General features: G+C 28.0%; 59 protein-coding genes, 1 riboswitch and 1 other annotated feature (2 of these 61 cut by a window edge). Of the genes, 29 read left to right on the forward strand and 30 right to left on the reverse strand.

What is annotated here, in order from left to right; genetic code table 11:
- The 3 genes in view from thiD to thiM are tightly spaced (at most 1 nt apart) and all read left to right on the forward strand, a layout consistent with a single transcriptional unit that may run on beyond the window.
- Positions 1–235: the 3' end of a bifunctional hydroxymethylpyrimidine kinase/phosphomethylpyrimidine kinase gene (gene thiD / locus GSH19_RS00630; protein ID WP_237025980.1), read on the forward strand. The gene continues 575 nt to the left of window position 1, outside the view; 235 of the gene's 810 nt are visible here — the last part of the coding sequence; its start codon lies off the left edge, out of view; the stop codon is at positions 233–235.
- Position 236: 1 nt separating this feature from the next.
- On the forward strand, positions 237–884 hold the full coding sequence (thiE, locus tag GSH19_RS00635) for a thiamine phosphate synthase (RefSeq protein WP_237025981.1): 648 nt from the start codon (positions 237–239) through the stop codon (positions 882–884).
- Positions 877–1,656: a hydroxyethylthiazole kinase gene (gene thiM / locus GSH19_RS00640; RefSeq protein ID WP_237025983.1), complete on the forward strand. Its 780-nt coding sequence runs from the start codon at positions 877–879 to the stop codon at positions 1,654–1,656. The genes thiE and thiM overlap by 8 nt, the downstream gene beginning before the upstream one ends.
- A 17-nt stretch (positions 1,657–1,673) precedes the next feature.
- On the opposite strand, the gene GSH19_RS00645 is transcribed toward thiM, so the two are convergent.
- The 13 genes from GSH19_RS00645 to GSH19_RS00700 all read right to left on the reverse strand — a co-directional run bounded on the left by GSH19_RS00645 (position 1,674) and on the right by GSH19_RS00700 (position 15,875).
- The gene (locus tag GSH19_RS00645; RefSeq protein WP_237025985.1) at positions 1,674–3,590 is read right to left on the reverse strand and encodes a M13 family metallopeptidase; all 1,917 of its coding nucleotides are present in this window, start codon (positions 3,588–3,590) and stop codon (positions 1,674–1,676) included.
- Positions 3,591–3,675: 85 nt separating this feature from the next.
- Positions 3,676–4,587: a glycine betaine ABC transporter substrate-binding protein gene (locus tag GSH19_RS00650; protein ID WP_255700211.1), complete on the reverse strand. Its 912-nt coding sequence runs from the start codon at positions 4,585–4,587 to the stop codon at positions 3,676–3,678.
- 16 nt (positions 4,588–4,603) lie between these two features.
- Positions 4,604–5,515, reverse strand: coding sequence for a glycine betaine ABC transporter substrate-binding protein (locus tag GSH19_RS07185; RefSeq protein WP_255700212.1), 912 nt, complete (start codon positions 5,513–5,515; stop codon positions 4,604–4,606).
- A 16-nt stretch (positions 5,516–5,531) separates the two neighbouring features.
- Complete coding sequence (locus GSH19_RS07190) at positions 5,532–6,443, reverse strand: glycine betaine ABC transporter substrate-binding protein (RefSeq protein WP_255700214.1); 912 nt, start codon at positions 6,441–6,443, stop codon at positions 5,532–5,534.
- 75 nt (positions 6,444–6,518) lie between these two features.
- Entirely contained in the window at positions 6,519–7,430 is a 912-nt protein-coding gene (locus tag GSH19_RS00660; RefSeq protein WP_237025986.1) for a glycine betaine ABC transporter substrate-binding protein, read from the reverse strand.
- Between the two features lie 20 nt (positions 7,431–7,450).
- Complete coding sequence (locus tag GSH19_RS00665) at positions 7,451–8,314, reverse strand: proline/glycine betaine ABC transporter permease (protein WP_237025988.1); 864 nt, start codon at positions 8,312–8,314, stop codon at positions 7,451–7,453.
- Positions 8,307–9,515 carry a glycine betaine/L-proline ABC transporter ATP-binding protein gene (locus tag GSH19_RS00670; protein ID WP_237025989.1) on the reverse strand — a complete coding sequence of 403 codons (1,209 nt, stop codon included), beginning with the start codon at positions 9,513–9,515 and terminating at the stop codon, positions 8,307–8,309. Before GSH19_RS00670 ends, GSH19_RS00665 begins: the two co-directional genes overlap by 8 nt.
- Positions 9,516–9,717: 202 nt before the next feature.
- Entirely contained in the window at positions 9,718–10,422 is a 705-nt protein-coding gene (locus GSH19_RS00675) for a VIT family protein (protein ID WP_237025990.1), read from the reverse strand.
- 11 nt (positions 10,423–10,433) lie between these two features.
- Positions 10,434–11,114, reverse strand: coding sequence for a VIT family protein (locus tag GSH19_RS00680; RefSeq protein WP_237025991.1), 681 nt, complete (start codon positions 11,112–11,114; stop codon positions 10,434–10,436).
- 96 nt (positions 11,115–11,210) lie between these two features.
- Positions 11,211–12,458: an N-acetylmuramoyl-L-alanine amidase family protein gene (locus tag GSH19_RS00685; RefSeq protein WP_237025992.1), complete on the reverse strand. Its 1,248-nt coding sequence runs from the start codon at positions 12,456–12,458 to the stop codon at positions 11,211–11,213.
- A gap of 179 nt (positions 12,459–12,637) precedes the next feature.
- The gene (locus GSH19_RS00690) at positions 12,638–13,084 is read right to left on the reverse strand and encodes a Fur family transcriptional regulator (protein WP_237025993.1); all 447 of its coding nucleotides are present in this window, start codon (positions 13,082–13,084) and stop codon (positions 12,638–12,640) included.
- Between the two features lie 49 nt (positions 13,085–13,133).
- Positions 13,134–15,473, reverse strand: coding sequence for a helicase C-terminal domain-containing protein (locus GSH19_RS00695; protein WP_237025994.1), 2,340 nt, complete (start codon positions 15,471–15,473; stop codon positions 13,134–13,136).
- A 57-nt stretch (positions 15,474–15,530) separates the two neighbouring features.
- Positions 15,531–15,875 carry a hypothetical protein gene (locus tag GSH19_RS00700; RefSeq protein WP_237025995.1) on the reverse strand — a complete coding sequence of 115 codons (345 nt, stop codon included), beginning with the start codon at positions 15,873–15,875 and terminating at the stop codon, positions 15,531–15,533.
- A gap of 160 nt (positions 15,876–16,035) precedes the next feature.
- Between GSH19_RS00700 and GSH19_RS00705 the strand changes: the two genes are divergently transcribed.
- The 3 genes from GSH19_RS00705 to GSH19_RS00715 are packed head-to-tail and all read left to right on the forward strand — an operon-like array spanning position 16,036 to position 18,512.
- Positions 16,036–17,013, forward strand: coding sequence for an asparaginase (locus GSH19_RS00705; RefSeq protein WP_237025996.1), 978 nt, complete (start codon positions 16,036–16,038; stop codon positions 17,011–17,013).
- Between the two features lie 16 nt (positions 17,014–17,029).
- Complete coding sequence (locus GSH19_RS00710) at positions 17,030–18,187, forward strand: hypothetical protein (protein ID WP_237025997.1); 1,158 nt, start codon at positions 17,030–17,032, stop codon at positions 18,185–18,187.
- A gap of 10 nt (positions 18,188–18,197) precedes the next feature.
- Positions 18,198–18,512 (forward strand): hypothetical protein, encoded by a 315-nt coding sequence (locus tag GSH19_RS00715; protein WP_237025998.1) that lies wholly within the window; start codon positions 18,198–18,200, stop codon positions 18,510–18,512.
- A 44-nt stretch (positions 18,513–18,556) separates the two neighbouring features.
- Here the strand turns inward: GSH19_RS00715 and GSH19_RS00720 are convergent, their stop codons facing one another.
- From GSH19_RS00720 to GSH19_RS00735, 4 genes are all read right to left on the reverse strand, one after another.
- Positions 18,557–19,201, reverse strand: coding sequence for an energy-coupling factor transporter transmembrane protein EcfT (locus GSH19_RS00720; RefSeq protein WP_237025999.1), 645 nt, complete (start codon positions 19,199–19,201; stop codon positions 18,557–18,559).
- The gene (locus GSH19_RS00725) at positions 19,201–20,544 is read right to left on the reverse strand and encodes an ATP-binding cassette domain-containing protein (protein ID WP_237026000.1); all 1,344 of its coding nucleotides are present in this window, start codon (positions 20,542–20,544) and stop codon (positions 19,201–19,203) included. Before GSH19_RS00725 ends, GSH19_RS00720 begins: the two co-directional genes overlap by 1 nt.
- A gap of 92 nt (positions 20,545–20,636) precedes the next feature.
- Positions 20,637–20,727: riboswitch (TPP riboswitch) on the reverse strand.
- Between the two features lie 53 nt (positions 20,728–20,780).
- Positions 20,781–20,969 carry a hypothetical protein gene (locus GSH19_RS00730; protein WP_237026001.1) on the reverse strand — a complete coding sequence of 63 codons (189 nt, stop codon included), beginning with the start codon at positions 20,967–20,969 and terminating at the stop codon, positions 20,781–20,783.
- A 214-nt stretch (positions 20,970–21,183) separates the two neighbouring features.
- Positions 21,184–22,986, reverse strand: a complete 1,803-nt coding sequence (locus GSH19_RS00735) for an FAD/NAD(P)-binding domain-containing protein (RefSeq protein WP_237026002.1) — start codon at positions 22,984–22,986, stop codon at positions 21,184–21,186.
- Between the two features lie 167 nt (positions 22,987–23,153).
- Between GSH19_RS00735 and GSH19_RS00740 the strand changes: the two genes are divergently transcribed.
- The 4 genes from GSH19_RS00740 to GSH19_RS00755 all read left to right on the forward strand — a co-directional run bounded on the left by GSH19_RS00740 (position 23,154) and on the right by GSH19_RS00755 (position 27,243).
- Positions 23,154–24,650, forward strand: a complete 1,497-nt coding sequence (locus GSH19_RS00740) for a YfcC family protein (RefSeq protein WP_237026128.1) — start codon at positions 23,154–23,156, stop codon at positions 24,648–24,650.
- A 12-nt stretch (positions 24,651–24,662) separates the two neighbouring features.
- Complete coding sequence (locus GSH19_RS00745; RefSeq protein ID WP_237026003.1) at positions 24,663–24,977, forward strand: hypothetical protein; 315 nt, start codon at positions 24,663–24,665, stop codon at positions 24,975–24,977.
- A gap of 51 nt (positions 24,978–25,028) precedes the next feature.
- Positions 25,029–25,238: a binding site (T-box leader), on the forward strand.
- A 52-nt stretch (positions 25,239–25,290) separates the two neighbouring features.
- A complete protein-coding gene (asnS, locus tag GSH19_RS00750; protein WP_237026004.1) occupies positions 25,291–26,679 on the forward strand; it encodes an asparagine--tRNA ligase in 1,389 nt (462 codons plus the stop codon).
- Positions 26,680–26,847: 168 nt separating this feature from the next.
- Complete coding sequence (locus GSH19_RS00755; RefSeq protein ID WP_237026005.1) at positions 26,848–27,243, forward strand: hypothetical protein; 396 nt, start codon at positions 26,848–26,850, stop codon at positions 27,241–27,243.
- A 37-nt stretch (positions 27,244–27,280) separates the two neighbouring features.
- On the opposite strand, the gene GSH19_RS00760 is transcribed toward GSH19_RS00755, so the two are convergent.
- The 5 genes from GSH19_RS00760 to GSH19_RS00780 form a co-directional block, all read right to left on the reverse strand.
- A complete protein-coding gene (locus tag GSH19_RS00760) occupies positions 27,281–27,793 on the reverse strand; it encodes a GNAT family N-acetyltransferase (protein ID WP_237026006.1) in 513 nt (170 codons plus the stop codon).
- 14 nt (positions 27,794–27,807) lie between these two features.
- On the reverse strand, positions 27,808–28,317 hold the full coding sequence (locus GSH19_RS00765; RefSeq protein WP_237026007.1) for a YbhB/YbcL family Raf kinase inhibitor-like protein: 510 nt from the start codon (positions 28,315–28,317) through the stop codon (positions 27,808–27,810).
- 47 nt (positions 28,318–28,364) lie between these two features.
- On the reverse strand, positions 28,365–28,796 hold the full coding sequence (locus GSH19_RS00770; protein ID WP_237026008.1) for a hypothetical protein: 432 nt from the start codon (positions 28,794–28,796) through the stop codon (positions 28,365–28,367).
- 109 nt (positions 28,797–28,905) lie between these two features.
- Positions 28,906–30,531, reverse strand: a complete 1,626-nt coding sequence (locus tag GSH19_RS00775; protein WP_237026009.1) for an APC family permease — start codon at positions 30,529–30,531, stop codon at positions 28,906–28,908.
- Between the two features lie 236 nt (positions 30,532–30,767).
- Complete coding sequence (locus tag GSH19_RS00780; protein WP_237026010.1) at positions 30,768–31,124, reverse strand: VOC family protein; 357 nt, start codon at positions 31,122–31,124, stop codon at positions 30,768–30,770.
- Between the two features lie 105 nt (positions 31,125–31,229).
- On the opposite strand from GSH19_RS00780, the gene GSH19_RS00785 reads away from it, so the two are divergent.
- Both GSH19_RS00785 and add read left to right on the forward strand, forming a co-directional pair.
- Positions 31,230–32,786, forward strand: coding sequence for an ABC-F family ATP-binding cassette domain-containing protein (locus GSH19_RS00785; protein ID WP_237026011.1), 1,557 nt, complete (start codon positions 31,230–31,232; stop codon positions 32,784–32,786).
- A gap of 74 nt (positions 32,787–32,860) precedes the next feature.
- A complete protein-coding gene (add, locus tag GSH19_RS00790) occupies positions 32,861–33,871 on the forward strand; it encodes an adenosine deaminase (RefSeq protein WP_237026012.1) in 1,011 nt (336 codons plus the stop codon).
- A gap of 30 nt (positions 33,872–33,901) precedes the next feature.
- Here the strand turns inward: add and GSH19_RS00795 are convergent, their stop codons facing one another.
- A complete protein-coding gene (locus GSH19_RS00795; protein ID WP_237026013.1) occupies positions 33,902–34,729 on the reverse strand; it encodes a LysR family transcriptional regulator in 828 nt (275 codons plus the stop codon).
- Between the two features lie 120 nt (positions 34,730–34,849).
- Between GSH19_RS00795 and GSH19_RS00800 the strand changes: the two genes are divergently transcribed.
- Positions 34,850–35,857 (forward strand): YeiH family protein, encoded by a 1,008-nt coding sequence (locus tag GSH19_RS00800; RefSeq protein ID WP_237026014.1) that lies wholly within the window; start codon positions 34,850–34,852, stop codon positions 35,855–35,857.
- Positions 35,858–35,882: 25 nt separating this feature from the next.
- Here GSH19_RS00800 and GSH19_RS00805 read toward each other — a convergent pair whose 3' ends face one another.
- A complete protein-coding gene (locus GSH19_RS00805; protein WP_237026015.1) occupies positions 35,883–36,794 on the reverse strand; it encodes a proline iminopeptidase-family hydrolase in 912 nt (303 codons plus the stop codon).
- 159 nt (positions 36,795–36,953) lie between these two features.
- On the opposite strand from GSH19_RS00805, the gene GSH19_RS00810 reads away from it, so the two are divergent.
- From GSH19_RS00810 to GSH19_RS00825, 4 genes are read left to right on the forward strand one after another with little or no spacing between them, the layout of a single operon-like run.
- The gene (locus GSH19_RS00810) at positions 36,954–37,367 is read left to right on the forward strand and encodes a bis(5'-nucleosyl)-tetraphosphatase (protein ID WP_237026016.1); all 414 of its coding nucleotides are present in this window, start codon (positions 36,954–36,956) and stop codon (positions 37,365–37,367) included.
- Positions 37,368–37,369: 2 nt separating this feature from the next.
- On the forward strand, positions 37,370–37,924 hold the full coding sequence (locus GSH19_RS00815; RefSeq protein ID WP_237026017.1) for a guanylate kinase: 555 nt from the start codon (positions 37,370–37,372) through the stop codon (positions 37,922–37,924).
- Positions 37,925–37,939: 15 nt separating this feature from the next.
- On the forward strand, positions 37,940–38,473 hold the full coding sequence (locus GSH19_RS00820; RefSeq protein ID WP_237026018.1) for a hypothetical protein: 534 nt from the start codon (positions 37,940–37,942) through the stop codon (positions 38,471–38,473).
- A complete protein-coding gene (locus tag GSH19_RS00825) occupies positions 38,473–39,273 on the forward strand; it encodes a DUF6681 family protein (RefSeq protein WP_237026019.1) in 801 nt (266 codons plus the stop codon). The genes GSH19_RS00820 and GSH19_RS00825 overlap by 1 nt, the downstream gene beginning before the upstream one ends.
- A gap of 2 nt (positions 39,274–39,275) precedes the next feature.
- On the opposite strand, the gene GSH19_RS00830 is transcribed toward GSH19_RS00825, so the two are convergent.
- The 3 genes from GSH19_RS00830 to GSH19_RS00840 form a co-directional block, all read right to left on the reverse strand.
- Positions 39,276–40,619 carry an APC family permease gene (locus GSH19_RS00830; RefSeq protein WP_237026129.1) on the reverse strand — a complete coding sequence of 448 codons (1,344 nt, stop codon included), beginning with the start codon at positions 40,617–40,619 and terminating at the stop codon, positions 39,276–39,278.
- Positions 40,620–40,885: 266 nt separating this feature from the next.
- Positions 40,886–42,157, reverse strand: a complete 1,272-nt coding sequence (gene hflX / locus GSH19_RS00835; protein ID WP_237026020.1) for a GTPase HflX — start codon at positions 42,155–42,157, stop codon at positions 40,886–40,888.
- A 17-nt stretch (positions 42,158–42,174) separates the two neighbouring features.
- Positions 42,175–42,825 (reverse strand): histidine phosphatase family protein, encoded by a 651-nt coding sequence (locus tag GSH19_RS00840; protein WP_237026021.1) that lies wholly within the window; start codon positions 42,823–42,825, stop codon positions 42,175–42,177.
- A 128-nt stretch (positions 42,826–42,953) separates the two neighbouring features.
- Between GSH19_RS00840 and GSH19_RS00845 the strand changes: the two genes are divergently transcribed.
- Complete coding sequence (locus GSH19_RS00845) at positions 42,954–44,003, forward strand: C40 family peptidase (protein WP_237026022.1); 1,050 nt, start codon at positions 42,954–42,956, stop codon at positions 44,001–44,003.
- A gap of 25 nt (positions 44,004–44,028) precedes the next feature.
- On the opposite strand, the gene GSH19_RS00850 is transcribed toward GSH19_RS00845, so the two are convergent.
- Positions 44,029–45,885 (reverse strand): cation:proton antiporter family protein, encoded by a 1,857-nt coding sequence (locus GSH19_RS00850; protein WP_237026023.1) that lies wholly within the window; start codon positions 45,883–45,885, stop codon positions 44,029–44,031.
- An 82-nt stretch (positions 45,886–45,967) separates the two neighbouring features.
- On the opposite strand from GSH19_RS00850, the gene helD reads away from it, so the two are divergent.
- The 11 genes from helD (at position 45,968) to GSH19_RS00905 (ending at position 56,915) form a co-directional block, all read left to right on the forward strand.
- On the forward strand, positions 45,968–48,262 hold the full coding sequence (gene helD / locus GSH19_RS00855) for an RNA polymerase recycling motor HelD (protein WP_237026024.1): 2,295 nt from the start codon (positions 45,968–45,970) through the stop codon (positions 48,260–48,262).
- A gap of 22 nt (positions 48,263–48,284) precedes the next feature.
- The gene (gene coaA / locus GSH19_RS00860; RefSeq protein WP_237026025.1) at positions 48,285–49,208 is read left to right on the forward strand and encodes a type I pantothenate kinase; all 924 of its coding nucleotides are present in this window, start codon (positions 48,285–48,287) and stop codon (positions 49,206–49,208) included.
- A 78-nt stretch (positions 49,209–49,286) separates the two neighbouring features.
- Positions 49,287–49,724: a CopY/TcrY family copper transport repressor gene (locus tag GSH19_RS00865; protein WP_237026026.1), complete on the forward strand. Its 438-nt coding sequence runs from the start codon at positions 49,287–49,289 to the stop codon at positions 49,722–49,724.
- Positions 49,725–49,752: 28 nt separating this feature from the next.
- On the forward strand, positions 49,753–51,798 hold the full coding sequence (locus GSH19_RS00870; protein WP_237026027.1) for a heavy metal translocating P-type ATPase: 2,046 nt from the start codon (positions 49,753–49,755) through the stop codon (positions 51,796–51,798).
- A gap of 104 nt (positions 51,799–51,902) precedes the next feature.
- The gene (locus GSH19_RS00875; RefSeq protein WP_237026028.1) at positions 51,903–53,048 is read left to right on the forward strand and encodes an MFS transporter; all 1,146 of its coding nucleotides are present in this window, start codon (positions 51,903–51,905) and stop codon (positions 53,046–53,048) included.
- A 14-nt stretch (positions 53,049–53,062) separates the two neighbouring features.
- Complete coding sequence (locus tag GSH19_RS00880; RefSeq protein WP_237026029.1) at positions 53,063–53,938, forward strand: RluA family pseudouridine synthase; 876 nt, start codon at positions 53,063–53,065, stop codon at positions 53,936–53,938.
- Positions 53,939–53,947: 9 nt separating this feature from the next.
- The gene (locus tag GSH19_RS00885) at positions 53,948–54,661 is read left to right on the forward strand and encodes a DUF1003 domain-containing protein (protein ID WP_370636113.1); all 714 of its coding nucleotides are present in this window, start codon (positions 53,948–53,950) and stop codon (positions 54,659–54,661) included.
- Between the two features lie 60 nt (positions 54,662–54,721).
- A complete protein-coding gene (locus GSH19_RS00890) occupies positions 54,722–55,126 on the forward strand; it encodes a hypothetical protein (protein WP_237026030.1) in 405 nt (134 codons plus the stop codon).
- Position 55,127: 1 nt separating this feature from the next.
- Entirely contained in the window at positions 55,128–55,568 is a 441-nt protein-coding gene (locus tag GSH19_RS00895) for a nucleoside 2-deoxyribosyltransferase (protein WP_237026031.1), read from the forward strand.
- Positions 55,569–55,663: 95 nt separating this feature from the next.
- On the forward strand, positions 55,664–56,440 hold the full coding sequence (locus GSH19_RS00900; protein ID WP_237026032.1) for a threonine/serine exporter family protein: 777 nt from the start codon (positions 55,664–55,666) through the stop codon (positions 56,438–56,440).
- 13 nt (positions 56,441–56,453) lie between these two features.
- Complete coding sequence (locus GSH19_RS00905) at positions 56,454–56,915, forward strand: threonine/serine exporter family protein (protein WP_237026033.1); 462 nt, start codon at positions 56,454–56,456, stop codon at positions 56,913–56,915.
- A gap of 13 nt (positions 56,916–56,928) precedes the next feature.
- Here the strand turns inward: GSH19_RS00905 and GSH19_RS00910 are convergent, their stop codons facing one another.
- On the reverse strand, positions 56,929–57,309 hold the full coding sequence (locus GSH19_RS00910) for a DUF1634 domain-containing protein (protein WP_237026034.1): 381 nt from the start codon (positions 57,307–57,309) through the stop codon (positions 56,929–56,931).
- A protein-coding gene (locus tag GSH19_RS00915; protein WP_237026035.1) for a sulfite exporter TauE/SafE family protein crosses the window boundary here: on the reverse strand, positions 57,306–57,671 show its end. It continues 483 nt past the right edge of the window; only the last 366 of its 849 coding nucleotides appear in the window; its start codon lies beyond the right edge, outside the window; its stop codon occupies positions 57,306–57,308. The genes GSH19_RS00910 and GSH19_RS00915 overlap by 4 nt, the downstream gene beginning before the upstream one ends.

The raw sequence follows: 57,671 nt of genomic DNA on the forward strand, positions 1-57,671 counted from the left end.
CGTTCTTTTTTCTGATGATACTGACTTATGGTTAAATGCACCTAGAATAGATACCAAAAGAACTCATGGTACGGGTGATACCTTATCTTCAGCAATTATTTCTAATTTAGCTAAAGGTTTTTCTTTAAAAGAAGCAATCAAGAATGCACATGAATATTTAAAAAAGATTATAAAAAATCCATTATTAATCGGGCATGGACATGGTCCATTAAATCATGGGAATTGGGAGAATTAAGATGCAATTTAAAGAGGATTTTTTGAGATATTATTTAATCGGTGGGACACAAAATATTAATTTTAATGAACAAAATTTTTTAACTAAATTAGAATTAGCTTTGAAAAATGGAATTACTGCATTTCAGTTTAGAGAAAAAGAAGATAGTCAATTATCATATCAACAAAAAGTAGAATTAGGATTAAAAATTAAAAACTTAACCAATGAATATAATGTTCCTTTATTTGTTGATGATGATGTTGATTTAGCGATAAATATTAATGCTGATGGAGTTCATTTTGGTCAATCTGATGATAGTCTAAGTAAAAGGAATTTAGCACATAAACATCAATTAATGATTGGATTATCAATTAATAATCTAGACGAATTAGCTAATAGTGATTTAACTGGCATTGATTATTTAGGTTGTGGACCAATTTATAATACGCAATCTAAAAAAGATCCCAAAAAATCAATTGGAATTAATGGATTAAACGAAATTATTGATAATACTAATTTACCAATTGTTTCAATTGGTGGAATCAATTTAGATTCTATTAGTGATTTACATCAAGCTGGAATTAATAATTATTCATTCATTTCATTAATTTTTTCAAGTTCTAATATTCAACAAACAATGGAAAATCTTAGGAGAATAACTAATGCTTAATTTTTTTAAAGAAAAATCACCAATTATCCTCAATCTGGCAAATACAGTTACACAGCAACGTGTTGCAGATAGTGTAAGTTATATCGGAGCTTCACCAATTATGTTATCAAGTGATGATGAAGCAGAAAATTTAATGAATATTTCTGATGCTGTTGTTTTTAATTTAGGGACTTTGAATTCTATGACTACTGATATTTGTTTAATTAGTGGAAAAGTTGCTAATCAACAAAATAAACCTGTAGTAATTGATCCGGTAGCTGTTTCAGCATCTAAATTACGTCAAGATTCATTTCATAAATTAAGTGAACAAGTTAGCTTTGATGTTATTCGAGGGAATATTGCTGAAATTGCATTTATTTCTAATCAAGAATGGGATGCTAAAGGAATCGATGCAGGTCAAGGAACAGGTAATCGTCAACAAATTGTTGAACTAGCTGCTAAAAAATTCAATGCAATTGTTGTTGCTAGTGGAGAAAAAGATATTATTTCTGATGGGATTTCAACATATGAAGCAGCTAATGGGAGTTCAATGATGGCAACTAATGTTGGAATGGGTGATGCTTTAGATGCTGTTATTGGATCATTTATTGCAATTAATTATTCAATTGAATCAGTTTTACAAGCAATAACTTATTTTAATGTTTCAGGTGAATTAGCAGCAGAAAAATATCCAAATCAACCACAAAGTTTTTCAGTTGGAATGTTTGATAATGTATTTAATTTAGAAGAAAATAAAATGAAAAGTATGCAAAAAATAAAAAGACTTCTTTAAAAGAAGTCTTTTTATTTTTACCAGATAGCGATTCTTTTTTCTGGAGCTAAATACATTTTATCTGATTCAGTAACGTCAAATGTTTGATAGAAAGAATCTAGATTTTTAACTTGAACTTGTGCTCTTAAATAAGAAGGAGCATGAACATCAATATTTAAAAGTAAATTTTTATATTCATCAGTTGACTTCATTCTCCAAATACGAGCCCAATTTGTAAAGAAATCATATAAATTATCATCATCTTTTTGAGCTGCTTCTTGAGCACAACTTAATCCACCAGCATCAGCGATATTTTCTGAAACAGTTAATTTACCATTAACAGTTCCATTAGCAAATTTGATGCCATTAAATTGTTCAATCATTTGGTCAGCTAATTGTTTAAACTGTTCATGGTCAGAATCTGTCCACCAATTATTTAAGCTACCAGTTTCATCAAATAGTGAACCATTATTATCAAATGCATGAGAAATTTCGTGTGCAATAACTGCACCAATTCCACCAAAGTTTGCTCCAGCAGATTGCTTAATATCATAGAATGGTTTTTGTAAGATAGCAGCTGGAAAAACAATTATATTTTTGAATGGGTGATAATAAGCATTTACCGTATTAGCACTCATTTCCCAATCATCTTTTTCAACTGTTTTATCCCATTTATCAAAATTATTTTGAATTTCTAATTGATTAAATTTGATAATATTACTTAATAATGATCCATTTTCTTCATAAGTATCAACTTTATATTTAAGTTGCATTGGACTAATTTCATCGGGATAACCAACTTGAATTCCTAAAGAATTTAATTTTTTTACAGCCATTATTTTAGTGTCATCACTTAACCAAGTATTATTTGTAAGACGATGCTCATAAACTTGAATCATTTTTTCAACCATTTGTTTAACGTCAGCTTTAGCTTTCTCACCAAAGTACTTATGACCATAATAATCACCAATTACGTGATCAAATGTTCCAGATGCAAGATAATAAGCAGCCTTTTCTTTACTAATTGCATCTTTTGTACCTGATAATGCACGACTATATTGACCACTAATAACTCTCATTTCATCAGTTAAAGTTGAACTAAATCCTTTAACAACTTTAATTAGCATCCAATCACGCATTAACTCAAAATTATCATCACTAAGAATTTGATCTAAATTATCAAAATAAATTGGTTCTGGTAATATTAATTGTTTTGGAGTACCTTTAACTAAATTTTTAATTAATTTAGAAAAATCAAATCGTTTATTTTTATTTACAAAATCGTCAAATGAGATAGGGTTATACATTTTACTATAATCAGCACCTTCTTCAGCTGATTTTACAAAAGGTGCAATTTTAGCATCAAATTTTTTTGCATTTTCAACGGCTTTTGAAGCATCATCCTTTGAAAAACCAACTTTTTGAAGAAGTGTATTCATCATTTCGGTAAAAATTGGCATTAATGCTTTAGCAGCTTCATTATCTTTAGCATAATAAGTTTTATCTGGTAAGAATAGTGATGGACCAGATGCAAATAGAGCATATTTTTGAGCGTTTTTCATGTCTGGATCAACATCAATTGAAAATGGAGTAGGGAGTCCACTTAAAATCCATTCTGATAGTTGATTATTTAAATCATCATAATTTTTTAAATTTGTAACTTTATTGATAATTGGTTGAATTGGTTTACTTGATAATTCATTTCTCTTATCAAAATTCATTGCCATATCATAAAACTTTTCATATTGTTTTAAAGGTTCTGATAAGGATTGTTTTTCATTTTTGAAACTATTTGAGTCTTTGATTAAAGTTTCTTCAATTCCATCGACTAAATCCATAAAACCACCAGTAGATGAATGATCATCTGGAATCACAGCATTTTTTTGCCATTCTCCGTTAACTGCTTCATATAAGTCATCTTTAATTAAATTATCATTTACTTTGTCGTTATTCATATAATTTACTCCTTAAATTAATATTGATACCAGTGTATATAAAAGAAATATTAAAGTAAATAAAAAAACCTAAATTAATAGGTTTTTATTTGTTTAAATCTTCAATTGAATTAATATTTTTCATATATTTAGGAACTATTAAGCCTGCTTTTGCACCATGTAAACTCTCGCCAGCAATATCAATTTTATTTTTATATTGATCATAGAGTGGCTTAGAAGTTTGTGGAAGCCAAGCGGAAAGTGATGCATCAATTGAACCAGTTGCAACTGAAATCCACATTGGTTGAATTTCCATTGGATAAATAGAAGCATTGTAACCTTTATATTTAAGTAATTCCATAACTAAATTAGTTGAAGCAATTTCAGAATCCCAAGCCACATAACTTAGTTTAACTGATTGACCATGACCATTTGGGACGTTTTTTAACCATTTTTTGACTAAATCAGGATGTTTTTTTATAAATTTTTGAGCTGCAACATTAGGCTTCATACCATTAGTTACATCCATCATAACAGTTGACATATCAGAAGGGGTCCACTTAAATTGCTGTAGTAATTTAAATGCACCTGGTTTTTCACTTCTCATTTTTTTATTGGTAATGGTAGTTATAGTTTCACCTTTGCTGTACACATGTTTTGGATCTTTTAGAAATTTAAGTTTATATTTTTTAAAAATCCAATGAGGTTGCCAACATAGAACTACAATTGGTTGTTTATACTTAATTGATTTATCTAGTGAACTAATCATAGAAGCAGTTGAAGATGGCATAAGTTGCCAATGATTTTTTTGAAGATTAGGATACCTTGTTAATGCTTCTTGAGTTTTACTCATTAACCCAGCTCCAGCTTCAATTCCAACTATAGTATAGTTTAATTGTTCACCGATTGGTTTTTGAGCATTATATTTTGGAGGGGTAGTATTTATTTTAGATAATCCAAATAAGATTAAAACTAAAATTATAAATATTGAAATTAAAACAATAAATTTTTTACGCATTAATAGCTCCTTGATCTTATTTGTTTAAATCTTCAATTGAATTAATATTTTTCATGTATTTAGGTACTACTAATCCTACTTTTGCGCCATTTAAACTTTCGCCAGCAATTGTAATTTTATTTTTATATTGATTGAATAAAGTCCTTGATGTATTCGGTAACCATGCTGCAAGTGAAGCATCAGCAGAGCCAGTTGCTACTGAAATCCACATCGGTTGAACTTCCATTGCATAAATAGAAGCATCATACCCTTTAGATTTAAGAAGTTCCATAACTACATTAGTTGAAGCAATTTCAGAATCCCAAGCTACATAGGTTAGTTTAACCGATTGACCATGTCCATTAGGAATATTTTTTAGCCATTTCTTAACTAGATTAGGATTCTTTTTAATAAATCTTTTAGCTGCTATATTAGGCTTAATACCATTGTTAACATCCATCATTACATCAGACATATTACTTGGAGACCATTTAAATTGTTGTAATAATTTAAATGCACCAGGCTTTTCATTTTTCATTTTTTTATTGGTAATTGTTGTTATATTTTCACTTTTTCCATATACTTTTTTAGGATCTTTTAGAAATTTAAGTTTATACTTTTTAAAAATCCAATGAGGTTGCCAACCTAAAACTACAATTGGTTGTTTATATTTGATTGATTTATCTAATGTACTAATCATAGAAGCAGTTGAAGACGGCATGAGTTGCCAGTGATTTTTTTGGAGATTAGGGTACTCTTTTAATGCTTGTTGAGTGGTATTCATTAATCCTGCACCTGCTTCAATTCCAATTAAAGTATAGTTTAATTGTTCACCAATTGGCTTATTTGGATTGTATTTTGCAGGCTTAGTATTTAATTTGGAACAACCAAATAGTATTAGGCCAAGAATAAAAATAATTGAAACTGAAGTAATAAATTTTTTGCGCATTAATAGCTCCTTAATGTTATTTGTTTAAATCTTCAATTGAATTAATATTTTTCATGTATTTAGGTACTGCTAGACCAATTTTTGCACCTTCAAGATTATAACCAACTAAATCTACTTTGTTTTTGTATTGATTATAGTAAATGCCGGCAGTATGTGGTAACCATGCTGATACAGTAGCATCTGATGATCCAGTTGCTACTGAAATCCACATTGGTTGCATATCCATAGCTTGAATGGTGACGTCATATCCTTTATTTCTAAGTAATTGAGCAATTACATTAGTTGAAGCAATTTCAGAGTCCCATGCCATGTAAGTCATTTTGAATTTCTTTCCATGACCATTCGGAACATCCTTTAACCATTTTTTTACTTCATTTGGATGACTTTTAATAAATTCTTTGGCGGCTTTTTGTGGATCAATTCCAGCATTAGTTTTTAACATAACATCAGACATCATTGAGGCATTCCAATGAAATTGTTTTAAAAGTCTATAAGCACCAGGATTATCTTTTTTAAGTCCTTTTCTGGCAACTGTAGAGATTTTTTCACTAGTACCATAAATTCCTTTTGGATCTTTTAAGAACTTAAGCGGAAATTTTTTAAACATCCAATGGGGTTGCCATCCAGTTATGACAATCGGTTGTTTATATTTAATAGCTTTATCTAATGTACTGGTCATTGCTGCTGTTGATGATGATTGAAGTTGCCAATTATTATTAGCAAGATTAGGATAATCTTTTAAAGCTTTTTGAGTTGTTGCCATTTCACCAGCACCAGCTTCAATACCATTAATTGTATAATTTATCTGTGGACCTAAGTCTTTTTTTGAGTCATATTTAGCAGGAGTAGATTCACACTTAGACATTGAAAATACAATTAAAACTAATAAAGCGATACCGATTAAAAATTTGATTATTTTTCTAAACATAAATTCTCCTTGTAAACAGTCTTTGTTATATAAAAAGCCTAAAATCAACATATTGATTTTAGGCTTTTTATTAAATTATTTTTTCAAATCTTCAATAGAATTGATATTTTTCATATATTTAGGAACTGCAAGTCCTGTTCTAGCACCTTTTAAACTAGTTTGGACAATTTCAACTTTGTCTTTATATTGTTTGTAGTAAAGACCTGCAGTAGTAGGTAACCATGCAGCTGTTGAAGCATCTGCAGCACCAGTGGCAATTGATGCCCACATAGGTTGCATTTCTAAAGCTTGAATAGTTGGCTTGTAACCTTTCATCTTAAGAAGTTCAGAAACAACATTTGTTGATGCAATTTCTGAATCCCAAGCTACATAAGTAAGCTTAATCGCTTTACCATTACCATTTGGAACTCCATCAAGCCATTTTTTAGTTTGATCAGGATTTTTCTTAATGAAGTCTTTTGCTGCTTTTTCAGGTTTTTCACCATTATTAACAGCAAGCATAACGTCAGACATCATTGAAGCATTCCATTTAAAGTTTTTAAGTAACTTGTAAGCACCAGGATTATCTTTATTTAAACCTTTTCTAGCGATTGTATCAAGTTCTTCACTTTTACCGTAAGCATTTTTAGGATCTTTTAAAAATTTAATTGGGAATTTTTTAAACATCCAGTGAGGTTGCCAACCAGTAACAACGATAGGTTGTTTATACTTAATTGCTTTATCTAAAGTACTGGTCATAGCAGCTGATGAACTGGTTTGAAGTTGCCAATTATTATTAGCAAGATTAGGATATTCCTTTAATGCTTTTTGAGTGGATGCCATAATACCAGCACCAGCATCAATACCTGTAATTGTATAATTAACTTGTGATCCTAAATCTGATTTAGAATCGTATTGAGCAGGTTTGCTACCACATGCAGATAAAGTAAGAGTTAACAGAAACATCGCTATTGAGCCAGTTATTAACTTAATAGTTTTACGAGACATATCTATTCTCCTTATCTATCTTATTTTTCTTTTTCACCCATGAATCCTTGAGTAACTTTATCCATGATGATTGCTAGGATTACGATTGCAATACCTGCAGCAAATCCAGCACCGGCATCATTTCTACCAACGGCAAAGTATACTTGAGTACCAAGACCCATAGCACCAATCATAGATGCAATAACTACCATTGATAGGGCAAGCATCATACCTTGGTTAACACCAGACATTAAAGTTGGTTTAGCTAATGGTAATTGTAACTTGATAAGTTTTTGCCATGAAGTAGTACCAAATGCATCAGATGCTTCGGTTAAATCACTAGGAACTTGTCTAATACCTAAATTTGTCATTCTTACTACTGGAGGTAATGAGAAGATAACTGATGCAATAACACCAGGAACCATACCAATACCAAATAATGCAACAGCAGGAATCAAGTAAACAAAGGCAGGCATTGTTTGCATGAATGAAAGAATAGGTTGAACAATTGAGTCAACTGTATTACTTTTTGCCATCCAAATACCTAATGGAATACCAATAACAACAATAATAATTGATGTTGTTAATACAAGAGTAAGTGTTTGAGTCATATCTCTCCAGAAACCTTGATTATAAATATATAGTAAACCAAGAAGTTCAAAAAGTAATAATCCCCAAGAAATTGATTTACGGGTAATCCAAAATGTAATTGCTAAAATAATTGCAATAAATACAAATGGGTTTAAGAAATCAAAGACCCATTGAATTCCGTTGATAATACCACCAATGAAAGTAGTAATACTATTGAAGAATCCAGCAAAATTAGTTAGCCAATTAACAAAAGTGTTAATCCAGTCTGAAACTGGGATTGCTGGGATACTTAATAATGAGAATAAACTATTCATTATGATCTACCTCTCTTCCAGAAATTGCTTCAAGTACAGAACTACGGATAATAATACCTAATAATTTCTTATCATCATCTAAAACAACATATGGCATAGGTGATTTTGAAATACCTTCAATTAATTCATTAATAGGTGTATCAGCAGTTGTAGTTGGAACATTTGTCTTAAGAATTGATCTTAAATCATTTTTATCTTGTTTGATTAATTCGTTAACATCATCAGCATCTGCTAAACCAACAAAACGATCTTGTGAGTCAGTAACGAAGATACTTGAAATACCATCAGTTTTCATACGATGTAATGTAATTTTTGGACCATCTTTTTCAATGTTGACCGTTGTTGGTCTGAACATAACATGTGATGCATTAAGAATTTTAGTTCTATCAACATTTTCGATGAATTTTCTAACGTATTCGTTTTTAGGATGACGTAATAAATCTTCAGGTGTATCAATTTGAACAATATCACCATTTCTCATCATCATAATACGGTCACCAATTCTAAGTGCTTCGTTTAGATCATGAGAAATAAAGATGATTGTCTTATTAAGTTTTCTTTGAAGTTCAATTAATTCATTTTGCATTTCTCTTCTGTTTAAAGGATCAAGAGCAGAGAAAGCTTCATCCATAAGTAAGATTTCAGGGTCATTGGTAATAGCACGAGCTAATCCAACACGTTGTTGCATACCACCTGATAATTCTTTAGGATACATGTTGTCATTTCCTACAAGTCCAACCATTTCAAGAGAATCATGAGCTTTTTGTTCACGTTCTTCTTTATCAATACCTTGAACTTCTAGGCCATATGCAGCATTTTCTAAGATGGTACGATTAGGGAATAGAGCGAAGCCTTGGAAAACCATACTCATTTTCTTTCTACGCATTTCTCTTAGTCCATTTTTATCTAAATCCATAATGTTTTGACCATCAAGTTCAATTTGACCAGAAGTAGGTTCAATTAAACGGTTAAACATACGAATTAAAGTAGACTTTCCTGAACCGGATAGTCCCATAATGACAAAAATTTCATTATCATTGATTGAAAAATTAGCATTATTAACACCAATTGTGCTTCCAGTTTCAGCAAGAATTTCTTCTTTTGTTTTACCTTCAGCTAGTAGTTCTTGTGCTTTTTTGATGTGACGACCGAATATTTTATAAAGATTTTTAACTTCGATCTTTTTATTATTTTCAGACACAGAACTTCCTCCCTTCAAAATTTAACTTTTCTTTAATTACCACTAACTATTATTACAAGTACTTTAATTTAATGTCAAATTATAAGTATAAAAAAAAGCCTACCAGACAAGGTTTTTGTTTAAAAACCTATTCATTAGTAGACATGCAAACGCAAACATTAAAATGTTAAATTTTCCTTAAATTCTTAATATTTTTAGTAATTTAGAAAATTTTTCCAATTGAGTAATGAATTATCATAGTAATAATTCCGACAATTATGTTTCGATAAATAGCAATTTTAACTAATCCATCACCTAATTTTGCACTTAGAAATCCAGTTAATGCAACAGCAATAATAACAGCCAAAATGGTTCCAGGCCATTTTAATCCGATGGGGAGAAGAGTCATTGCTAGAAGAGGAAGAATGCCACCTAAACTAGCAGAAATTAAAGATGATAGTGCAGCTGACCATGGATTTAAGTATTTATTAATCTTTATATCATACTTTATATCAATTATGGTTTCTAAAGGCTTCTTATTTAATAAATCAACTGCAATTTCTCTTGCTGTTTCTTGATTAACCCCACGGTTTGTATAAAATTCCTGAGTAGTTTGTAATTCTTGATCAAAATCATTTTTTAAAATTTTCTTTTCGTTTTGTACTGCTGCTTTTTCAGTATCTCTTTGTGAACTGACTGAAGCATATTCTCCAGATGACATTGAAAATGCACATGCTAATAAATCAGATAATCCAGCGATAAAAATAGTGAACTGATTAGGTGTAGCTACTGCAACAGAAAATAAAACTCCGACTACAGTTAAAATGCCATCATTTGACCCAAGAACACCAGCTCTTAAGTTATTTAATTTATCATCAAGATTTCCTTCTTTTTTTGACGTTTTTTTATTTTTTTTAGTTAAATTCATTTTTTAAACTCCTAACTGATTATTGTTCCGATAAGATATGTAATAATCATTGTGATAATTCCAGCAACAACATTTCGAAATAGTGATTTTATCTTATTTGCATTTCCTAATTTTGCTGCAACATACCCGGTAATCGATAGTGCTATAACTACAGAAATAAATGTAGAAATAACTCGATATTGTTCAGGAAATAATAATATTGAAGCAAGTGGAAGTAGTGAACCAGTGGGAAATGAAATCATTGACGCAATTGCTGCAGCGTATGGACTCGTAATTTTATTAATATCAAAAGAAAAACGCTCTCTTACAGTAGTTGCTAAGGCATCTTTTCCCATCATCTCTGTGGTTGCTTTTTCTGCTAGTTCTTTTTTCATACCTGTTTTTAAATAATTTTGTTTAACAAAATCAAATTCTTGTTGATAATTATTTTTTAAAAGTTTCTTTTCTTTTTGAATTGCCATTCTTTGAGAATCTTTTTGGGTATTTACAGAAACATATTCTCCCATTGCCATTGAAACAGTACCTGCTAACATTCCTGCAAATCCGGAAATGAAAATAGCAAAGTTATCAGATGTTGCACCAGCAACACCTAGTACAATTCCAGCTACTGATAAAATTCCATCATTTGCTCCCATAACACTAGCACGAAGAACATTTATTTTTTGTGCTAAGCTTTTTTTCTTTTTGCTCATGAAAATCACTCCTATTTATAATGATTCTAATCTAGTAACTATTATAGCAAATTTGTTTTTTAAGTAAATAAAAAAGGAAACGAAATTCGTTTCCTTTTAGTATAATGCATTTGAATTAATCCAATAGTCGTAACCGTTGAAAGTTATTTTATTGTAAGAAATTTGTTTATTATTTGATGATGTAACAACTGCTTTTTGAGTTGTTGTTACTTTAGATCCATCAAACATATTAGATTTTCCAATTTGTTTTGAAAGAGTAGGGTTATTAAAAACTTTATTTTGTAAATTATAGTTTGACTTAACATTTAAATCAGAGCGATTATCATCGTAATAATCAATTTGATTAAATTTTAAAGCATTTTCACTGACCCAAAACTTTGAGCTATTTGTGTTTCTTTTGAGTCTTACTTGATACCAAATTGAATTACCGTTAACGGTTGCTCGATTAGAGATATATAATTTAGAAGATTTTTTAACTTTTTTAGAAAGCTTTTGAGTTGAATATTTTTCACCAGAAGCTTTTAAATGTGAATAAGCATTATATTTTTTGTAATTACTACTTAGTGAAGCACTATCATAACCATCACCAGTATCGTATACAATATCATCTTGTTTAATATCTTGTTGAGTTTCTATTTGTCCACCATTATTGTTAGTTTGAGATTTATTCATACCATTATAATATTTGACAACCATTTTATAAAAGTCACTCATTGTATATGCTTTATTAAAATATTTACGACCATTAGAAGCATAATAACTTACAGGATCAGTATGATCAGTTCCACCTAAATATTTTGAAACAGCTTTATGAGACCAAACGGTACCTTTTCCATCATAACTAGCATTATTAGGCTTCAATTTATATTTGTTTAAAATATAAGCAGTGTAGTATGAAGCATTTGCAATTTGTTTAGCAAATGCCTTTTTACTATGAACTCGAGGTTGTTCAAATTGAACAAATCTTTGGTTAGCTTGATATCCAGCTCCCCAAGATAAGTAATTGGTGTTAGAAATGTTAATTATTTTATTTCCATCAATAAATGAATGAACAAATGCATTACGGTAATTATTTTTCATATAAGCAATTTCATTGTAAATTGTTGAAGAATTATTAGCAGTTTCATGCACTACTACACCTTCAGGTTTGCCAGCACCATGACGATATTTATATTTTGGAAATTTGTTCCAAATGGCATTAGTAATTTTAACTGGTTTTATATTTTGAGAAGCAATGTAATTGTTTAGTGAACTGGCATTTTGAGTTTTAGTTCCAAGTAAAAGAAATGCACTTATTGTCATCAAAGAAATTAAAATACTTTTTTTCAAGTTTAATTTAATCATTGTGATTCCGCCTTTGTTTATTTTTTCATTAAACAAAATATATGATGTTTTCACTTGGTTTGCAAATAAAAGCATTAAATAAAAATCCTTGATTAAGCTGTTATATCAGTGTTTATTGTGATTAATGTCAAATAGATTAAATGTTTATAACATAAAGTCACAATTGTAAAAAAAGAGACCTATTGAGGTCTCTTTTTTTGACAATTTTCACAAATTCCATTGATTTCAATGTGCGATGTTTTAGGTGAAAAGTTATATTTTCTTACTGCATTTTTAATTTCTTCATCAAACTCTTGATACTGAGGAAAATCAACATCGATTATTTTGCCACAGTTATCACAAATGGCATGAATATGTGGAGTTTCAAAAAAATCATATCGATATCCACCCTCAGGATTGGGAATCTCGATAATGATATCTAAGTCTTTTAGAAGATTCAAATTATTATAAATTGTTGCCATACTTAGATTTGAAAATTTTTTATTTAGTGCATGATAAATATTTTCAACAGTTGGATGTTGATCACTGTTAATCATATAGTCTAAGATTATTTGTCTTTGTGGGGTAATTCTAATATTATTTTTTTTAAATTTTTTGATTGCTCTTTCATATTTTTCATTATTCATCATTAATTACTCCTTTACCAGATAAAATTATTAAGATTAATTATAACGATTAATTCCAGAATTTAGTAATTATTTTAGATAAATTATTTTTGTTTCTAGTAATTAAAATATTTTTCCAATGATAGGGGAATAATTGTTTGTATCTATTTTGGATGAAACGTTCATCCATTAATAGAATAATTCCTTTATCATCGTCTGTACGAATTAATCGTCCAGCAGCTTGAAATACATTATTAATACCTGGAAGTTGATAAGCGTATGAAAATCCAGGCTTTTTTTGTTGATCAAAATAATCTCTAATTAAATTATTTTCTGGGTTCATAGCTGGTAAACCAACTCCAACAATTCCCACACCAATTAATCTAGATTTTTGTAAGTCAATTCCTTCTGAAAAAATACCTCCTAGTAATGCAAAGCCTACTAATGATTCAGAAGGATATTCTTTAAAGTTATTTATAAAGTTACTTCTATCAATTTCATTCATTTCAGAAGTTTGTTTAATGATTCTAATGTTAGGATATTTTTTATTAAAAGCTTCATAAATTTTATTTAGATAATTAATTGAAGGAATGAAAATTAAATAATTTCCTTTTTTTTGAATCATGTATTTAATTGATAAAATTATATTATTAATACTTTGGTCTCTATTATTAAATTTTGTATTAATTGAAGAATCAATAATAATTTGATTATTATTTGGATTAAATGGAGAGTTGATTTGAAATTGTAGACTATCAGGATTATTACCTAACATTTCTTGGTAGTACTTAATAGGTGACAAAGTAGCTGAAAATAAAATACTACCTCTTCCCAATTCAAGCGTACCATTAATAAATGGGCTTGGATTGATACAAAATAAATTAATAATTAAATGATTATCTTTTTTGATAATTCTAGTTCGATAATTTTCTCCGTATAAATCATTTATTTTTTGGTAATGCAAGCAATTAAAGAAAAATTGTAAAATATCATCATCCAATTCTTCTTTTGACTTTGCTTTTTTTCGAATCAATTTTCGTATTAATGTAATTATTTTATTAATAGTTTTGGATAATTTAGAATTAGGTAATTCATAATTAATTTCAGAATTATCATCTAATTTATCATTATAATTTTCAAAAATAGCAAGTAAGTTATTTATTTCATTAATTAATTTTTTTTGATTTTTGATTTCATTTATTTTTTCTAATGCATTTTTTGTTTCTGAATCGTTAATTTCAGTTGAATACATATCTCTTGAACGATCAACTAAGTTATGAGCTTCATCAATTAAGAAAAAGTAATCATCATTTTCGACTTCAAAAAATCTTTGTAAATGAACAACTGGATCAAATAAATAATTATAATCACCAATAATAACGTCACAGAAAAGACTAATATCTAAAGAAAATTCAAAAGGGTCAATTTTGTGCTTTTTAGCATAAATTTCGATAACATTTTTAGTTATTTGATGATTATTTTCTAAAATATCTTTAAGAGCTGGCTTTAATCGATCGTAGTAACCAATCATATATGGATTTTGATCAGGTGTTAAATCTTTTTCTTCTGGAAAAGTTATTTTTTCTTTAGCAGTTAATGTAATACTTCTTAATTTTAATCCATTATTTTTTAAAAGATTAATAGCATTTTCTGCAACAATTCTAGTGCTTTGTTTTGCGGTTAGATAAAAAATCTTTTGAATATAATTGCTAGAAAAGGCTTTAATAGCAGGGAAAAGAGTAGAAATAGTTTTTCCAGTTCCCGTTGGAGCTTCAGCAAATAAATGTTTTTTTGAAATTACGGATTTATAAACCATTTTGGCAAATTCGTATTGACCAGGACGATAATCCTTAAATGGAAATTTTAGATTTTTAACTGAAGTATTTCTTTCAACTAACATTTTGTCTTTTAAAGCTAACCATTGAGAATATTCTTTAATCAATTGATCTAGAAAAGTTTGAGCTTCACTTTTTTTGTAAGATTTTATTTTTTCGGTAATTTCTTCCTCAGGAGTTCTGACATAAGTTAATTTTAAATCGATAGAATCAATATTATTATTTTCTGAAAAAATAATCGATGCATAAGCTTGTAATTGACCCCAATAAAGATTCATTTTATTTTCTGGAATTTCATTAAAATCTAAGTCTGATGTTTTAATTTCTTCAATTAGTACATGATTTTTTGTAAATAAAACTCCATCTGCTCGACCATTTAGAAGATATTTTTTATTATTTATTTTTATTTCATGTTCTAAAAAATATTCAGATTGATAACTCTGAGGATATTTTTTTTGGATTTTACGGTGAATTCTGCTTCCATTTTTTGCACTATTGTAACTAGGTAAAGAATTATTTAAATCACCACTTTGAAGAACAAATTCTACAATTTCTCTTACACCAATCTTTTGCACAATAGGTTCCTCCTTATGAAATGATTTAATAAAAAAAGAGTAACTAATCAGTTACTCCTATTCAGCACGCCATTGATCGAATGATTGGGCATTTTTACCTAGATATTCGATTGCTTCGTTAACTAATTTTTGAGCTTCTGTTTCAACTTCTTCAGGACCGACATGATTAGAGTTACATAAAAAGCCTTCAGCAATATCTGTATATTTGGTTGTTCTACCATAACCATTATCATTAAATAATTGGTCTAATCCTTTAACGTCGTCTTTTGCTGCTTCGTAAATTTGTTCAGCTAAATCATTTTTTGAAACGTCTAAAATGTTTTCAGCGTATTTAATAATAAAATCATTCATATCGATAATAATATTATTTCTTAGTTTACTTAATTCCTTTGCTTTTGACATTTTAATATCACCTCACAATTATTTTAAATCAAAAAATAGATAATTTAAATGAAGTTAATTCAATTTAGTGATATTTTTATGAAAATTTTATGTTGATTAGGGTTAAAAATAGTAATATGCTAAAATATTATCAGATTTAACGAATGTAAAGGGGATAACTATGAAAAAAATTTTAGCATTACATACAGGTGGTACAATTTCTATGTCACAAAGTAGTACAGGAGAAGTTGTAACTAATAAAACTAATCCAATTGCAAATCAACAAGTCATTCCATTGAATGAAATTGAATTAGTGAATGAGGAAGTTTTTAATTTACCATCACCACATATTACCCCAAAAGAAATGTTAAAAATAACTAATCGAATTAAGACTGCATTTATGGATGAAAATTATGATGGAGTAGTTGTAACACATGGTACAGATACCTTAGAAGAAACTGCATATTTTCTTGATTTAACCTTACCAAATAGTTATCCAGTCGTTGTAACTGGAGCAATGCGTTCATCAAATGAAATTGGTTCAGACGGATTATATAACTTTCAAGCAGCAATTGAAGTTGCAGCTTCAGATGATGCACAAAATAAAGGTGTTTTGGTAGCAATGAATGAAGAAATTCATTCAGCTCGTTTTGTTACTAAAACACATACTACAAATGTAGCTACCTTTAGAACTCCAACTTTAGGACCAATTGGAATGGTTAGTCATAACAAGGCTAAGTTCTTTACAACTTTAATCGGTAATGAATATTGTGATATTGAAACAGTTATTGATGGAGTGTACCTTATTAAGGCATATGCAGGGATGGATTCAACTATATTTGATATTTTAAATAATGATCAAACTAAAGGAATTGTAATAGAAGGTTTAGGTGCTGGAAATGTACCTCCAAAGTCTTTGCCAGGAATAAAAAAATTAATTGATAATGAAATTCCAGTTATCTTAGTATCTCGTTGTTATAACGGTACTGCCCAACCAATTTATGATTATGAGGGCGGTGGAATTGAGTTAGAAAAAATGGGATTAACAATTTGTCACGGCTTGAATGGACAAAAAGCGAGAATTAAATTAATTGTTGGATTAAGTGCTAATAAAAAAGATTACGATTTAGCGCAATTTATGATGAGTGCTACTTCATAAAAGAAAGGTGATTTGATTGGGTAATTTTAAAGAACTCATAAAAGATTTAAAGTATTCATTAGATAATGATTTATTAATTAACGTTTATCAAAATAATTCAACAATTTTTTATACAGGAATTGTTTCGGCAATTGATAATTTTGGAGCAATCATTGTTACTTTTAATGAATATGGTCTTTCAGATGGGCTTGTTTATTTAACATTTGGAGATATTGAAGAAGTAGACTTTTATAGTGAAGATTTGTCTAAAATGGAAGGAAGAATTCAATTAGCTAGAAAAATAAAGCTATATGGAGTTACTCCTGAAAATTTTAAGTTAAATCGAAAAACAGATCTTTTAACTCAAATACTGGGGTCTTCTTTTGTTGAACAACAACCAATTATGGTAGTTACAATATATGGAATTATGTATGAAGGATTTATTGTTTCATTAGGGGATCAAGTAGTTACAATTAGAACGATTGATAAATTTAATAATGAAAATTATCAAGAAATAGAATTAACCAAAAATGAAATTAGATTGGTTGAATTTTTAGGTCAAGAATTAAAATTGATATCTCAATCTAAAAAAGTACTTTATAGTAAGCATTTAGAAGTTAATGAGTATCGAAATTTAATTCAAATTTATGCTAATTTACATGTTGCAAAAGAAAGTGGAAAAAGGGTTATTATGGTACCAAAAAATAATCCTAGTTTATTTTTTATTGGTCAAGTAGTTTCAATTAATAATGAAAGTGTTATTTTTAAAACTGTTGATATGGCAGGTCAATTCGGTGGTTATGAGTTAATTAAATTAAAAGATATTCAAAGAGTAATATTAAAAAATGATTATTTAAGATTAGTTAATCATTTTGTGACCCTAAATTTAGCTAATGGAAATTATATTCAACCAGTATTAAATGATGATCGAATTTTTGATGAAACAATTGATCCATTTGAATTTATGATAAGACAGTCAATTAATTTTAAGCGAGTGATTAGAATTAAAAAAGGAAACTGTGATTCAGCAGTTGGATTTCCAATTAGTTTTGATGGAAATAAAGTCCAATTTGATGTGGTTGATGATGCTAAACTTTTTGTTAATAAAAGAATTAGTTTTGGCCTCGAAGAATTATCAGAAATTGCATTTGATTATTTGGATTGTTATTTAATTGAAAAACAAATACAACAATAGGAGATTTTTTATGCATAAATTTCCAAAATGGTTAATTGATACGTTTAAAATTTCAATTTTATTAGATATTTTATTGTTAATTTATAATTTGGCGATAACGCATGCACAATGGATTTTATTTATTCCACAATGCTTATTATCTTTTCTATTTTTATTAATTTATAATTATTTAAAAATGATAATTAATAGAAAAAAAGAAAATGATCAAAAATTAACAAAGAAAAAAGAAGATAAAAAAGTACAAGCAAATAAAGTAAATCAAGAGAATAAGTTGAGGCAACAAGAAAAAAGGAAAAATAATAATCAAAATAAACAAAAAAGATAATTATATTAAAATTCCCCCTAAAGAGTAGATTAGGAGGAATTTTTTTAAATAAAAAACAATAAATTAAAGCTAATAATAATTAAAACAAATAAAATTTTCTCATTGTTACTGATGATTGATTGATAATAATATGTTCTATAACTATCTTCTTTGTATCCTTGTGATTCCATTGCCTGAGATAAGTTATCTGCCCAATAGAGTGATGTCAAGATAGCTTTAAAGTAAAGTGAAGGCGAATACCAAGAAATATTTATTCCACGCATTGCACTATTATTTTTAATTATTTTTATTTCATGCTTAACTTCTCTTTGTAAATTAAAAGCTGCTAAGATACCATAACAAAACTTACTTGGAACTTTAAAATTTTGTTGTAATGAATAAATTAAATCATTAATATTAGTTGATTTAGTAGTTAAAAATCCTATAAAAATATAAGCATAAATTCTAGTAAATAAAGTGTAAGCAAATAATGGACCGCGTTGTCCAAATAATAATTGAGAAATTAAAATACCAATAGCTGGAATTAATCCAATTAAAAACAATTTAAAAATTGCTTTAAAAGCATAAAATTTAAAAAGCAATAATAAAACAGCAATGATAATTAAAATGATATTAACATAAAGATTATTTATAAAAGAAATTTCAAAAGCAATTATCAAAGATAAGATTAATTTAAGAACTGAATTCATTATAATTGTCCTTTCTGATAAACAAGTTTTTGTTGATCAAAGATTAATTTGAAATCGACAATTTCTTTTAAAAAAGTAGTCTGATGACTAATGATAATAAATGATTTCTTATCTTTGAATTTTTCAATTAGTTTAACTAATTGTTGGATTGAAGAATAATCTAATCCAGCAAAAGGTTCATCAAGTAGTAGTAATTGATGGTTGCACATTAACATAATTAAAAATTGTAGTTTTTTCTTTTGACCGCCACTTAAATTATTGATTGAACTATTTAATTTATGACCTAAATTTAAATCTTTTAGAATTTTATTTAATATTTGTTGATTCCATAGTTTATGATTAGCTTTCTTATTGGCTAATTCAATTTCTTCTTGAACTGTAGATTTTAAAAATTGTTGGTCAGAATTTTGAAAGGTTCTTCCAATAGTGTTTAATAATTTTTTTTGTTTAATTTTTGATAATAATTTTCCATTAATTAGTATTTCACCAGAATACTTTTTTAAATTAGTTAACGAGTCAAGTAAGGTACTTTTACCACATCCATTTTCTCCGTGTAAAAGAGTCACTCCATAGTATATTTTGTTAGAGGTATTTTTCAAAATTAATTTATTACCATTTTTAATTGATAATTGATTAAAGGAAATAAGTTCATTTTTAGTTGGTGAAAATGGGATATCAATATCATCATTTTGTTCAAAATTATTTAATTTATTTTTATCGATTTTGCATAGTTGTTGATTTTTCATTTGAAATACATTGGTAACAATTTTTGAATAGTTCGATAAATCATGATCAGTAATTATAATTGTTTTTTTATAATTTACTTGTAAGAATTTGATTGTTTGAATTATTTGTAAACGACTTTTTTGATCAATATTCGCAAAAGGTTCATCTAAAATAATGATGTCTTTTTGAATAGAGATTAAGATTGCTAAAAATACTTTCTGTTTTTCACCACCTGATAAAGAAAATATAGTTTGATACTTTAATTTTTCAATTTTAAATAATTTTAAATGATACTCTATAATTCCATCCATTTTTTCATTTGGAACCATAGTGTTTTCTAACGCAAAAATAAACTCTTCTTTGACGGTGCGCATAACAAATTGATAGTTAGGATTTTGAAACATATAAGCAGTTTCAAATGCATTATTAATCGTTCCATTGAATATTCCTTTTGAATATTTTGGGTATAAATTACCTAGTAATTTTAATAATGTTGTTTTACCTTCACCAGATTTTCCAATAATTAGATTGAATGTTTCAGGTTCAAAAGTTTGATGAATATTTGTTAAAATACTTTCATCTTGTTTGTATTGGAAATTATTAATATCTATTTTCAATATTTCACATCCTATAAAAAAAGCAACTCCAAAGTCATTGGAGTTGCCATTGAATTCATTAAATAAAAGGAACAATTATAAAAATTGAACTTAATAATATATGAAAGTTTTCCTTCGCTAAAATTACTTAGATCAGGTTCAACGGGTATATTCTCAGCCAATTAGGCACCCCAGATATTTAATTGCTATAATTGTAACTTAAAAAATAAAAAAAGACAATCACTGATTGTCTTTACTTAAAAGTCTTCATTTTGATTTTCATCTTTAATTACAAAATCGTAAGTTCTGGGTTTAAAGTCAAATTTGTGTCTTGTTATAATTGGATCACTGTGACTTGCGATTGTTTTGGATGCTAAAACATTAGACGACATTATTATTAATGCTAATGAAGCTGCAAATAATAAAGCAATATGTTTAAACTTCATTTTAAATTCTCCTATCAAATGTTTGTGGCTTAATTATACTATAGTTTGTTTTTTGATTCAATTTTTCTTTATTTATAATATAAATAATCATATTTTGTTTTTATGAATAATTAAAGTCTGTTAGAATTAAGTGATAAGTTATTTAACTTATTAAATTAACGTTTTTGTTAATTTCACCAAGCAAAAAAAGCATCCCTATTTTTAGGGGTGCTTTTTATTTTAAGATATTTTCAGTAATTTTATTTACAACAATAAAGTTATGATCATTAACTTGTGGTCTTGGAATTGAAGTAGTCATCCAATCAATTCCCTCAACAGGTAATCCCCATACATAGATATCATTATTTTTAGTGCTTGAATAATCCTTTTTATTAATATCAATTGCATTATCATCAATAATTTCATCATTAAGCTTAAATTTATGATTGGTAATGAGATTATTTCTCACCATATTTTGAAGTAATGAGCTGTTAGAATGTATTAAGTTGAATTTTGGAACACGAGCTTCAATTAAAGTATCTGCACTAATCATATCATTAGGATAAAAACGTGACCTAATCATAAATTTTCGATTTGCTCCAACTACTTGAAGTTGAGGACCAAAGATAGTTACGATTCCTGCTTTGATTAAAGCTGACAATTCTTTAAATCTGATTTCGGGGGGACCAACAGCTAGAAATGCTTCCAATGAATTAAACATTTTTAAAAATTTAGAAATGTATTCTTCAGTTTCAAATGTATCATCTAGAACTAAATCTCGAATTATATTTCTAAAATCACGTAGTGCTTCTAATGCTGAAGTTAAAGGCCCATGTTTTGATCCTTTTTTTGCATCGTTAGCAATTCTATCAATCCAATTAATTAGTGTAGATTGATAATCTGAAATATTTGTTATTTTTAATCCAGCAACTGGATTTAATAATTTTTCCCAAACTAATAAATCGTCATCATTAAATTGATAGCTATCGATTAGTTTATGTTTATCATCAGCTTGAATAAATTGCTGCTTAAATTGATTAGAATCCATGTCTGGATATTTTTCATCAATTAGTAATGAATAATAAATAAATGATAATTCGTTACTAATTAAATTGATGAAGTTTTGATAAGGTAATTTTTTATTACTGTCTAATTGTTGGTTAATATTTTCTTTTGTTAAGAATTGAGGAGTGACAAGTTCGTCCATCTTTTTCTCATTAATTGCTTTAGCATAATAGGGAACTCCTCGAATTGATCCAGCAAAAATCTTTGGTTCATTACCAGAAGGAATATAGGTTAAATTACCATCTTCTTCCTTTTTGAATGAACCGCCACGTCCTTGAGTTAATTCGGTTAAATAGTCAAAGAAACTTAATCCAAGTCCACGAATGGCAACGATATTATCTTCATTAATGTCAGAAAGATCAACGTTACCCGGATGATTTGGTAAGTAATAATCTAATTGATTATCTTCAGAGTAGTTAACAAGGGCTTGTTCTTCGCTATTTAAATCATTACTAGTTTGACCTGTACTTAAAATAATTTTATTAGCTATAAATTCATTATTTTCAGTTGATAAAATGTATTTATTATTTTCTTCTTGAATATTATTAACTTCTTGATTAATAAAATTAATTCGATTAGTGGGGAATAAAAATTGCTTGTAAAACCATTGCGCATAAATTCCAAATAAAAATCGTTTAGTATATCCATTCTCAGATAAATTATTCATTGAATCAATGATTAAATTTTGATTTGAATATTGGTTTTCTTTAACAAAATTAATTGCTTCATCTAATTTTGACCATTCATATAGATTAGGTCCGGGATTAGTTGATTGATTAATATCATTAAATAATGTTAATTGTTGAGCTGGAGTGTTTGCAATATATTCTTTTGGTTGATCAGTACGCCAAACTTTTCCACCAATTTGGTAAGAATCAAATAAATTTATTTCAACATCATTATTTGATTTTTTTAAAATTTGATCAGCCATGATTAGGCCTCTAGGACCTGCACCAATAATGGCAATTTTCATGTTAATTAACCTCATTTCGTTTCGTTTATTCCATGATAAGCTAAATTAGTATAAAATAAAAATATTTTTATAATGACTAATGTAAATATTAAAAGTATAATGTTCTTTGGATATTTTTTTGAAAGGATCAAATAAGGTTGAAAAATAAAGTAAAAAAGCATTTGAAAATGCCTTCATCTTTTACAATTTTATTTTTAATAACTGCATTTATGGCTGTTTTGACTTGGATAATTCCAGCTGGACAGTATTCAGTTATTAAAAATGGCCCAAAAGGTGGAGAAGGAATAATTCCCAATTCATATCATCAAATAGCACCACATACACAAGGAATTTGGGATGTATTTATGGCACCAATAAAAGGTGTTACTGGAACAGCAACAACTGAAGCCGCAATTCCAATTGCCTTATTTATTTTAGTAATCGGTGGGTTTCTTGGAGTTGTAAATCATACCAATGCTTTAGATGATGGTATTAGAGCAGTTGTTGGAAAATTTAAAGGAAAAGAAAAACAATTAATTCCTATTTTAATGATTATTTTTGCTTTGGGCGGTTCAACTTATGGAATGGCTGAAGAGACACTAGCAATTATGCCTTTACTAATTCCAGTTATGATTTCAGTTGGATTTGATTCAATTGTTGCGATTTCAATTATTTTAATTGGAACACAAGTAGGAATTTTAGCATCGACAATTAATCCCTTTGCGACTGGTGTTGCCTCACAATCTTTAGGTGTTTCAGTTGGAGATGGTATTGGATATCGAATTATTTTATGGATTATTGTTGTTGCAATCAGTATAACTTATGTTTATCGATATGCTTCAAAAATTGAAAAAGATCCAACAAAATCTTTTGTTTATTATCAACGTGAAGAAGATCAAAAACGATTTGAAATCAATAAAATTAATCATGCGATTGATTATAAGATGTCAAAAAGACAAAAACTTGTATTATGTCTTTTTGGTGGTACGTTTGTAACGATGATTATTGGTTTAATTCCATGGAATACATTGAATCCTAGATGGGATTTCTTTATTAAAGTAACTGATAAAATAACTCATTTTCCAGTTCTTGGTAAATTAATTGGAACTGACTTTGCTCCGCTAGGAACTTGGTTTTATCCTGAAATGACAATGTTATTCTTATTTATGTCAGTGATGGTTATGTTTGCTTTTAAAATGCCTGAAAATGAATATATTGATGCATTTTTCGATGGGATGAAAGATTTTATTGGTGTGGCAATGATTGTGATTATTGCTAGAGGTATTCAAGTTGTAATGAATGATGGATTCATATCTGCTACAATCCTTCATTCTGGAGAATCCTTATTAAAAGGCTTATCATCTAGTGGATTTTTAATAATTGAATATTTATTTTATATACCAATGACATTCTTAATTCCGTCATCTAGTGGATTAGCCGCTGCAACAATGGGATTAATTGGACCATTAAGTCATTTTTCTGGAGTTGCTTCTGGACTCGTAATTACAGCATATCAAGCAGCCGTTGGCTTAGTTAGTTTAATTAATCCGACAACTGGGTTAGTAGTTGGAGCACTTGCAATTGCACATATTGATTTAGCTACATGGTGGCGTTTTATGGCTAAACTAATTTTAATTTTATTCATTGTGACTATTCTATTCTTATTAGTTGCAACAATGATTTAAAGGAGGTTTAATATGATTCCTGAAAATATGAACGATATTGATCTGAAAATGGAAGAGTTAAATAATGAAGGTAAATCTATTGATAAAGATACATTGATAAAAGAAACGGTTTTACAATTATTTCAAGCATATTTAGATAATGCAGAAGATGGTCATTATGATACCGGATACTTATTAGATAATAATCAAATCGAAGTTAAGAATATTGCTAATAAATCAGTTGCATTTATTAAAGATAATGAAGGATTTATTGAATCCTTCAAAAAAGATTCTTTTACACTTTTATTATGGCTCGAAAAAGAGGCCCATCGAGTAGCTAATCTTTAGGTTTATTTATATTGTAACTAAATTTATTTAATGGTATTATTTAGTTAAATATTTAAAGCTATAAATAAGGAAAAGTAAGAAAATTCATTTATAAGCGAGTTCAGGATAGTGAGAGCTGAATAACACTGTATTTTTTGAATAACACCTATTTGTTTCTATTCTGAATTAGTAGTAAGATTAGACGTTTTCATGACGTTATAATGAAAAGTGGTTTTTAATTAAACACAGTGGGTGGTACCGCGGAGATCTTTCGTCCCTTTTTTGGAGATGAAGGGTCTTTTTTTATAGTTTATTATTAATTGGAGGGGTTAAGATGACCAAATTAACTGTTAAAGAATTATATAGTCAAGTTGATTTAAATGGAAAAAAAGTTGAATTTAGTGGATGGATCAGAACTATTCGTGGTTCGAAAAAGATTAGTTTTATTGAATTAAACGATGGTTCAATATTAAAAAATGCACAAGTTATTTTAAAAAGTGATAATGAAGATTTTGAGGAAATTAGTAAGTTACCAATTTCTTCAACAATTCTTGTACAAGGTGAGTTTGTGGAAACACCAGATTCACCACAACCTTTTGAAATTCAAGCAAGTCATATTGAAGAATTAGGTAGTTCTGATTCGGATTATCCATTACAAAAGAAAAAGCATTCATATGAATATCTTAGAACAATTGCTCATTTAAGACCTCGTACAAATACTTTTTACTCTGTCTTTAAAATCAGATCAATGGCTGCATTTGCAATCCATCAATATTTACAATCAAAAGGTTTCACATATGTAAATACACCAATTATCACAAGTAGTGATACTGAAGGTGCGGGTGAAATGTTTAGAGTTACAACTTTAGATATAAATAATTTGCCAAAGGATGATCAAGGTCAAGTTGATGATACTCAAGATTTCTTTAAAGAAGAAACTAATTTAACAGTTAGTGGACAATTAGCCGTTGAACCATTTGCTCTTGCTTTTAAGGATGTTTATACATTTGGACCAACTTTTAGAGCTGAAAATTCACATACTGCTCGTCATGCTTCTGAATTTTGGATGATTGAACCAGAAATGGCTTTTGCTAACTTACAAGATACAATTGAAGTTTCTGAAGAATTATTAAAATCAGTAGTTAATTACTTATTCGAGAATGCAAAAGATGAACTAGAATTTTTAAATGATAATGTTGATGAAACATTGATTGATCGTTTAAAGAATACTGTTGATGAAGATTTTGCTCAATTAACTTATACTCAAGCAATTAAAGATTTACAAAATGCAGATACAGAATTCGAAGTTCCAGTGGAATGGGGAATTGATTTACAATCTGAACATGAAAGATATTTATGTGAAGAAATTTATAAAAAACCAGTTTTCTTAACTGATTACCCAAGAAACATCAAAGCTTTCTATATGAGAGATAATGATGATGGTAAGACAGTTGCTGCTGCCGATTTATTAGTACCAATGATTGGTGAATTAATTGGTGGAAGTCAACGTGAAGAACGTTTAGAAGAACTATCTAAAAAAATTCAAGAATTTAACTTAAACGAAGAAGAATACAATTGGTATTTAGAACTTCGTAAATATGGTGAAACAGAACATTCTGGTTTTGGAATTGGATTTGAAAGATTATTGATGTATGTAACAGGAATGTCAAATATCAGAGACGTAATCCCTTACCCAAGAACACCAGGTAATGCACAATTTTAATTAAAATAAGATAGTTAAAAGACTTAAGATATTAGATTTTATATTTAATAGCTTAGGTCTTTTTGATTAAATTAAATGATTTTTATGTCTAGATTTAGTAGACAAGTTTATTTTCAAAGGTTTGTTGATTACTTATTTGTTATACTAAATTAAAAAGGGAGGTATTTAATGGATTTAAAAAAAATACATAATTTAGAGAAAAAGTATAAAGATACAAATTTTTATTATTTTATAATAGGATTATTAATAGGTTTCTTTATTATATGTATGTTCAATTTTTTTACACATAAAAATATTTTTACAGGAATGTCATATATAGCTTTCATGGCAATATTTTATGTCTATTGTGAATTAATAAGAATCTTTTTTTCATCGAATTTAATAAGATTTTTAGTTTCTTTCTTTATATTTTTTATAGGACTAAGTATTGAGATGTTTTTTGATGGAGGATATGTAGACTATACTTCATTTATTTTGACTGGATTTGCTTCTATATTTATCTCAGGGATGATTGTTTTAGCAATTATTGGTTATGAACATGCACAAAATAAAAATAAAAAATAATGATAATAAAAAAGCTTATACATTACGTATAAGCTTTTTATATTTCTTTAATTAAGATTAAATCTTTAAAAACATCAGTTCCAACTGAGTAATTATGAGCACTTTTTTCAATAAAATTAAATTTATGGTAAAATTTTAAAGCTTTTGTATTGTGTTCCCAAACGCCAAGCCAAATATGTTTTTTATTTAATGATTTAGCTAGTTGAATAGCATAATCCATTAATTTTGATCCAAGACAAGAGCCTTGAAATTCTTTTAATAAATAAATTCGTTCGATTTCTAGATAATCATTACCATAATCTTCAGTTTGCGCATCATTTAAATTGATTTTGATGTATCCAGCAATTTGTTCTTGATAATAAACAAAATAAAATTTAGAATTTGGTTCATTTAATTCATTAGTTAAATTTTGAATACTATAATTAGTGTTCAAAAATGTTTCCATATTTGATTTTGAACTTGAATCACTAAATGTATCATAAAAGGCTTTTTGACTAACTTTTTGCAAATCTTGTGAATCATTAATGGATACTTCTTTAATAAATGACATAAATAACTCCTTAATTAATGTTTAGTAGGTAAGGTTAGTTTAGCAGATTCAATTATATGATCTTTCATTTGATGTTTCATTTCATTAAGCCAGAATCCGTCATTCAAATTCAATTTTTTGTCTAATGCAATAATTTCAAGTTGATAATCATGTGTACCAGAAGGGGGCTTAGGTCCAAGATAGTGTTCATTTAATGATTTATCAGTAATGTTTACTAGTTTACCAGCTAAACTATTTTTTCCTTTAGTGGCAGGAATTTTTTCTTTTTGACTTTGATCTTCTGGAATTAGTTTAGTAGTTGGATCTATATTAGCCATTACCCAGTGAATGTAAGTAAACCCACAAACCGGAATGGAATCATCATCTAATAAAATTAATGATAATGATTTTGTTTTTGGTGGAACATTGCTAATTTCAATTGGAAATGATTTTATTGGCATATCTTGTTTTTTATCATTAATATCACCATGTAAAGTATATTCATCAGGTAAAAATCTGTTATTTAATTTAACATTAATATTCATTTTTAATCTCCTTAGATATAAAAAATAAGGAATTGATTATCAATTCCTTATTTTATAAATTTTAAAACATAATAACCTTGACCATCTTGAGTAATTGTATAGTTATTATAACCATCGGCTAACCAATTGTCTTGCATTGCATTTGCCCAATTTTGAGCATCCTCAACGGAATTGAAGTTTTTAGCATAAGCAAAAGGTGAAATATTCTTTTCCGGTTTACTATGTTTTTTGGTTTGAGGTCTACTTAATTTTTTATCTGAATTAGCTTTTTTACTAATTTGATTTTTTTCAAATAGTTGTAAATTATTTGCACTATTCCCAGTTACTACGTTTATTAAACAAACAATAGCAACTACAGTAACAATTAAACCAATAATCCAAGGTAAAACATTGAACTTTTTACGTACTATTTCATGATTTTGATTTGATTCGCTAAAATCGTATCTTCTAATTCTTGAATTTGGATCTTGATTATTCAAACTAATCCCTCCATGTATCAAGGAAAAAACAAGTTATAATTTATTATAACAAATATATTAATATTCTTCCATTTAATGAATATAAAAAAAAGACCAATCGGTCCATTTTTTACATATCTTCGTCTACTGTATCGTTTAATTCTTTTGCATTATCAAAGTTTTTAGTTTTTTGATAACTTTTAACAGCCCAGTAGAAAAATCCAAGTGATGCAATAATAATAACAACAAAATCAAGTGGATAAGGTATAATATTTTTTCCATTAAAAGGTGTTGAACCAATGTATGAAATACCCGAAATAAATATTAGATAAAATAGCATCCATGCACTACCTTTAAGCTTTTTAATTGAATCTTCCCAACCACCTTTAAATTCATAAAAGAAGTAGAATGGAAATCCAATTAAAATTACGATGATTACTTGAATAGTTGTTGGCCACATTGCCCAGTATATTGCTAAACTAGCAAGTACGAAAGCAAGTGGAGCCATTATTTTAGCCAAATTAATTTTAACGGGGCGTTTGAACTCAGGTGCATATTTTCTTAATGAAGCTAAAGTTACGGGTCCAGTTAAGTAAGCAATTAAAGTTGATGTTGAAATAACACTAGCTAAAACAGCCCAGTTTCTAAAGATAGAAACCATAATACAACTGATAATCCAGTTAACAATCATTGCAATTCTTGGAGTTCCCCATTTTTTGTTGATTTTACCTAAGAATTTTGGCATATGACCATTTTCAGTCATTGCAGCTAATGTTCTACTTGTTGAAGCAACAAATGATACACCGGTTCCAAATGGAGATACAAATGCATCTAGGTATAATAAGATAACTAACCAATGAATATTTAATAATAACGCTAAGTCAGCAAATGGTGAGTTAAATTGAATACCGTGCCAACCAACTTTAGCTAATGTATCTGGATCAATAACACCAACGAATGTAAACTGTAACATTACGTAAATTATAATACTAATTACTAATGCAATTATGATTCCACGACCAATATTTTTCTTCGGATTTTCAATTTCACTACCAATATTGATAATAGTTTGGAATGCATTATATGAAAAGATAATTCCTGATACAGTAGTTGCAGCAAAGATAGGAGCAGTACCATAAGGAAAGAATCCTCCCATACCACCAGTATTTGCACCGGTGAAGTTACTTCCATGAAATCCAGAAGCTAGTAGTAAAATAATTGTTAATAATGGAACGATAATTTTAAAAGCTGATGTCATTTCGGTAAATTTAGTTAATAAATCTACTGACCAATAATTTAATAATGTGAAAATCAAAATGAATAAGAATACTACTAATAAACCAAGATTAGTGATAGTTCCATTTTGAACAAACCCATGAGTCCAGCTAGCCCATTTCCAAGGCCAAGAACTCATGTACTGTACTGCGGCAACTGCCTCAATTGGAAGTAGGGTAACAAGTGAAACCCAGTTTGCCCAAGATGCAATAAATCCTAATAAAGATCCATGAGAGTATTGAGCATATTTACTCATTCCACCACTTTCAGGAAACATTGTTCCCAGTTCAATGTAGTTAAATGCAATGGCACCAATTACAATAGCACCAACTACCCATGAAATAATTGCGGCTGGTCCTGCAACTTTTGATGCTTCCCAGGAACCAAATAGCCACCCTGATCCAATGATTGAACTAAGTGCTAGCATTACTGCACTAAATAGACTCATTTTTTTCTTAATCTGTTTATTTTGTTTTGACATAATTCTCCCCTCTCGAATATTTTAGTAATATACCAAATATTAAAAAAAAAGTAAAACATCTTAAACCTTTCATTAGCTTGTCTTAACGCATTTTCAATAAATACTGAAAAATAAAAAGGGATATTTTTCAGTATTTTTTACTTGATATATTCCTATACATTTAATAATGAAAAGGGTTACTTAATTTAGAAATTAAATCATATAAAATCATCAACATTAAGAAATTCTTAAGATGTTTAATTATTTGAAATGATTTCAATTAAATTTTGATCAGGATCTAAAAATTTTATCGATTTATTTTCCTTAGAAAATTCGATTAAATCAATAAAATAATTTTCTAAATGAGCTTTAATAACTTCAATCGGATCTTTAACCAAAATTGTAAGATTTCCAGATCCAATACTTGGAAGATTATTTGAGTTATCTTCATCGTTAATTAATGAACAATTTAATTTTTGTTTACCTAATTGAAAAGTAATCATATAGTCACTCTTTTTAACGATTGGTAGGTCTAAAGTTTCATGATAAAAACGCATTGTTTTGTTTAAATCTTCTATATATATAGTAATATTATCGATATCTTTTACTTTCATGGATAAATACTCCTTTTAAATATTCTTATTTCATTATATCATTGATGATGGTCGTAATTAGATGTTATAAAATATGTAGTAAAATTAAAGTAAGAAGGAGAAAAAATGGCATTATTAGAAGTTTCGAATTTAAGCATGGGTTTTTCTGATCGACAACTTTATTCAGATGCTGCTTTTAATTTAAGTAAAGGTGAACACATGGGCGTTGTTGGCCAAAATGGTGTGGGAAAATCAACTTTAATTAAAATTATTACAGGTTCTGAAATTCCTTTGACAGGAAATGTTAAATGGCAAAAAGGAACAAAGGTTGGATATCTTGATCAATATGCTGATATTCCAGAAGGCATGACTTTGATTGACTTTTTGCATACAGCATTTGATGAAATGTATCAAATGAATGAGCATATGGAAGGCTTGTATGAAAAGTATGCGGAAACAATGGATGATAAGTTATTAGAACAAGCCGGTAGAATCCAAGAAAAATTAGAAAGTGGTCAATTCTATGATTTAGAAACAAGAATTGAACAAGTAATTACAGGACTTGGATTGGATAAAATTGGAAGAGATCATTTAGTATCAGAAATGAGTGGTGGACAAAGATCTAAAATTATTTTGGCTAAATTAATTTTAGAAAATCCAGAAGTTATTTTACTTGATGAACCAACTAACTATTTAGATATAACTCATATTGATTGGTTGATTAATTATTTGAATAGTTACGAAGGTGCTGCTTTAATCATTTCTCATGATTATGATTTCTTGGATCAAGTAACAAACTGTATTATAAATATTGCGTTTGGAAAGATTAATAAGTATCGTGGTAGCTTTAAACAAGCTATGAAACAGCGTGAAGAACGTGAAAAGACGCAACAAAAAGAATATATTAAACAACAAGAAGAGATTAGCCAAGCGAAAAAATTTATTAATAAATTTAAAGCTGGTAGTCGATCTAATATGGCTAAATCAAGAGAAAAAATGCTAGATAGAATGGAAATTATTGATCCACCTTCAAATAATATTCAAGCTTCTTTTGATTTTCCTTATTATGAAACTGGATCTCAAAATGCTTTAGTGGTAGATGAATTATCAGTAGGTTACGATAAGCCATTGCTATCTCCAGTTTCTTTTTCTGTTAATACAGATGAAAAGATTGGTTTTCAAGGATTTAATGGGGTTGGTAAATCAACACTGATTAAATCAATTTTAGGTAATATTGATTCACTTGGTGGAGATGCAACTTTTTCTCCATCTGCTAAAGTTAGTTATTTTAGTCAGGATTTAGAATGGGATAATGATAATGAAACACCATTACAAATTATCCAAGATAAATATCCTAAATTAACTTTTAAAGATATTCGAACAAAATTAGCAAAATGTGGATTGGATGCTTCAAATGCAATGAAGCCCATGCATGAATTATCTGGTGGAGAACAAACAAAAGTTAAGTTAGCATTGATGGAATTTGTTGATAGTAACTTCTTAATTATGGATGAACCAACAAATCATTTAGATGATGAAACTAAAAATGCTTTAAAACAAGCAATTTTAGATTTCCCTGGAAATGCAATTATCGTAAGTCATGAAATGAGTTTTTATACCGAACTAGTTGATCGAGTTCTCGATATTGAAAAATTAAGTTTAAAAGAAAAAGAAAAAGAATAATTAATTATAGAAGACCTTGTTTTTTAACAAGGTCTTCGTTATTATGTAATAAATTTATATTTAGGAGATCATATATGTTAACTGATAACTTTATTCAAGATTTTCCCAAAGTTGATTTACATTGTCATTTAGATGGTTCAATTAGGCCATCAACTTTAAAACAAATTGCTGATATTCAAAAAATAGAAATTAATGATAGTATTGATGAAGTTAATCAAAAAATGCATTCACCAATGGATGCTGTTACTTTAGAAGAATACTTACAGCCATTTGATTATGTAAATCAATTTTTACAAACAAAAGAAGCATTAGAAATTGCAGCTTTTGATGTAATGGATCAGGCATTTAAAGATGGGGTTAAATATATTGAAATAAGATTTGCTCCTAGTTTATCTACTAAAAAGGATTTAAGTATCCAAGATACGATTAATGCTGTTGCAAATGGAATTAGTAGAGCTGAAAAAATATATGATATAACTGGTAATATTTTAATTTGTGGGATGCGAAATGAAGAATTATCTGAAATTGGTAAAGTATTTGATCAAAGCAAAGGTATAACTAATAAGGTTGTTGGTGCTGACTTAGCTGGTCCAGAGCCTGATGAATATCTTAGTAATTTCAAAAGTGTTTATAATTTATTAGTTGATCAACAAGAAGTATTTTTAACCTTACATGCGGGTGAATGCGGATGTATCCAAAACATTTATGATGCAATTAATGAAGGTGCTAAGAGAATTGGTCATGGAATTGCAATGAAAGATGATGATAAAACTCAAAAATATGTGAGTGATAATAATGTTTTTATTGAGGGATGTCCAACAAGTAATTTGCAGACAAATGCAATTGAAAAATATAGTGAGTATCCTTTAAAAAAATGGTTGAATCAAGGAATTAAATTAACAATTAATACTGATAATCGAACTGTATCAGATATTAATTTAACTAATGAATTCAAAAAATTAAGAGATAATTGTGATATGGAATATTCTGATTTGATTAAATTAACTAATAATGCAATTGATGGAGCATTTACAAATGATACAATAAAAAATAAATTAAAAGAGTTAGTTAATAAAAACAGTTAAATAAAAAAAGAACATTAAAAATTTAAATTTTTAATGTTCTTTTTTTATAAAGTATTCAATATCATTTTTCAATTGATTAAGTTCATTGTAACTATAGGAATTCTGTGATAGAAAATAAAAATTTCTAATAAAGTTATTATTTATTTTTTGATAAGGAATTTTATCTTCTAAAATTGATTTAGAAATAACTGTTTTTCCGATTCCTTTTTTCAAAAATTGTAAAATTAATTCATTATTTTGAATAGTTACGACATTTTTAGGTTTAATGTTTTGTAGTTTCCAAAACTCTTCTGTAAAGTGTCGAACTCCTGATCCTTCTTCTCTTTCTAACCATAAGGAATCTTCAAGATTACCAGCAAAAACAAGTTCATCAGAAAAAAACGGAACGCGATGTATTTCTTGAGTTGTAATAGGTTTTTCTACAAATCCAAAATCATAATGATGATTTTTCATTCCTTCTGATATTCTAGTAGAATTAGTCATTTCAATTGAAATATTTAAATTATTAAAATATTTTTGATGATTAATATATTCAAAAATATCAGCAATTATAGTTTCAGCAATGGTATTTGATACTGCAATTTTACATTCAATCTTGTCATTATTATTTTTAATTGTTTCTTTTAAATGTTCAATATTTTCCCAAATACGAATACCATCTTGATAATATTTTTCAGCTGCTAAAGTTGGAAATATTTTTCTTTTTCCTTGTCGAATAAATAATTCAACCCCAAGTTCTTCCTCCAACAGTTTAATTTGTTGAGAGACAGTTGATTGTGATATGAATAGTTGTTCAGCTGCTTTTGAAAAATTCATAGTTTCATAGACAGTTTTAAAAATATTAAAATATTTAAACATGTTAGACCTTTCTATCGATTTTATCGATAATACTTATTGTTTTTATGTATTTCTCTAATTATAACCAAACTGGTAATATAATTGTTGTAAAAGAAATACAAAATTAAAGGAGTTTGTGTTATGAGTAAAGTTAAAAAAATTTTACCAGGATTTATAGTTTCATTAATTATTGCGATTTTGAGTCAACTATTGGCTAAAGTAATTCCTAATTTAGGTGGAGCAACAATTGCAATTATTTTAGGAATTATTTTAGGTAATACAGTAATTAAAAATCCAATTTTAGATGCTGGAACTCACTATTCTGAAAAATCATTATTGGAATATTCAGTTGTACTTTTAGGGTTAACCATTAGTTTTCAAACTATTAGTAAAGTTGGATTTGTTGGATTCTTATTTATTGTAATTCAAATGACTATTACAATTGTTAGTGCAATTTGGATTGGAAAAGCGCTTAAATTTAATGAAGGAATTTATTTATTAATGGCAGGTGGAAATGCAGTTTGTGGTTCATCTGCAATTACTTCAATTGCACCAGTAATTAATGCTAAAGATGATGAAAAAGAAATGACCATTACGGTTGTTAATTTAATTGGTACAATTTTAATGCTTGCTTTACCAATTATTAGTACTCTGGTATTTGCTGGTAATGATTTATTTAAAGGTGCATTGATTGGTGGAACAATTCAATCAGTTGGACAAGTAGTTGCTGGTGCTACAATGGTTAATCCTGCAACTGTGGATTTTGCTACTTTATTTAAAATTATGAGAATTATTTTAATTGTTGTAGTAGTATTTATTTTTGGTCGTATGCATAAATATAATTTAAAAGATGATTTTGAAAAAGAAGAACATAAAAAAGGTGGATTATTTAGTGTCTTACCATGGTATGTTTTAGGATTTCTTTTCCTTTGTGTGTTGAGTAGTGTAGTTTCATTACCATCTATTATTTCAGAAACTGGTCATGAATTAAGTTCATGGTGTGAAATCATTGCACTTGCAGCAATTGGTCTTAGATTAGACTTAAAAGCATTTATGAAATCAGGTAAGAAATTTGCAATTTATGGACTTAGTGTTGGATTTATTCAAGTAGTTGTAGCAATTACTTTAATCTTCTTATTACTTAAATAAAAAAAGCCATTTTAAATGGCTTTTTTTATTGATTAAATTTATTATTTTCAACTTCACTAATGAAATCTGCTAAGTGTTTATAATAAACATCAGCATTATCAATCATATGGTGATGTCCACCGTTAGGTGTAGAAACGAATTTTGCATTTGGAATCATTTCTGCCATTCTCTTACCAGTTTCTATTGGCATAGTTTCATGTTCTCCAAAAGTAACTAGTGTAGGTACTTTAATATTTTTAAGTTTATCTGTAAAATGCCAATCTTTTAACTTACCAGTAATTACAAATTCATTATCACCTTGGAAAGTATTATAAATTGCATCACTCATAGTATTACCTAAATGAGCAATGGCTGCAGGCTGTTTACGATCTACATAAGAAACATTTAATTTTTCAACTAAATTTTGATATTTATCATTGTCATAATTATTTTTTTGTTCGCAATCTTGCATATAAGCTAATTCTTCAGTAGTTAAAGTTTCTTCTCTAATTTTATCTAAGTGGTCAGTATAATCTGTAATCTCATCAACCATAGATGAAATAATGGCACCTTTTAAATGATTTCCATATTTTTCAGAATACATCTGTACAAGTGCACCACCCCATGATTGTCCGATTAAATAAAAGTTATCAATGTTTAATTTTTGTCTAACTTCTTCAACTTCATCGAGAAAATAATCATAAGTTAGAATATTATTAGCAACGCTATCATCAGAAAAATCTGGAGTATCTGAATACCAAGAACCCAATTGGTCATACATATGTAATTGTACGTTTAATCCTTGTTTCTTCAATTGATCAGCAGTATCTTCCCAATATTCATGAGTTCCACCAGGGCCACCGTGTAATGCTAATAAATGAATTGTTCCTTCACCTTGTGTGTTTGTCCAAAGATGATATCCATTATCTAATTTAATGATTGTTGTTCCTTGTTTCATTAAAATCAACTCCTTATTTTTTTACAATCATAACACTAATTATTGAAAAGTTTAAAAATAACTTTATAAAAATCTCTATATTATTTAGTATAAATAACCTATGCTATAATTTATCTAACAGATTAAATAAAAAGTATTGCATTTTGATGAGGTGATTTTATGAGTTTAGAAATTGATGCAGGTGCGATTGTTTATCAAAAAAAGGATAATGAAGTAAGATATCTTCTTTTGAAAAGTGCAACCAGTTCTTTTTGGGGTTATCCAAAAGGACATCAAGAAAAAGGTGAAACGTTGATTGAGGCTGCAAGACGTGAAATATTTGAGGAAACTGGATTAATTACTCAAATTAATAATAAGTTTAATGAAAAAGTAACTTATAATATGAAGAATGGTAATAAAAAAGAATTAACTTTATTTATTGCTGAAGTAAGTCCAAATTTATCAATAAAAAAACAAGATGAAGAAATTAGCGATTTTAATTGGTTTGGTTATGAAGATGCCTTAAAACAATTAACATTTGAAAATTTAGTTGATCCACTAAAAAAAGCTAATCTCTTTATAGAGGAGCGATAAATATGGCAAAACATATATTTGTAATTACTGGACCTACAGGTAGTGGGAAGACTACCGTTAAAAATTATTTAAATGATAAATATAATATTCCAACGATTATAACTCATACGACTAGACCAAAAAGAAAAAATGAAGTAGATGGTAAAGATTATTATTTTGAAGATGAAAAAAGTTTTAGTGAAAAGAACTTTCTAGAATCGGTTGAGTATGCAGGAAATAAATATGGATCTTCTTATGAAGGCTTAGAAAAAGGTTTTGATAAGTCAGATTTAGTTTGTATTGTTTTGGATACTAAGGGAGCAATTACTTATAAAAATAAATTAGATGATGAAATCATTCCTATTTTTTTAAAAGTTAAAAGTAATGAAGACTTAAAGAAAAGAATGTTAAAAAGAGGTGATGATATTAATATCATCAATCAAAGATTAGTCTCTGATGAATATGAACGTGATTTAAAGGTGCCTCTTGAGCTTAGAAAAGATGCAATTATTTTTGAAAATAATGATTTAAGTAGTACAGAAAAAAAACTTGATGATTTAGTTAGTAAATATTTATAAGGAAGGGGTTATTTAATGGATAATCGAATACCACCAATTATTACTCCTTTTGCAATTTTATCAATTAGTTTACTTTTAGGAGCAACTAATGTTGTGGTAAACAAAGTAACAGATACGAATGAAGGAGTAAAAACTTCAGAGATTCGCAAAAATAGAAGTAATAATGAAAAAGTAAATGAAAATTCAAAAAGTTCATCAAAAAAAGATGAAGAAAGTAAGAATGATAAGAAAAAAGATGATAAAGAAAAAGAAAGTTCAAATAAAGATGAATCTTCAAGTAGTGAGTCAAGTAATCAAAATGAAAGTAGTAATGAAAAACAATCTTCAAACAATGCCTCATCTTCATCCAATGTAAGATCTTCAACTTATCACTCCAGTGTAAATAATAATCATACTTCTAATAAGCAATCTTCACAAAATAATAATTCTGCTCAACAATCCTCACAAAATGAAACTGAGGCAAGTAATGTGTCTGGGAAAGTTAAATCCGGTAATTCTACAGAAAATAATACTAATAAAAGTAAAGTTCAAACTGGAGGTGATGAATAATGTTTACAATTTTAAACATCGTATCCCAGTATCTTTCTTATATTAATATTGAGTCAAATATTAAAGGGAGAATTTACACTGTCCTTGGAGCTATTGGTGATTTGTATGTCTTTTATATTGGATATAGATTTACCGCTAATGAGCGTTACGTAAGAGGTGCCTTATTATTATTAGCTGCAATAGCATTAGCATATTTTTGTTATTTGAATTTTTATTATTATTTTTCTTCCAAACAACCTAAGTTTGATATTACTCCAGTGATTTATAAAGCTTTAAAAATAAATCCACAAGTTCAAGAAGAAAGTAAAAAAGATCAAGTACCCTATAATGGCTTATCGAACGGTATTTTTGATTCACAAGAAGTAATGCCTGCTACAATTATTTCTGATCATGAAGAAAAAGACAATTTAAAATCAATTGTTAGAGATTTAGTTGATAATAATATTATTAATTTAAATTATGGAAATAAAACTGATAAGCAAATTTCCAAATTTTTAAAGCATAGTAATCGCAATAAATTTTATGCACTAGATGAAAAAATGATTGTTCCTTATTTTGAAATGAATCATCAATTTGAACTTTATGTAGGAATAAATGAAGCAAAAAAATATAAAGTAGGGCGTTTAAAAACAATTGGATTATCAAACATTGAATCAATTGACACTGATAAATATCAAATATTTATTTCATCAGTTATTTTATCTGGTGGACCACATAAATACTTTGGAAGATCAGAAGTGGTTGAGAAAAATGAAGATTTTAATTTAGAAATTAAAGTAGCATATAAAAAAACATCATGACATCATGATGTTTTTTTATTTGATTTTCGATCGTAATAAAAGAAAACGGGAATACCAATTGCAACGATTCCAAGTGAGAAAAGAACTCCAATTAAATCAGATTGAATTTCTGATACAATCACGAATAATGATCCGAAAATAGCAACTAAAGGAGTTATTGGAAATAATGGAACGGAAAATGTTCTTTTCTTATTAGGATTTCTTTTTCTCATAAGAAAGACTCCAACAAAAGCCATAACGTAAAAACAATAAACTGTGAAAATACATAATTCAGAAATTCGATCAGCATCAAAAAAAATAATCATGATAGCTGAAATAAATAAAGTTACAATAATTGAAAAGTAAGGAATTCTAGTTTTAGGACTTAAGTGAGAAAGATATTTTGAAAATGGTAATTGTTTTTGTTCAGCCATTGCATACATAATACGCGGAAAAGTCATTATTTTTCCATTCATACATCCAAGAATAGAAATGATAATTCCAATACTTAATATTTTTCCACCAAAAATACCAAATGATTTAGTTACAATGTATGGAATGGCACCTGTATCTAGTTCATGAAGTTTATTTGGTCCAATACTATTTAGTACAGAAAATGCAATTAATAGATAAATTACCATAACTCCTAAAATACCGAATGTCATTGCTTTTGGAAGTATTTTTTGTGGGTTTTTGATTTCTCCACCTAGATTAGCTATTAAAATCCAACCATCAAAAGCAAATAAAGTTGAAAGAACTGCTACTCCAAATGTACCAGTTGATGCATGGACTGTTTTTACGCTTTCAGTTAAACCGTTTGCATCTCCAAAAAATACTCCGGCGATAATAATTGCAACGACAGGAACCAATTTACAAATAGTAGTAATAACCGCAAAAGTTGCTCCATATTTATTAGGGAAGAAATTAAGTCCACCAATTATAACAATTGCAAAAATTGCAATTGGAATATTATATGATGAGCTAAAGTGAAAAAAATCACCTAATAAAATTGCAAGATAAGCACCAAGAGCTGCAATCATTGCAGGTCCGTAAACTATAATTTGCATCCATCCAGATAAGAATCCCCAAAGGCGATTATAAATTTTTTCCATATAAACATATAATCCACCAGTTTCTGGTATTTGGGATGATATTTCGGCAATTGTTAAACCAGCAGCTAAAGTTAATATTCCTCCAGCAAGCCATGCTAGTAAAGCACCAGTAGTTGAACCAGTTGCATTAAGAACGGCAGATTGTCTAACGAATACTCCTCCACCAATAATAGTTCCTACAACAAGAGAAAGTGCTGACCAAATTCCTAATGATCGATTTAGTTGAACTTCTTCTGAATTATTTTTCATTTTCATCATTTCCTTTCTAATAATAAAAAAAACGTCTCTGACAATTGTCAGGGACGTCAATTAACGCGGTTCCACCCAAATTTCTCTTAACAAAATTAAGAGACACTCAATAGTTATTTTAAAAATAAAAGTAGAATGAAGTGGTAATTTATAATTAATAACATCTAATTTTCAGAACAGGATTAGACTCTCTTTGAAATATACATATAAATTTTGGTTTCATATTTATATGTATATTAAAACTTGAAAAAGACTAATTGTCAACTATAAAATTACACTTGTTCATAATTTTTGTACCTTTGAGTTTCAGATTCTGGTAATTCTACTTTAATTAAAGTTCCGTCATTAGTAAAATCTTGACTTAAAACATTAAATTTCTGATTAATTTCAGATTCGATTTGGCCTTCAGTAAAAGGAATTAAATAAGTCTTAGTAACGAAGTCTTTAAAGATATTTTCTTTGATTACATCAATTAATAAATCGATTGATTGGTTATCTTTAGCACAAATATTTAAATTATTACCTTCTCGAAGTGGAAAGGGGCTATCAGTTAAATCAGTTTTATTAAAAACTCTAACCATTGGAATGTTTTCAGCACCAACTTCTTTTAACACAGTTTCAGTTGTTTCCATCATTAGTAATTGATTTTCATCAGAATTATCAACCACTTGAACTAATAAATCTGCAGATGCAGCTTCAGAAAGAGTAGATTTAAATGCTTCAATTAATTTATGTGGTAGGTTACTAACAAAACCAACTGTATCAGATAATAAAAATGTTTTATTGTCTGGGAGCTTTATATTTCTAACACTCGTATCTAGAGTAGCAAATAACATATCTTTAACCATTACTTGTTTATCATCTGTACCAGAAAATTTCTTAATCATTTCATTCATGATGGTAGATTTTCCAGCATTGGTATATCCGACTAAAGCTACATTTTTAATTTCATTTTTATCACGTTTTTGTTTTTGTGTTTTATGAGCATGTTCAATTTCTTTAAGTTCATGTCGAACTTGGGAGATGCTTTTTTGAATATTTCTTCGATTTAATTCAATTTTAGTTTCTCCAGAACCACGGTTAGCAAGGCCACCACCAGCTGACTGTTGGTCTAATCTTTGACTGATTGATGTATGCAATCTAGGTAGTTGATACTCTAATTTAGCTAATTGAACTTGTAATTTAGCTTCTTTTGTTTGAGCTCGGTTAGCAAATATTTCTAATATCAAACCAGTACGATCAATAATTTTTGTAGTTGTTATTTTTTCTAAGTTTCTAATTTGTGAAGGACTTAATTCGTCATTAACAACAACTGTATCAATATTATTTGATATCGCAATTTCTTTTAATTCTTCAACTTTACCCTTACCAAAATAAGTTGCTGAATCAGGACGATCAGACTTTTGATAAAGAGTGTGTTCACTAATCATATTGTTAGCAAGAATTAAATTATTTAATTCTTCCATTGAATAATCAAAATGGTCATTTTTTAAATTTAAACCAATTGTAATAACTTTCTTTGTTTCTTCAGTATTATTGTTCATTCATTGTTCTCCGTTTTTTATACATTGTTATCAATTTTATTGTAGTATTCAACTTTATATTGATTATTTTTGAAGTTTATTTTGGTGATACTTCCGTTATGAATTGGATCTGAAATATCAATTTCAGAGAATTTACTTACTACACTTCTAATCATTGTTCCATGAGCAACAATTAAGATGTTTTCATTTTCTTGACTATTATTTGTAATTTCGTCAAGAGCAGGTTTTACCCGATTCCAAAATTCTACATCGTTTTCAGCATCTCCATAAGGATCTGCTGAAGCAATCATGTCTCTTACTTTTTCAATTGAAAAAGCTTTAATCATATCACTATAGTTCGTATATCCTAATGGACCACCAATCATATTCCAAACTTGTTCGATATCATTTCCTTCAAAATAACCAAAGTTTTCTTCTCTTAAACCCATCATTTCGACTGGTTGATCAACTTTAGCTTGATTATTGGATAAAATAATTTTTGCAGTTGCTCTTGCTCTAGTTGTATCACTTGAATATGCTCGATCAAAATTAATTTTTGAAAGTCTTTTTCCTGCCTTTTTGGCATCTTTAATACCATTTTCAGTAAGTTGTGCATCAGCCCAACCTTGGATACGATGATATTTATTCAAGAATGTTTGACCATGTCTAATGAGATATAAATTTGCCATTTTAATCAGTCCTTTTTTATTAATTAACTTAATCTTATCATAGTTATTATTTGAGCATAATATAAAGAAAACTGTTATATTAATAATATAATTAATTATTAATGTTTAAAAAGAAATGAGGAATAAAGTTGAAAAAAATTATTTTTGTTTTAACTACAGTATTTTCATTTTTCTTACTTGGTAATAACTTAGTACGAGCAGATAATACTAGTAATTATAATAATGTGTATAATGTTGCTACTAGTAAACTAGGTAGTCCATATACGTTTGGCGCTACTGGACCAGATACTTTTGATTGTTCTGGATATCTTCAATACATATTTAGTAATGGAATGGGAGCTAGTATCGGTAGAAATACTCAAGATCAATATGAAAATTCAACTAAGATCGATGCTTCTCAAGCTCAACCAGGTGATATTGTATTTTTTGGTAGTGATGTCAATAATATTTATCATGATGGAATGTACATTGGTAATAATCAAATGATTGATGCTCAAAATAATGGAGTTGTTATTGAAAATATTTATGCTCCATGGTGGAATGTTGTTGCATTTGGCAGACCTGAAGCATTATCTAACAATAACAATAACAATACACAAAATAATTCCAATGAAAATCAAAATAGTTCATCAAATAAAAATAATCAAAGTAATCAAGTTAACCAAAATGAAGATAAAATTAAACAAAATAAAGTTAAGTATAAAAAAATAAATAAAAAAATGGTGATTGATTCAGAAGCTAAAAGTGATTTTTATAATCATATTCAATCTGATACACGCTATACAGCAAGATTAAAAATGAAATCTAGTAGAATTATTGGACAAGAAGTTTCTGTGAATAATCGAGGCACTGATGTTGATGGAAATATTTATTACCGTTGTAAATTAAATAATCGAAATATTGGTTGGGTTGATGCAGATACATTAAGACCAAAAGTAACCTATAAAAATGTTGATATGTATAAAGCAGTAAGTTACCAACCAAAAAATAATTTCTATAATTATGTAACTCAAACTAGATTAGATGTAAAAAGAACTTATAAATCAAAAAATTATGTTGGTAAAATTTTACAAATTGATCAAGTAGGTTATAAAGATGGATTTAAATTTCCTTATTATCATGCAAAATTAAATAATAAAGATTTAGGATGGATTTATGGTAAATCATTATTAAACTAAAAAAAGAACTCATATGAGTTCTTTTTTAGTTTAATTGACTTATTTCATGTTTTAATGTAGCAGCCTTTTCGTTATCACAAGAAAAAATAATTTTATCTCCGAGTTCTAATTTTGTATTTCCTGCGGGATGAATATATTTATGATTTCTAAAAATTTCATTAATTGTAATCCAATCAACGAAAGGAAGCTCACTAATTTGAAATCCAGAATATCGACTATTTTTCAATGTAACTTCATGTAAATCAATTGAATTTGATGTAATCATTTTGAAGGTTGAAGGAACTTGAATTAATTCTCTTAACATCGCAATGTTTGTTGAAAATGTATTGTAAACTTCGATTCCTTCATCAAGCAATTCATCTTGTTTGTCATTGATAATATTTCGATCTTCAAATCTAGTGATTACTCTTTTAACACCATACTTTTTGGCTTCTTTTGCTAACTGATAATTTTTATTTGAGTCAAAATAAGAAAAAACTGCAATATCACAATCAAAATATCCATTATCAATTAAATTATCTATTTGATTGTTTTCAATGAAATAGACGTTACTTTGACTGTTATAAGCACTAAAATTATCTTTTTTATCTGTATATAAATTTATATCATACCAATCATTAGATAATTGTTGATAGACAGGGAAAGATGAAATATTAACACCAAAGAAATTTAATTTAGTTTTAGGATAAACTTCTTTAGCACTTTTAAATGAACGATTAAAAACAAGTGGTCCAATTAAACAGGTTAAAATTGCTGCAAGTAAAAATGCACCAGACTGTTGAGATGTTATGACATTCATTTCTTTGGCTACTTGTAAAATTGCTAAAACCATTGTAATTGTTGTGCTTGGAAGTGCCGTTGCAGCAATTGCATTACGTTTTGAAAAACGTAATTTTAAAATTGGATAAAGACCTAATTTTGAAATTAAATATGATAATAAAAAGATAGGAATTAAAACGATAGTTTTAGGATCAGATAAAATTTCTTTAATATTTAAATCTACACCACTCATAATAAAGAAGACTGGAATAAATAATCCATAACCAATTGAATTTAAACGGTCCATCGTGCTTTCAGATGGTTTGAGTAATTTATAAACCATTCCAGCAATGAAGGCGCCTAAAACTGATTCTGAACCAACTGAAACAGCGGTTGTTGATAGTAAAACGGTAATAAAAAATGCTAATCTAACATCAATTTGTGTAGTGGATTTATTAAAATTAGATAATTTATAAAAGAAATCTTTAAAGTTCCAAATTAATAATCCTGCAATTACTATTAAAATTAATAATAACCATAATGATTTTGAATTAGTACCATAAATAGAAATATAAAAAGTTAATCCTATTACTGGAATTACTTCTCCAAGGGCAGATATCAATAAAATTGTTTGACCAAAATCGGTTTTAAGTAATTCTTTTTCTTTTAGAGTAGCAATTACAATTCCTAAAGAAACAGTCATAAATAAAATACTAGCAAGTGGTAAATCAGAAAATAGACCAGTTATCTTGCAAAATACTGCTAATAATATAGAAATCATTATAATGCTAGTGTATGATAGTAATGCTAATTTTAATGGCGAATATTTAGAATTATTTTTTGATTTTTTTTGATCTAATTTAGATGGATTTCTATTTTTAAATTTTAATAAATCAAAATTGATTTCCATTCCACTTAAAAATAGTAAAACGGTTACGCCAATTTGAGATAAAGTATGAAGTAATGATGAACTATTAACAATATTTAATAAACTCGGTCCTAAAATAACTCCTACAATAATCTCAACTACGGCAGTAGGTAAAATTGAAATTTTAAACCGTGCTAAAATTAAAGGAGTTAATAAAGCTGCGGTTAAAATTATTAGTAAAGAAACTTGACTCAAATAAATCACTCCTTCTTTTTGGTTTGATTGCTTTTGTATGTTAAAATATTTGTTCAGGTTTAGCAAGTGGAGGCTTTTATAAATGAATAATAAAGAAATTGAAAATTATGAAAATAAGCATGTGCAAGAGATTATTGATAAAGTAAAAATTGCAAAAGAAAAGGCTTCAAAAAAATATAGCAAAGCTAAACAAGATCAAAAAAATATTGAAAGTACTTTTTTTGATAACGTCAAAGTAAAAACTAGTACTATTTCAGGAGAATTTGAAACTGGAGTATCAGTAAGACAACAGCAACAAATGCTTGAAGAACGAGAAAATCGTTGGCAATATGCGGCAAAAGATATTGAAACATTAAGTAAATTAGAAAAAAATCCTTATTTTGCTAGAGTTGATTTTAAAGAAGATGGTGAAAATGCTGAAACCATTTATATTGGTTTATCTTCTTTTAATGAAACTCCAGAAAAATATTTAATTTACGATTGGAGAGCTCCTATTTCTAGTATCTATTATGATAGTAAATTAGGAGACGTCACTTATAATACTCCAATGGGCGAACAACATGTTAATGTTAGCTTAAAAAGACAGTTTGAAATTGAAGATGGTAAAATTAAAACAATTTTTGATACTGAAGAAGTTGTTGGAGACCAATTATTATTAAATAATTTACAAAATCAATCTGATACTAAAATGAAAAGTATTGTAACGACAATACAACATGAACAAAATCAAATTATTAGAGATACTAAATCAGATCTCTTATTTGTTCAAGGAGCAGCTGGGTCTGGTAAGACAGCAGCTGTTCTACAAAGAATTGCTTACTTATTGTACCGTTATCGAGGTAATTTAAGTTCAAGTCAGGTTATTTTATTTTCACCTAATCAATTATTTAATGATTATATTGATCATGTTTTACCTGAATTAGGTGAACAGAATATGGTTCAAATGACTTATTACCAATATACTAATCGTAGAGTTCCCAATTTTGATTTAGAAACCATTGGTAAAAGATTCAACCAAACTCATAATGAGAATGAACAGAATATTTATAATTTTAAAGATAGCTTGAAATTTTTTGATTTAGTAACTAAATATGGTAAGCACTTAAACCAAGAAAATATTCAGTTTAAGAATATTATGTTTAATGGTGAAATTTTCATTTCAAAAGATGAAATAAAATCAATTTATTATGGATTTAATCAAAATTATAATTTAAGAACAAGACTACAATCGACAGTAGAATCACTCATGAAAAAATTAAATCATCATATTAGTTCTGAAATGAAAAAACAATGGGTTGAAGATGAGATTGAAAGTTTGAGTTCACAACAATTAAAAGAAATTTATGCTAAATATGGTGATAAATTTAAAAATCAAACTGAAGAATATAACTTTTTAGCTAAAGAAATCGTTAAAAATGAATTTGCTAAAGTTAGAAAGCAAATATTAAGAAAAAGATTTATTAATATTAATGCACAATTTGTTCATTTGATGAGAAATATTCCAAATTTGATAAATTTAAAGCAATATAAAATTAATGAAAATGATTGGCAAGATAATGTAGAAAAAACTATTGAAATTATGAAAAATGGCGATATTACTAATACTGATATTTCAATTTACCTTTATTTATTTGATTTAATTTCTGGTAAATATCCAAATAAAGAAATTCATTATCTATTTGTCGATGAAGTTCAAGATTATACCTCATTCCAATTAGCATATTTGAAGTATAATTTCCCAAGAGCTAAATTTACTTTACTTGGTGATTTGAACCAAGCTATTTTCACACATGATAATAATGGTGGAATCATTAATGACTTAAAATCAATGTTTGATGAAGATAAAACTAGAATGATAAAACTGAATAAATCATATCGTTCAACCGCTCAAATTACTGATTTTACTAAATACTTATTAGATGAAGATAGTCAAATTGAATCATTTTCAAGGGATGGTTTACTGCCTTCTATTAATAAAACAGATTCAATTAAACAGGCATATGATAATTTAGTTAAAACAATCAATGCTAATAATGATTTAAATGAAAGTACAGCAATTATTGGAAAAAATTTGGATGAATGTCGAGAAATAATTAATCAACTAAAAGAATTGAACATTGATGTTAGTTTGATTCAAACTGAAAATCAACGATTATTAAATGGCGTAATTGTTATTCCGGCTTATCTAGCAAAGGGATTAGAATTTGATGCAGTCGTTATGTGGAATGCTTCTGATGAAAATTATAATAGTCTAGATGAAAAGCAATTAGTTTACACAATTTGTACGCGTGCAATGCACAAATTAGATATTATTTCGATTGGAGAACTTTCTAAATTATTTAATAATATTCCAAGAGATAAGTATGAAATAGTTTAATTTTATATAGATGAGGTAAATCATGGCAGAATTAGATAGTTACAATCGATTTACAAGAACCGAATGGAACCAGTTTGGTTCAGAATATTCAGTGCCTGTCACAGAAGATGTACTTGCAAAATTAAAGGCTTTCAATGATAAAATAACTTTGAAAGATGTTGATGAAATTTATATTCCTTTAATTAATTTATTGAGATTGTCATTTGAAAAATACCAAAATTGGCAAAAAACAAAACAAGATTTTACAAAAGTTGATAAAAAGAAAGTTCCGTTTATTATTGGAATTTCAGGTAGTGTAGCAGTTGGGAAATCAACGACTGCTAGATTATTGCAATATCTTTTGAAAAATTATATGCCTAATTTTAAAACTAATTTAATTACAACTGATGGATTTTTATATCCTTCAAAAATTTTAAAAGAAAAAAATTTGATGAAGAAGAAAGGATTCCCAGAAAGCTATGACATGCAACGATTAGTTGATTTTTTAACCGATGTTAAATTGGGTAAAGATAATGTTAAAGCTCCCATATATTCACATGAAAGTTATGATATTATACCGGATGAATATATTAATATTTCAAATCCAGATATATTGATTATTGAAGGAATTAATACATTACAAATTCCAAAGCATACAAATATTTATGTAAGTGATTTTACTAACTTTTCTATTTATATTGATGCAAAAACTGAAATAATTGAAACTTGGTATTTAGATCGATTCAAGAAATTATTGCAAACTGCATTGAAAAGTCCAGATAATTATTATTATAAGTATGCTGTTGAAGAACCAGAAAAAACATATGAAATGGCTAAAGATGTTTGGCATCGAATAAATTTACCTAATCTGAATGAAAACATTTTACCAACTAGAAGTAGGGCAGATTTGATTATGCATAAATCATTTAATCATGAAATTGATGAAATTTATCTAAAAAAATATTAATAACTTGACAAAACTACATCTGTAAATTATATTGTATTTACAGATGTAGTTTTTATTTTTTTCAAAGGAGCGATAATAATGAGTGAAAAAGAAATTAATAGCATTTCTTCATCCGAATGGGTAGTAATGCGAATCATTTGGTCTTTAGAAAAACCAACAACTAATGAAATTATTAAAGCAGTAAAAAATAAAAAAGATTGGTCAGAATCGACAATAAAAACATTGTTGTCTCGATTAGTGAAAAAGAATTTATTAAGTACTAATAAAGTATCACGTCAATTTATTTATCAACCAGAAGTGGAAGAAAGTGAAGCGATGAATTCAAGTGCACTTAGTCTATTTGATAATATGTGTGCGATGAAAAATGGTCAGGTAATTTCAAATATTATTAATAATACTGAGATTAGTAAAAGTGACTTAAAAGAAATTAAAAGTTTAATTGATAGTAAGTTAGATTCGGCTCCAGAAATGGTTAAATGTGATTGTATTAATTCAAATGAATGTTCACATAATTAATTAGTTAGATAGAAAGGGAGAGTAAAAAATGGATCATAAAATGCATGATATGAAAGATATGGATCACATGGATATGAGTAATCATGGAGATGGTGATTCAACGATGGATATGAATATGGGGAATATGAAATTAAGATTTTGGATATCATTGATTATTGCACTTCCAATTTTCTTTTTATCTCCAATGATGGGAATAAATTTACCTTTTCAATTTGAATTTCCAGGATCAAACTATGTTGTTTTAATTTTATCAACAATTTTATTTTTTTATGGTGGTAAAGTATTTATTCAAGGTGCAATTTATGAGTTAAAAGCAAAATCTCCTGCTATGATGACATTAGTTACAATGGGAATTTCAGTTTCGTATATTTATAGTTTATATTCATTTGTTATGAATAATTATATTAATCCAAGTGGTCATGTAATGGATTTCTTTTGGGAATTAGCAAGTTTAATTATTATTATGATTTTAGGTCATTGGATTGAAATGAATTCAGTAATGAATGCAGGAGATGCAGTTAAGAAAATGCAATCATTACTTCCAAACTCAGCTAAAAAAATTGATCAAGATGGTAAAATTACTGAAATTAAAATTACTGATATTCAAATTAACGATCAATTATTAGTTAAAGCAGGAGAAAAGATTCCAGTTGATTCTAAATTAGTTGAAGGAAGTAGTTCAGTTAATGAATCATTAGTAACTGGAGAATCTCGTGCAATTAATAAAAATGCAGGAGATGAATTAATTGGTGGTTCAATTAATGGTGATGGAACACTTAAAGTTGAAGCAACTGCTAAATCAGATGAAGGATACTTATCTAAAGTAATGGATTTAGTTGAATCAGCTCAAAAAGATAAGTCTTCAGCACAATCGCTTGCAGATCAAGTTTCTAAATGGTTATTTTATGGAGCTTTAATCGTTGGAATTATTGCTTTAATTGTTTGGACAATTATTAGTGGCGTTTCTGGTGGAATGGAAAGATTTGTAACTGTACTGGTAATTGCTTGCCCCCATGCTTTAGGCCTTGCTGTTCCAATGGTAACTGCAAAAAGTACGGAAATAGCTGCGACAAATGGATTGTTGATTAGGAATCGAAAAGCAACTGAAAGTATGAATCAATTAGAATATATTTTTATGGATAAAACAGGAACTTTAACTCAAGGTGAATTTAAGCTAAACAGAGTTGAGTCTCTAAATGATAAATATTCAAATGATGATATTTTAAAGATTGCAGCAGGAATTGAAGGTGACTCATCTCATCCATTAGCTACTGGGATTTTAAATGCTATTAATCAAAATAATTTAGAGCCAATGAAAATGGATCAAACAAGCACTCTTAAAGGTACTGGGATGATTGGTAATGTTGCTAATGATAAGTATTTAATTGTTAACGCAAAATATTTAGATAAAAATAATTATCAATATGATAAAGAGTTATTTAATGAAATAGCTGGACAGGGAAACTCGGTTAGTTACTTGCTTAAAAATCAAGAAGTAATTGGAGTTTTAGGTCAAGGTGATCTATTAAGACCTGAATCTAAGCAAATGGTTCAAAAATTAAAGAGCATGAACATTATTCCAGTTATGTTAACTGGTGATAATCAATTAACTGCAGAAAAAATTTCTCAACAATTAGGAGGAATCGAATATAAATCAAATTTACTTCCTGAAGATAAAGAGAAAATTATTAAAGAGTATAAAGAAAATAATCATAAGGTAATGATGGTTGGTGATGGAGTCAATGATGCACCAAGTTTATCAAGAGCAGATATTGGAGTTGCAATTGGAGCTGGAACTGATGTTGCAATTAGTTCAGCAGACGCAGTTTTAGTTAAAAGTAACCCAAGTGATATTATTAATTTAATTGAATTATCAATTTCAACTAATAAGAAAATGAAACAAAATCTATGGTGGGGAGCTGGATATAATTTAGTAGCAATTCCTTTAGCCGCAGGTATTTTGGCACCAATCGGATTTATATTACCACCATCAGTAGGGGCAATATTAATGTCATTGTCGACTGTAATTGTTGCAATTAATGCAGAAACCCTTCATATTAAAAAGAATGTTTAAGAAGACATTCTTTTTTTTTTATTTTTAATTAGTTAGAATAAAAGTGATTAATTAAAGGGAGGTAGTCGACAATTAAAAATTTAAAGAAGCAAAAATTATCAATAATGCAAATAGCCTTATTATCAATTTCGTTAGTCTTAGCAACATCTTTATCAGTTTCGGCTGTTGTTCCTAAATGGAGTAGTGCCTTTCCAAATTTTTCACATTCAAGTATTGAAATATTAGTTACAGGACCATCGTTAGCTGTAATTTTTTTATTATTTTTTACGGATGAACTTGCTGATTATTTTGGTACAAAAAAGGTATTAATTACTGGGTTATTAATTTATGGATTTTTTGGAACACTTCCAATAATAATTACTAATTATTGGTTATTATTATTTAGTCGAATCATGTTGGGAGTTGGATTAGGATTAATAAATGGATTAGCTGTTAGTTTGATTGGAACTTTTTATGATGGAGAAGTTAAAGACAGATTAATGGGGTTTCGTAGTGGTTTTGAGATGTTAGGTAATGCTATTTGTTCTTATTTAGCTGGATTTTTATTAGTTATTAGTAATTGGCATAGTATTTTTCTTGTTTATTGTATTGCTTTTCCAATTTGTATTTTGGTTTGGAAATACTTACCAGAACCAGAAAAAAATGAAGCAGAACCAAAAATTAGTTTTATCAAAAAAATTAAACAAATTAGTCCCGATTTAATTTATCTTTCAATTATTATAGCTTTATATCAAGTTACATATGTTGGATCTACAGTAAGAATTTCAGAATTTGTTTTACAGCAACATTTAGGTACGGTTAATGATGCCGCCTTTATTATTTCAGTTGCACCATTTGCTGGATTAATTGGGGGAATTTTATTTAGTAGAATATTTAAAGTATTTAAAAAATATATTTTTGCAATAACTTTATTGGCAAGTGGTATTGGACAAATGATTGTTGCTAATTCAAAAAGCTTTATGATGTCAGCAGTTGGGATGTTCTTAATAACTTTTTTGGATACAATTTTTGTTTCATTTATTTTAAATCAAGCTAATCAAATTAAAAATAAAAATTCAATTCATTTTAATACATCTATTTTGTTAGTTGGAAGTAATGTTGGTATTTTTATTGCACCAATTTTATTAGGATTTATTACTGATATTTTTAATATTTCTGCACCAATAAATTCTTATTTACTTTGTGGTTATTCATTAATTATTTGTGGATTTATTTCACTTTTGTTCGTTAAAAGATTTAATAATAAATAGGAAAAGGATAAAACATGATTTTTAAATGGAAAAGTAAGTCAAAACAAAGTGTTTCATTAAAGCAATTTATGTTACAAAAAGGTTTTAGTGTCAGACTTTATAATGAACTTAAAAATAATGCTAATAGTTTTAAAATTAATAATAAAATAGAAAATGCTGATATAAAGATTGATGAACATGATTTAGTTGAAATTATGTTACCGAATGAGGAGTCAGATGATAATGTTGTATCTAGTGATAGTCCACTTGAAATTATCTTTGAAAATGATAACTGGCTTGTAGTAAATAAAAGAGCAGGAACCACTTCAGTACCTGGTCCGAGTAATCGAGATGATACACTAGTTAATCAAATTAAAGGTCATTTGATTAAACAAAATAGTAATAATTTAAAACCTCATATTATTACTAGATTGGATCGATTTACTAGTGGAGTGGTTTTGGTTGCTAAAAATCGTTTATCCAATAGTATTGCTAATCAAGAATTAGCTAATAAAGAAATTAATAAAACATATTTAGTAGTGGTGAATGGTTTGATGGAGAAAAATCATGGATTGATTAATTTTCCAATTGGTAAAAATGAAGACGAAATCAGAAGGCATAAAAAAGATGATGGACAAAATGCTTTAACAGAATATTGGGTTAAAGGTTACAAAAATAAAACAACAATTCTTGAAATAAAACTTCATACAGGTCGAACTCATCAAATTAGAGTGCACATGGCAGAATCAAATCATCCATTATTAGGTGATCAATTATATGATGGCCCATTAAACTTAGGGATTAATCGTCAGGCCTTACATGCTAAAACAATAAGCTTTTACGATAAATTAGATGATTGTGTAAGAACTTTTGAAGCTCCAATACCAGATGATATGTTAAAAATAATGTGAGGATATTTTATGAAAAATAAAGATAAAATTTGTTGTATTGTTGATGATGAAGTTTTAAATCTTGACGAAGGAATCATCTTGAATGCATTAAATACTGAAATTAAAGGAATGATTAAAAAAGATTATAAAAAAGCTACAATTGATAGTTTTATTTGTAATCGTCATTTGCTTGATTATGAATTACAACAAGTTAATCGAATGATTAAAAGTGATGCTAAGCAAAGTGCTAAAATAAATCGAAAGTTAACTAAAGCAATGAGTAATGAAGAATATGAAATTACAGATGTTAATAAGGTTATGAAAGAGAAATTAACTTTTGGTCAAAAAATATCTGATTCTGTTGCTCGTTTTGGTGGTAGTTGGACGTTTATTTTAATATTTACTTTTGTACTTATTACTTGGATGTTGGTTAATGGTTTGGGGTTATTTGGAATTAAATTTGATGAGTATCCATATATTCTTTTAAATTTATTTTTAAGTTGTGTGGCTGCTATACAAGCTCCAATTATTATGATGAGTCAAAATCGTTCTGCTGATTTAGATCGAATGAATGCGGAAAATGATTATCATGTTAGTTTGAAAACGGAACATGAATTAAGAATTTTACATGCTAAGTTAGATCATTTAACTCAAAATCAATTACCTCATGATTTAGAAATTGAAAAAATGCAATTGAAAATTCTTGGCGAATTAAGAGATGAAATCAATAAATTAAAAAAATGATACTGATATTTTTATTATTTTGATATAATCAAAATAGTTATTTAAAAGGAGCATTAATGTATGGAAGATGGGATTCAACTTGGTAATGAAGCATTTAATAAAATGTTATTTATCTTGAATAGTGAAATTACAGAAAAAAATCATCGATACTATAAGTACGATGATGAAGAAATGCAAGAAATTGCGGAAGATGTTTGGGCGATGCCCGCTTTCATGAAAGAAGATGTTGATTTTACGTTGTTTTTTATCATTACTAAAATATCAACTGGTGAAACGACAGTGGCTTTTTCAAAAGGTGAATTAAGTGATGGTGACTTTCAATTAAGTCAACCATTTCTAACTGGTGAAGGCTTAAATATGTTATATCAACATAGTCAAAAAGATGCTGAAAAGGTTCTTCATTTTATAAATCAAATTTCAAAAGCAAATGAAGGACAGTGGCGTATGGTAGAAGGGGAAGAATAAAATGGCTCAAATTTATTTAGCAAGTCCGTTTTTTAATGAAGATCAAATTACAAGAATTGAAAAAGTTGAAAAGGCATTGGAAGAAAATAGTACTGTTAAGTCAGTTTTTTCTCCAAGAAAAGATGATGTTTCTGAATATGAAGAATTTTCTAAAGAGTGGGCTAAAGTGGTATACAAACATGATATTACTAATGTTGAAGAAGCCGATTATGTAGTTGCTGTTTTAGATTTTGTGGGCGATAATGTCGATAGTGGAACAGCTTATGAGATTGGTGCTGCAGTTCAAATGGGTAAACCAGTTATCATATTTCATGAAAATGATCATCCAGTTAATTTAATGATTTCAGAAAGCTTGCATGCTTATATTAAAGATTTTGATGATTTAAAAAATTATGATTTCAATACTTTACCAAGTAGTGAATATAATGGAAAAATGTTTTAAAGAGAGGGAACTCTCTTTTTTATTTTCATAATTTAATTATATTAAGAGCTATCGATGGCTATGTTATACTGATAATGTTGAGAGGAGTGCCGCAATTGGACTTAAGAAATAATTTAGAACATGGCAGTAAAGAATATAATAAATTAGTTGTTAATATTTGTTTATTAGCTAGCCGTATTTTGATTGAAAATGGATCTGAAATGAGTCGTGTAACAGATACAATAAATCATATTGCAAAAAATGCAGATGTTAAAGACTTGAGATCATATGTAACGATTACTGGAATTATGCTTTCTGTTGGTGGAGTCGATGCTCAAATTATGGAAGTTAATAAGCGTGCTTATGATTTAAGAAAAATTGCGGCTGTTAATTATTATTCTCGTCAGTTTGCTGAGGGAAAAATTTCAATTACACATTTTTATTATTTACTTAGTAAAATTGATAATTTGGTTACTTATTTTCCATTTTGGATGAAAATGGTAGCTGCTGCATTACTTTCAGGAGCAATTGAAATTGTATTTCAAGGCAATTTTGTAGTTGCTTTGCAAACCTCAATTATTGGGATGCTTGGATGGACACTTTTTGTATTACTTAATAAAATAATAAAAGTTGAATTTGTTAATGAATTTACTTCAGCTGTTGTAATTGGTGTTTTGGCACTGTTAACAGTTAAATTAGGATTAGGCAATAGTGCTGATGATATTATTATTGGAGCTGTTATGCCATTAGTTCCAGGAGTACAAATAACCAATGCGGTTAGAGATTTGATGTCTGGTAATTTAATTAGTGGCCCTGCTAGAGGAATTGAAGCAATTATCGGAGCATGTGCATTGGGATTTGGAGTTGCATTATCATTAAATTGGTTTGGTTAGAGGTGAGAATATAATGTTAAGTATTTTTATTAAAATAATCGGAGTATATATAGCAACATTATGTTTTGGTATTCTAATTAATGTGCAACCACGATCCTTAAATTTATGTGCTGTGGTTGGAGTGCTCGGATACTTGTCTTATGTTGTTAATAATATGATATTTGGCGGATATATTTCTGGAAGCTTTGCAGGAGCAATTGCAATCGGTGTATTTGGAATGATTGCAGCAAGATACAAGAAGACTCCTGTTATTGTCTTTAGTATACCTGGATTAGTTCCTTTAGTTCCGGGAGGACAAGCATATCAAGTTATGAAAAATATTGCATTAGGTAATACATCATTGGCTCTTTCATATTTGAACCAAGTGATGATGATTGCAGGAGCAATTGCATTGGGATTTTTATTCGCTGAATTGATCATTCAAGTTTATAATCGAATTGAAAAATATATTAAATTAAAAAAACTAGAGCAATAGTGCTCTAGTTTTTTTAGTGTTCAATACCAATTATAAAACTAATAATTAAGATAATTAATACAAAGACTGTAATATAAACATATAAATAGTCTTTTTCTTTATAAAATGAATAAATTGATACCACAACTCTGAGGACTGGTGTAAGTATTAATAATAAAAGACCTAGCATCATAATTGCATATGGTTTAAAGTTTATTATTCCATTTATTAATTCACTAATCGAATTATAATGAAAACTTTCAGTATATCCAGTTGATCCCATAATTACATACATAATCAATCCTATAATCATTACAATTGAAGAAATTATGACACCATATCTTAATATTTTTCCAATTGTAGTTTCAATTTGTTCCATTTCTTGACTGGTTGCTTTTTTTTCATTATTGGTCATGATAATAAGTTCACCCCAAATCCTTTAAGAATCATTTGTAAACCTAAATATATAATAATTGGGATGAAAATAATTCTAATTAATCTAGGAGTCATTTTTTGCATTAAACGTGCTCCAATGGCTGAACCAAATATGATTCCTAATGCCATTGGAATAGCTACTTCAGGTAAGATTGATCCATTGAAAAAATAAATTGTTGCACTAGCAGAAGCAGTAACTCCCATCATTAAATTACTGGTTGAACTAGATGGCTTTAATGGCATTTTCATAATAGAGTCCATTGCAATAACTTTAAATGAACCAGAACCAATTCCAAGCAATCCACTCGCAAGACCAGCACCAAACATCATGGATGCTCCTCC

Origin of the sequence: Lactobacillus sp. S2-2 (assembly GCF_021698855.1) — a bacterium.
GTDB lineage: Bacteria > Bacillota > Bacilli > Lactobacillales > Lactobacillaceae > Fructilactobacillus.

Excerpts from the sequence above, each read along its gene's own strand:
- GSH19_RS00765 (WP_237026007.1), bottom strand. The coding sequence starts at position 28,317 with ATGAATATTAATGTTAAATTAAATAACAGATTTTTACCTGATGAATAT.
- thiE (WP_237025981.1), top strand. The coding sequence starts at position 237 with ATGCAATTTAAAGAGGATTTTTTGAGATATTATTTAATCGGTGGGACA.
- GSH19_RS00660 (WP_237025986.1), bottom strand. The coding sequence starts at position 7,430 with ATGTCTCGTAAAACTATTAAGTTAATAACTGGCTCAATAGCGATGTTT.
- GSH19_RS00730 (WP_237026001.1), bottom strand. The coding sequence starts at position 20,969 with ATGAAGTTTAAACATATTGCTTTATTATTTGCAGCTTCATTAGCATTA.
- asnS (WP_237026004.1), top strand. The coding sequence starts at position 25,291 with ATGACCAAATTAACTGTTAAAGAATTATATAGTCAAGTTGATTTAAAT.
- GSH19_RS00650 (WP_255700211.1), bottom strand. The coding sequence starts at position 4,587 with ATGCGTAAAAAATTTATTGTTTTAATTTCAATATTTATAATTTTAGTT.
- GSH19_RS00705 (WP_237025996.1), top strand. The coding sequence starts at position 16,036 with ATGAAAAAAATTTTAGCATTACATACAGGTGGTACAATTTCTATGTCA.
- GSH19_RS00820 (WP_237026018.1), top strand. The coding sequence starts at position 37,940 with ATGGATAATCGAATACCACCAATTATTACTCCTTTTGCAATTTTATCA.
- GSH19_RS00870 (WP_237026027.1), top strand. The coding sequence starts at position 49,753 with ATGGATCATAAAATGCATGATATGAAAGATATGGATCACATGGATATG.
- GSH19_RS00810 (WP_237026016.1), top strand. The coding sequence starts at position 36,954 with ATGAGTTTAGAAATTGATGCAGGTGCGATTGTTTATCAAAAAAAGGAT.
- GSH19_RS00740 (WP_237026128.1), top strand. The coding sequence starts at position 23,154 with ATGCCTTCATCTTTTACAATTTTATTTTTAATAACTGCATTTATGGCT.
- GSH19_RS00675 (WP_237025990.1), bottom strand. The coding sequence starts at position 10,422 with ATGAATTTAACTAAAAAAAATAAAAAAACGTCAAAAAAAGAAGGAAAT.
- GSH19_RS00890 (WP_237026030.1), top strand. The coding sequence starts at position 54,722 with ATGGAAGATGGGATTCAACTTGGTAATGAAGCATTTAATAAAATGTTA.
- GSH19_RS00680 (WP_237025991.1), bottom strand. The coding sequence starts at position 11,114 with ATGAGCAAAAAGAAAAAAAGCTTAGCACAAAAAATAAATGTTCTTCGT.
- GSH19_RS00880 (WP_237026029.1), top strand. The coding sequence starts at position 53,063 with ATGATTTTTAAATGGAAAAGTAAGTCAAAACAAAGTGTTTCATTAAAG.
- GSH19_RS00815 (WP_237026017.1), top strand. The coding sequence starts at position 37,370 with ATGGCAAAACATATATTTGTAATTACTGGACCTACAGGTAGTGGGAAG.
- GSH19_RS00700 (WP_237025995.1), bottom strand. The coding sequence starts at position 15,875 with ATGTCAAAAGCAAAGGAATTAAGTAAACTAAGAAATAATATTATTATC.
- coaA (WP_237026025.1), top strand. The coding sequence starts at position 48,285 with ATGGCAGAATTAGATAGTTACAATCGATTTACAAGAACCGAATGGAAC.
- GSH19_RS00690 (WP_237025993.1), bottom strand. The coding sequence starts at position 13,084 with ATGAATAATGAAAAATATGAAAGAGCAATCAAAAAATTTAAAAAAAAT.
- GSH19_RS00775 (WP_237026009.1), bottom strand. The coding sequence starts at position 30,531 with ATGTCAAAACAAAATAAACAGATTAAGAAAAAAATGAGTCTATTTAGT.
- GSH19_RS00645 (WP_237025985.1), bottom strand. The coding sequence starts at position 3,590 with ATGAATAACGACAAAGTAAATGATAATTTAATTAAAGATGACTTATAT.
- GSH19_RS00830 (WP_237026129.1), bottom strand. The coding sequence starts at position 40,619 with ATGAAAATGAAAAATAATTCAGAAGAAGTTCAACTAAATCGATCATTA.
- GSH19_RS00910 (WP_237026034.1), bottom strand. The coding sequence starts at position 57,309 with ATGACCAATAATGAAAAAAAAGCAACCAGTCAAGAAATGGAACAAATT.
- GSH19_RS00840 (WP_237026021.1), bottom strand. The coding sequence starts at position 42,825 with ATGGCAAATTTATATCTCATTAGACATGGTCAAACATTCTTGAATAAA.
- hflX (WP_237026020.1), bottom strand. The coding sequence starts at position 42,157 with ATGAACAATAATACTGAAGAAACAAAGAAAGTTATTACAATTGGTTTA.
- GSH19_RS00875 (WP_237026028.1), top strand. The coding sequence starts at position 51,903 with ATGCAAATAGCCTTATTATCAATTTCGTTAGTCTTAGCAACATCTTTA.
- GSH19_RS00780 (WP_237026010.1), bottom strand. The coding sequence starts at position 31,124 with ATGAAAGTAAAAGATATCGATAATATTACTATATATATAGAAGATTTA.
- GSH19_RS00825 (WP_237026019.1), top strand. The coding sequence starts at position 38,473 with ATGTTTACAATTTTAAACATCGTATCCCAGTATCTTTCTTATATTAAT.
- GSH19_RS00665 (WP_237025988.1), bottom strand. The coding sequence starts at position 8,314 with ATGAATAGTTTATTCTCATTATTAAGTATCCCAGCAATCCCAGTTTCA.
- add (WP_237026012.1), top strand. The coding sequence starts at position 32,861 with ATGTTAACTGATAACTTTATTCAAGATTTTCCCAAAGTTGATTTACAT.
- GSH19_RS07185 (WP_255700212.1), bottom strand. The coding sequence starts at position 5,515 with ATGCGCAAAAAATTTATTACTTCAGTTTCAATTATTTTTATTCTTGGC.
- GSH19_RS07190 (WP_255700214.1), bottom strand. The coding sequence starts at position 6,443 with ATGTTTAGAAAAATAATCAAATTTTTAATCGGTATCGCTTTATTAGTT.
- GSH19_RS00685 (WP_237025992.1), bottom strand. The coding sequence starts at position 12,458 with ATGATTAAATTAAACTTGAAAAAAAGTATTTTAATTTCTTTGATGACA.
- GSH19_RS00735 (WP_237026002.1), bottom strand. The coding sequence starts at position 22,986 with ATGAAAATTGCCATTATTGGTGCAGGTCCTAGAGGCCTAATCATGGCT.
- thiM (WP_237025983.1), top strand. The coding sequence starts at position 877 with ATGCTTAATTTTTTTAAAGAAAAATCACCAATTATCCTCAATCTGGCA.
- GSH19_RS00745 (WP_237026003.1), top strand. The coding sequence starts at position 24,663 with ATGATTCCTGAAAATATGAACGATATTGATCTGAAAATGGAAGAGTTA.
- GSH19_RS00805 (WP_237026015.1), bottom strand. The coding sequence starts at position 36,794 with ATGAAACAAGGAACAACAATCATTAAATTAGATAATGGATATCATCTT.
- GSH19_RS00885 (WP_370636113.1), top strand. The coding sequence starts at position 53,948 with ATGAAAAATAAAGATAAAATTTGTTGTATTGTTGATGATGAAGTTTTA.
- helD (WP_237026024.1), top strand. The coding sequence starts at position 45,968 with ATGAATAATAAAGAAATTGAAAATTATGAAAATAAGCATGTGCAAGAG.
- GSH19_RS00905 (WP_237026033.1), top strand. The coding sequence starts at position 56,454 with ATGTTAAGTATTTTTATTAAAATAATCGGAGTATATATAGCAACATTA.
- GSH19_RS00755 (WP_237026005.1), top strand. The coding sequence starts at position 26,848 with ATGGATTTAAAAAAAATACATAATTTAGAGAAAAAGTATAAAGATACA.
- GSH19_RS00865 (WP_237026026.1), top strand. The coding sequence starts at position 49,287 with ATGAGTGAAAAAGAAATTAATAGCATTTCTTCATCCGAATGGGTAGTA.
- GSH19_RS00715 (WP_237025998.1), top strand. The coding sequence starts at position 18,198 with ATGCATAAATTTCCAAAATGGTTAATTGATACGTTTAAAATTTCAATT.
- GSH19_RS00785 (WP_237026011.1), top strand. The coding sequence starts at position 31,230 with ATGGCATTATTAGAAGTTTCGAATTTAAGCATGGGTTTTTCTGATCGA.
- GSH19_RS00895 (WP_237026031.1), top strand. The coding sequence starts at position 55,128 with ATGGCTCAAATTTATTTAGCAAGTCCGTTTTTTAATGAAGATCAAATT.
- GSH19_RS00800 (WP_237026014.1), top strand. The coding sequence starts at position 34,850 with ATGAGTAAAGTTAAAAAAATTTTACCAGGATTTATAGTTTCATTAATT.
- GSH19_RS00760 (WP_237026006.1), bottom strand. The coding sequence starts at position 27,793 with ATGTCATTTATTAAAGAAGTATCCATTAATGATTCACAAGATTTGCAA.
- GSH19_RS00795 (WP_237026013.1), bottom strand. The coding sequence starts at position 34,729 with ATGTTTAAATATTTTAATATTTTTAAAACTGTCTATGAAACTATGAAT.
- GSH19_RS00720 (WP_237025999.1), bottom strand. The coding sequence starts at position 19,201 with ATGAATTCAGTTCTTAAATTAATCTTATCTTTGATAATTGCTTTTGAA.